51 protein-coding genes (2 of these 51 only partly in view) are annotated in these 57,671 nt (G+C 52.7%); 37 read left to right on the top strand and 14 right to left on the bottom strand.

The genetic code is table 11. The annotated features are described in order from the left end of the window. From ABYA77_RS02590 to ABYA77_RS02555, 8 genes are all read left to right on the top strand, one after another. Nucleotides 1-357: the 3' portion of a TetR/AcrR family transcriptional regulator gene (locus ABYA77_RS02590; RefSeq protein WP_372964376.1), read on the top strand. It extends 279 nt beyond the left edge of the window; only the last 357 of its 636 coding nucleotides appear in the window; its start codon lies beyond the left edge, outside the window; it ends in the stop codon at nt 355-357. Between the two features lie 455 nt (nt 358-812). Next, nucleotides 813-1,703: a hypothetical protein gene (locus ABYA77_RS02585; protein WP_372964375.1), complete on the top strand. Its 891-nt coding sequence runs from the start codon at nt 813-815 to the stop codon at nt 1,701-1,703. A 61-nt stretch (nt 1,704-1,764) separates the two neighbouring features. Further along, nucleotides 1,765-2,775 (top strand): putative solute-binding protein, encoded by a 1,011-nt coding sequence (locus tag ABYA77_RS02580; protein WP_372964374.1) that lies wholly within the window; start codon nt 1,765-1,767, stop codon nt 2,773-2,775. A 15-nt stretch (nt 2,776-2,790) separates the two neighbouring features. Next, complete coding sequence (locus tag ABYA77_RS02575) at nt 2,791-4,842, top strand: TRAP transporter large permease subunit (protein WP_372964373.1); 2,052 nt, start codon at nt 2,791-2,793, stop codon at nt 4,840-4,842. Between the two features lie 186 nt (nt 4,843-5,028). After that, nucleotides 5,029-7,572 carry a S8 family serine peptidase gene (locus ABYA77_RS02570; protein ID WP_372964372.1) on the top strand — a complete coding sequence of 848 codons (2,544 nt, stop codon included), beginning with the start codon at nt 5,029-5,031 and terminating at the stop codon, nt 7,570-7,572. Continuing rightward, nucleotides 7,569-8,066 (top strand): protease complex subunit PrcB family protein, encoded by a 498-nt coding sequence (locus ABYA77_RS02565; RefSeq protein ID WP_372964371.1) that lies wholly within the window; start codon nt 7,569-7,571, stop codon nt 8,064-8,066. Before ABYA77_RS02570 ends, ABYA77_RS02565 begins: the two co-directional genes overlap by 4 nt. Before the next feature lie 94 nt (nt 8,067-8,160). Then, entirely contained in the window at nt 8,161-10,056 is a 1,896-nt protein-coding gene (gene parE / locus ABYA77_RS02560) for a DNA topoisomerase IV subunit B (protein WP_372964370.1), read from the top strand. Nucleotides 10,057-10,152: 96 nt separating this feature from the next. After that, entirely contained in the window at nt 10,153-11,919 is a 1,767-nt protein-coding gene (locus ABYA77_RS02555) for an SLC13 family permease (RefSeq protein WP_372964369.1), read from the top strand. On the opposite strand, the gene ABYA77_RS02550 is transcribed toward ABYA77_RS02555, so the two are convergent. Beyond that, nucleotides 11,907-13,190, bottom strand: a complete 1,284-nt coding sequence (locus tag ABYA77_RS02550) for an EAL domain-containing protein (protein ID WP_372964368.1) — start codon at nt 13,188-13,190, stop codon at nt 11,907-11,909. The genes ABYA77_RS02555 and ABYA77_RS02550 overlap by 13 nt on opposite strands. Before the next feature lie 566 nt (nt 13,191-13,756). Between ABYA77_RS02550 and ABYA77_RS02545 the strand changes: the two genes are divergently transcribed. Then, nucleotides 13,757-14,305, top strand: coding sequence for a cytochrome b (locus ABYA77_RS02545; RefSeq protein ID WP_372964367.1), 549 nt, complete (start codon nt 13,757-13,759; stop codon nt 14,303-14,305). A 52-nt stretch (nt 14,306-14,357) separates the two neighbouring features. Then, nucleotides 14,358-14,939, top strand: a complete 582-nt coding sequence (locus tag ABYA77_RS02540) for a YceI family protein (RefSeq protein ID WP_372964366.1) — start codon at nt 14,358-14,360, stop codon at nt 14,937-14,939. Nucleotides 14,940-15,059: 120 nt separating this feature from the next. Here the strand turns inward: ABYA77_RS02540 and ABYA77_RS02535 are convergent, their stop codons facing one another. Then, complete coding sequence (locus ABYA77_RS02535; RefSeq protein WP_372964365.1) at nt 15,060-15,287, bottom strand: hypothetical protein; 228 nt, start codon at nt 15,285-15,287, stop codon at nt 15,060-15,062. Between the two features lie 208 nt (nt 15,288-15,495). Here ABYA77_RS02535 and parC point away from each other — a divergent pair, with 208 nt between their 5' ends. Together parC and serB are read left to right on the top strand one after the other, a co-directional pair. Further along, a complete protein-coding gene (gene parC, locus ABYA77_RS02530; RefSeq protein ID WP_372964364.1) occupies nt 15,496-17,790 on the top strand; it encodes a DNA topoisomerase IV subunit A in 2,295 nt (764 codons plus the stop codon). Next, on the top strand, nt 17,783-19,015 hold the full coding sequence (gene serB / locus ABYA77_RS02525; RefSeq protein ID WP_372964363.1) for a phosphoserine phosphatase SerB: 1,233 nt from the start codon (nt 17,783-17,785) through the stop codon (nt 19,013-19,015). The genes parC and serB overlap by 8 nt, the downstream gene beginning before the upstream one ends. Before the next feature lie 57 nt (nt 19,016-19,072). Here the strand turns inward: serB and ABYA77_RS02520 are convergent, their stop codons facing one another. The 3 genes from ABYA77_RS02520 to epmB form a co-directional block, all read right to left on the bottom strand. Next, a complete protein-coding gene (locus ABYA77_RS02520) occupies nt 19,073-21,160 on the bottom strand; it encodes an EAL domain-containing protein (RefSeq protein ID WP_372964362.1) in 2,088 nt (695 codons plus the stop codon). A 174-nt stretch (nt 21,161-21,334) separates the two neighbouring features. Then, the gene (locus tag ABYA77_RS02515) at nt 21,335-23,146 is read right to left on the bottom strand and encodes a GTPase (protein WP_372964361.1); all 1,812 of its coding nucleotides are present in this window, start codon (nt 23,144-23,146) and stop codon (nt 21,335-21,337) included. Between the two features lie 180 nt (nt 23,147-23,326). Then, nucleotides 23,327-24,391 (bottom strand): EF-P beta-lysylation protein EpmB, encoded by a 1,065-nt coding sequence (gene epmB / locus ABYA77_RS02510; RefSeq protein ID WP_372964360.1) that lies wholly within the window; start codon nt 24,389-24,391, stop codon nt 23,327-23,329. Between the two features lie 45 nt (nt 24,392-24,436). Between epmB and efp the strand changes: the two genes are divergently transcribed. Next, nucleotides 24,437-25,012 carry an elongation factor P gene (gene efp, locus ABYA77_RS02505; RefSeq protein WP_372964359.1) on the top strand — a complete coding sequence of 192 codons (576 nt, stop codon included), beginning with the start codon at nt 24,437-24,439 and terminating at the stop codon, nt 25,010-25,012. A 6-nt stretch (nt 25,013-25,018) separates the two neighbouring features. After that, nucleotides 25,019-25,987 (top strand): EF-P lysine aminoacylase EpmA, encoded by a 969-nt coding sequence (gene epmA, locus ABYA77_RS02500; protein ID WP_372964358.1) that lies wholly within the window; start codon nt 25,019-25,021, stop codon nt 25,985-25,987. 6 nt (nt 25,988-25,993) lie between these two features. Here the strand turns inward: epmA and asd are convergent, their stop codons facing one another. After that, the gene (asd, locus tag ABYA77_RS02495) at nt 25,994-26,863 is read right to left on the bottom strand and encodes an archaetidylserine decarboxylase (protein ID WP_372964357.1); all 870 of its coding nucleotides are present in this window, start codon (nt 26,861-26,863) and stop codon (nt 25,994-25,996) included. Between the two features lie 187 nt (nt 26,864-27,050). On the opposite strand from asd, the gene motA reads away from it, so the two are divergent. Both motA and motB read left to right on the top strand, forming a co-directional pair. Next, on the top strand, nt 27,051-27,902 hold the full coding sequence (gene motA / locus ABYA77_RS02490; RefSeq protein ID WP_372964356.1) for a flagellar motor stator protein MotA: 852 nt from the start codon (nt 27,051-27,053) through the stop codon (nt 27,900-27,902). A gap of 28 nt (nt 27,903-27,930) precedes the next feature. Continuing rightward, a complete protein-coding gene (motB, locus tag ABYA77_RS02485) occupies nt 27,931-28,890 on the top strand; it encodes a flagellar motor protein MotB (protein WP_372964355.1) in 960 nt (319 codons plus the stop codon). A 28-nt stretch (nt 28,891-28,918) separates the two neighbouring features. Here motB and rsgA read toward each other — a convergent pair whose 3' ends face one another. Then, complete coding sequence (gene rsgA, locus ABYA77_RS02480) at nt 28,919-29,974, bottom strand: small ribosomal subunit biogenesis GTPase RsgA (protein ID WP_372964354.1); 1,056 nt, start codon at nt 29,972-29,974, stop codon at nt 28,919-28,921. A gap of 130 nt (nt 29,975-30,104) precedes the next feature. On the opposite strand from rsgA, the gene orn reads away from it, so the two are divergent. Then, nucleotides 30,105-30,647, top strand: coding sequence for an oligoribonuclease (orn, locus tag ABYA77_RS02475; RefSeq protein ID WP_372964353.1), 543 nt, complete (start codon nt 30,105-30,107; stop codon nt 30,645-30,647). On the opposite strand, the gene queG is transcribed toward orn, so the two are convergent. Further along, entirely contained in the window at nt 30,642-31,721 is a 1,080-nt protein-coding gene (gene queG / locus ABYA77_RS02470; RefSeq protein WP_372964352.1) for a tRNA epoxyqueuosine(34) reductase QueG, read from the bottom strand. The genes orn and queG overlap by 6 nt on opposite strands. Before the next feature lie 131 nt (nt 31,722-31,852). On the opposite strand from queG, the gene ABYA77_RS02465 reads away from it, so the two are divergent. The 11 genes from ABYA77_RS02465 (at nt 31,853) to ABYA77_RS02415 (ending at nt 44,758) form a co-directional block, all read left to right on the top strand. Next, complete coding sequence (locus ABYA77_RS02465; RefSeq protein ID WP_372964351.1) at nt 31,853-33,409, top strand: NAD(P)H-hydrate dehydratase; 1,557 nt, start codon at nt 31,853-31,855, stop codon at nt 33,407-33,409. Next, the gene (gene tsaE / locus ABYA77_RS02460; RefSeq protein ID WP_372964350.1) at nt 33,406-33,903 is read left to right on the top strand and encodes a tRNA (adenosine(37)-N6)-threonylcarbamoyltransferase complex ATPase subunit type 1 TsaE; all 498 of its coding nucleotides are present in this window, start codon (nt 33,406-33,408) and stop codon (nt 33,901-33,903) included. Before ABYA77_RS02465 ends, tsaE begins: the two co-directional genes overlap by 4 nt. Then, nucleotides 33,900-35,231 carry an N-acetylmuramoyl-L-alanine amidase gene (locus ABYA77_RS02455; RefSeq protein WP_372964349.1) on the top strand — a complete coding sequence of 444 codons (1,332 nt, stop codon included), beginning with the start codon at nt 33,900-33,902 and terminating at the stop codon, nt 35,229-35,231. Before tsaE ends, ABYA77_RS02455 begins: the two co-directional genes overlap by 4 nt. Before the next feature lie 20 nt (nt 35,232-35,251). Next, nucleotides 35,252-37,141, top strand: coding sequence for a DNA mismatch repair endonuclease MutL (mutL, locus tag ABYA77_RS02450; RefSeq protein WP_372964348.1), 1,890 nt, complete (start codon nt 35,252-35,254; stop codon nt 37,139-37,141). A gap of 20 nt (nt 37,142-37,161) precedes the next feature. Next, nucleotides 37,162-38,184, top strand: coding sequence for a tRNA (adenosine(37)-N6)-dimethylallyltransferase MiaA (gene miaA, locus ABYA77_RS02445; protein WP_372964405.1), 1,023 nt, complete (start codon nt 37,162-37,164; stop codon nt 38,182-38,184). 40 nt (nt 38,185-38,224) lie between these two features. Then, a complete protein-coding gene (gene hfq / locus ABYA77_RS02440) occupies nt 38,225-38,476 on the top strand; it encodes an RNA chaperone Hfq (RefSeq protein WP_372964347.1) in 252 nt (83 codons plus the stop codon). Between the two features lie 92 nt (nt 38,477-38,568). Next, on the top strand, nt 38,569-39,870 hold the full coding sequence (gene hflX, locus ABYA77_RS02435; RefSeq protein ID WP_372964404.1) for a ribosome rescue GTPase HflX: 1,302 nt from the start codon (nt 38,569-38,571) through the stop codon (nt 39,868-39,870). 78 nt (nt 39,871-39,948) lie between these two features. Then, nucleotides 39,949-41,136: an FtsH protease activity modulator HflK gene (hflK, locus tag ABYA77_RS02430; RefSeq protein ID WP_372964346.1), complete on the top strand. Its 1,188-nt coding sequence runs from the start codon at nt 39,949-39,951 to the stop codon at nt 41,134-41,136. Nucleotides 41,137-41,139: 3 nt separating this feature from the next. Next, nucleotides 41,140-42,015, top strand: a complete 876-nt coding sequence (hflC, locus tag ABYA77_RS02425) for a protease modulator HflC (RefSeq protein WP_372964345.1) — start codon at nt 41,140-41,142, stop codon at nt 42,013-42,015. 176 nt (nt 42,016-42,191) lie between these two features. Continuing rightward, nucleotides 42,192-43,373: an ATP phosphoribosyltransferase regulatory subunit gene (locus ABYA77_RS02420; RefSeq protein ID WP_372964344.1), complete on the top strand. Its 1,182-nt coding sequence runs from the start codon at nt 42,192-42,194 to the stop codon at nt 43,371-43,373. Nucleotides 43,374-43,462: 89 nt separating this feature from the next. Next, a complete protein-coding gene (locus ABYA77_RS02415) occupies nt 43,463-44,758 on the top strand; it encodes an adenylosuccinate synthase (RefSeq protein ID WP_372964343.1) in 1,296 nt (431 codons plus the stop codon). A gap of 69 nt (nt 44,759-44,827) precedes the next feature. Here ABYA77_RS02415 and cmoB read toward each other — a convergent pair whose 3' ends face one another. From cmoB to ABYA77_RS02390, 5 genes are read right to left on the bottom strand one after another with little or no spacing between them, the layout of a single operon-like run. Then, nucleotides 44,828-45,820, bottom strand: a complete 993-nt coding sequence (gene cmoB, locus ABYA77_RS02410) for a tRNA 5-methoxyuridine(34)/uridine 5-oxyacetic acid(34) synthase CmoB (protein ID WP_372964342.1) — start codon at nt 45,818-45,820, stop codon at nt 44,828-44,830. 21 nt (nt 45,821-45,841) lie between these two features. Next, nucleotides 45,842-46,600, bottom strand: a complete 759-nt coding sequence (cmoA, locus tag ABYA77_RS02405; RefSeq protein ID WP_372964341.1) for a carboxy-S-adenosyl-L-methionine synthase CmoA — start codon at nt 46,598-46,600, stop codon at nt 45,842-45,844. Beyond that, the gene (locus ABYA77_RS02400; protein WP_372964340.1) at nt 46,590-46,961 is read right to left on the bottom strand and encodes a kinase; all 372 of its coding nucleotides are present in this window, start codon (nt 46,959-46,961) and stop codon (nt 46,590-46,592) included. Before ABYA77_RS02400 ends, cmoA begins: the two co-directional genes overlap by 11 nt. A 19-nt stretch (nt 46,962-46,980) precedes the next feature. Continuing rightward, nucleotides 46,981-48,000, bottom strand: a complete 1,020-nt coding sequence (locus ABYA77_RS02395) for a serine/threonine protein kinase (RefSeq protein WP_372964339.1) — start codon at nt 47,998-48,000, stop codon at nt 46,981-46,983. 5 nt (nt 48,001-48,005) lie between these two features. After that, nucleotides 48,006-48,428: a hypothetical protein gene (locus ABYA77_RS02390; protein ID WP_372964338.1), complete on the bottom strand. Its 423-nt coding sequence runs from the start codon at nt 48,426-48,428 to the stop codon at nt 48,006-48,008. 121 nt (nt 48,429-48,549) lie between these two features. Here ABYA77_RS02390 and ABYA77_RS02385 point away from each other — a divergent pair, with 121 nt between their 5' ends. Continuing rightward, nucleotides 48,550-49,665, top strand: coding sequence for an NAD(P)/FAD-dependent oxidoreductase (locus ABYA77_RS02385; RefSeq protein WP_372964337.1), 1,116 nt, complete (start codon nt 48,550-48,552; stop codon nt 49,663-49,665). Here the strand turns inward: ABYA77_RS02385 and ABYA77_RS02380 are convergent. Further along, nucleotides 49,662-50,390 carry a ComF family protein gene (locus tag ABYA77_RS02380; protein WP_372964336.1) on the bottom strand — a complete coding sequence of 243 codons (729 nt, stop codon included), beginning with the start codon at nt 50,388-50,390 and terminating at the stop codon, nt 49,662-49,664. The two genes, ABYA77_RS02385 and ABYA77_RS02380, sit on opposite strands and share 4 nt — an antisense overlap. 51 nt (nt 50,391-50,441) lie before the next feature. Between ABYA77_RS02380 and bioB the strand changes: the two genes are divergently transcribed. From bioB to ABYA77_RS02340, 8 genes are all read left to right on the top strand, one after another. After that, nucleotides 50,442-51,500: a biotin synthase BioB gene (bioB, locus tag ABYA77_RS02375; RefSeq protein WP_372964335.1), complete on the top strand. Its 1,059-nt coding sequence runs from the start codon at nt 50,442-50,444 to the stop codon at nt 51,498-51,500. Between the two features lie 104 nt (nt 51,501-51,604). Next, the gene (bioF, locus tag ABYA77_RS02370; RefSeq protein WP_372964334.1) at nt 51,605-52,792 is read left to right on the top strand and encodes an 8-amino-7-oxononanoate synthase; all 1,188 of its coding nucleotides are present in this window, start codon (nt 51,605-51,607) and stop codon (nt 52,790-52,792) included. Continuing rightward, the gene (gene bioC / locus ABYA77_RS02365) at nt 52,789-53,622 is read left to right on the top strand and encodes a malonyl-ACP O-methyltransferase BioC (protein WP_372964333.1); all 834 of its coding nucleotides are present in this window, start codon (nt 52,789-52,791) and stop codon (nt 53,620-53,622) included. The genes bioF and bioC overlap by 4 nt, the downstream gene beginning before the upstream one ends. Before the next feature lie 5 nt (nt 53,623-53,627). Further along, entirely contained in the window at nt 53,628-54,329 is a 702-nt protein-coding gene (bioD, locus tag ABYA77_RS02360) for a dethiobiotin synthase (protein ID WP_372964332.1), read from the top strand. 51 nt (nt 54,330-54,380) lie between these two features. Beyond that, on the top strand, nt 54,381-54,626 hold the full coding sequence (locus ABYA77_RS02355; protein WP_372964331.1) for a flagellar basal body rod C-terminal domain-containing protein: 246 nt from the start codon (nt 54,381-54,383) through the stop codon (nt 54,624-54,626). A 17-nt stretch (nt 54,627-54,643) separates the two neighbouring features. After that, nucleotides 54,644-55,360: a putative metalloprotease CJM1_0395 family protein gene (locus ABYA77_RS02350; protein ID WP_372964330.1), complete on the top strand. Its 717-nt coding sequence runs from the start codon at nt 54,644-54,646 to the stop codon at nt 55,358-55,360. Nucleotides 55,361-55,605: 245 nt separating this feature from the next. Next, nucleotides 55,606-57,405 carry an acyl-CoA dehydrogenase C-terminal domain-containing protein gene (locus ABYA77_RS02345; protein ID WP_372964329.1) on the top strand — a complete coding sequence of 600 codons (1,800 nt, stop codon included), beginning with the start codon at nt 55,606-55,608 and terminating at the stop codon, nt 57,403-57,405. A gap of 228 nt (nt 57,406-57,633) precedes the next feature. Beyond that, nucleotides 57,634-57,671: the start of an acyl-CoA dehydrogenase C-terminal domain-containing protein gene (locus ABYA77_RS02340; RefSeq protein WP_372964328.1), read on the top strand. The gene runs 1,753 nt beyond the window's last position; 38 of the gene's 1,791 nt are visible here — the first part of the coding sequence; it begins with the start codon at nt 57,634-57,636; its stop codon lies off the right edge, out of view.

The following is a 57,671-nucleotide window of genomic DNA, read 5'->3' as shown; positions in this document are numbered from 1 at the left end:
CTTCAGGATAAGTTGCGAGCGTTAATTCGCGCTGAGCTGGAATCGATTAATGGCCGAACGGGCGAAGCTATGGCCGTGCTGGTTTATGAATGGCGAAGTTTGTCGGAAAGCTCGCAAGCTGAAGTGCTGGCGTTAAGGGAAGTGTATGAAAACTTGTGGCTATCGGTTTTAAAAGAGCTGAGAGAAGCGGGTGATCTGAAAGCCGATGTTTTTATTGTGCGTCGGATGTTGACCGGAGCCTTGAGCTGGACCGTTACCTGGTATCGCCCGGAACGTGGAGGCTTGACTCTGGACGGCCTGACGGAACAAGTGATGGCGATGCTGGGTTTTTCGAATGGTAATGATTCTTTGCAATAAAGTTGCTCATCTGTTCAGCCTTAACCGCATATAGAACACCTTGTTTTATATCAATAATTTCAGGTTTTCAGTTTCTGGCCCGAGGTAATTGGCCTGATGGGCCGACTGGTTTCGGCAAACAAGCCATTTCTGTCTGCCGCTATTCCCCGCATTCTTGATTCTGCCGGATATGGTCTCCCTTACTGTTGGGGGGATCTGATTCACGGATTGGCGAGCTCTTTTCATGATAAAAACATCTCGCAATCCCTTACACACAAAAATAAATAAAGACAGGCTTCAATATGACCTTCTCAGGACCCTCACCGGCGAACCGTTCGTCGGGTCGTCTTTGTGTAATCTTTGCTGCCAGTTTGGTGTTTCTTTTGACCGGTTGTTCGGTGAATCCGATTTATCAGACCACCGGTATCGTACTTTCAAATTACTCAGAATCTGAGGCCACTCCCTACGTGTTACAGATGTCTGATCCTCAGATGGCCTGCGCACTGGGTGAAGGTGTTGACCCACTTTTATATTCGTTTTCGAGAGTGGTGGATGCACCTGATAGCAGTGGTTCATTGCTGATGCTTTTGGCGGGCAACTGCATGGAGTACCGGGCCTGGAATGCTGAGTTGGATTACCTGCGCGCTGAATACAACGGTAATGTTCCGGCAGCCAAGGATGCTCGTGAAGTTTCGAAAAGACTTCATGCCAGAACTGCCGAACGACGTTATGAGGCATACCAGCGCGCCATGGCCGCTTATGACTTTGATCCCGCTGCCGAACCCATGGAGTGTCCGGGCTTTTTTACCGATCAGGATGAACTGACCTTCCTCCTCGGGTTGCTTACCGGTATGCAAGCTATCGTGAACGATGCCAACTCCGGTGCTCAGGCGGGCGTGCCTCGTAATATTGCCGCCCGTGCCGAACGCGCAGTTCATTGTGTGGACAATGAAAAGTGGGGAGGTTTGCCTAACGCTATCCGGGCCTTGGTTTGGCTTCTGATACCGGATACCCGCCCGGAATTGTCGCAGGATCCCTGGGGGGTGCTTGAGGATAGTGCCGAGCTGGGCTTGAAGTCTGGCTTCAGGGCCTCTCACGCCGTTCAGGTGGTTGCGGCAGAAACTTTTGGTCGCCCGGATGTGTTGGCTAGTACTGTTGCCAGCTTTGCTGAAGCAGACGAGCAGATTGAGGTGCGGGATGATTATCGTCTGGTTGATCAGGTCGCCCGGAATGTTGTCACTTTTTCATCCGATAAGCATTGGACTGCACATTATGGCCATCGGACGCCTTCAGGCTTTTTCGGGAAGATGAGTGCCGAGCGTGATACCAGTAATGTTGAAACTATGAGCCTGGATGGTCTGCTCTGACCGCATCATAAGGACGAGTTTTGTCTAACCCTATAAACACAATAAAGAATCGGAGTTCGCTATGATCCGAAAATCCCTTGCAGTCTTGTCTCTAGCCGTAGTCGCGCCACTGGCCTCTGCGCAATCGGTTTCCATGTGTGTATTCGATGTCATCGGTGCCAATGGTGATGTCTATAACCTGGTGAAAGATTACGCCCTCGAAATGAAAGCCCATGGTGTGGATTTTGAATTGAAGCCTTATACAGATGAAGGCGTAGCGGTAGGCGATTTTAATGCCGGCCAGTGTGATGCTGTTGCGGCTACAGATATCCGGATTCGCCCGTTCAACCGTTTTACGGGAAGTATCAGTGCAGTAGGTGCTCTGCCGACGTATGACGATCTTCAAACGCTGTTGGCTACTCTGGCCCAACCCAAGGCAGCGTCGCTGATGAAAGAGAATGGTTATGAGGTGCTGGGTATTGTGCCGGCTGGAGCCGGCTACCTCTTTGTTAACGACCGGACCATTGATACTGCCGGAGAGTTGGCGGGTAAACGTGTGGCGACTTTGGACTATCAGAAAGATGCCATTCACATGGTGAATTATGTGAAAGCAACAGTGGTGCCTTCGGATATCACGAACTTTGCGGGCAAGTTCAATAACGGTTCTGTCGATACCGCCTATTCACCGGCTTTTGCCTATGAGGCGCTGGAACTCTACAAAGGCATAGGCGACAAGGGAGGGATTGTTGATTACCCGTTGGCCCAGCTGACTGTTCAGATCGTGGCCCGAGATGAAGTGCTTGAGGATGAGTTGGCTCAGAAATCCCGGGAAGTTGCCTGGGGGTTTTACCCACAGGCAATGAGACTGATTGCTTCTCAGGAAAAGGCTATTCCAGATGCCCAGTGGATCCGTATCCCTGATAAAGACATTATCGGCTATCAGGAAATGTTCCGTGAAAATCGCCTGGAAATGCGTGACGGCCTGAATGGTGCTCCCGATGTATACAGCCCCAAAATGTTGAACTTGTTGAGCAAAATTCGTTGTGCCAGTAATCCGGGTGCATCTGAGTGCACCGCCGATAATCGGGAATAACCGGAGACGCTGATCATGAACTGGCGTGCAATGACTGCGACGGGTGTAAGGACCCTGTACCCCGTGCATAGGTTGCACGGGGTTATCCTCCTGCTGTTACTGCTGACAACTCTGGCGCTCGGGATGGGTAATTCGCTTCACTCCCGGCTGCTCTGGGTCGGAGAACAGGTATGGCCGAATTACTATCTGCTTAACCCGGATGCGGTTGAGCCCAGCTGTAATCTGACTCTGGATGTGGGTAAAGAAGTGGAGCGCCGGGTGCAGTCCTATAAACCTGACCCGGATGATCTGTTCAGTTCCCCTCCGAACCCAGAGGCTATCCGGCGTTCTCTGGAAAGCAATCTTGCGCTGTGCGAACAGCGACACCGGCAGTTTGCGGAAAATCAGAAGCATGCAACCTGGGGGCTTGGTGTTTTCAAAAACATTGAGCAAGGGCTTGCCAACTTCCTGCTGGGCAATATCGATCTCACCAAGTTCCTGTTTATTGGAATGTTCGCTATGGCTGCGGCTATTTCGGCTCTGGATTCAGATCATATTGCCTTGAAGTTGCCCCGTAACCGGGCTGAGTGGCGATTGAGCCAGGGGGCGCAGTTTGTTGTTAACGGGCTAATGCTGCTTTCCCTGAATGCGTATCTGGGTAATCTGGAGAAAACACCGGGATCTGGTGGCGCGATGTCCCTGCAATATGCATGGGGGTTTGTTTTCGGATTGTTCATGGTCATCAACGCGGTTCGCTTTATTGCGATTCCTGAACGAATGAAATCGGGACGTCTGGAACTTGTTTCCGGGCTGGTGGTGCCTCTGTATTGCACCATGGGCCTGATTGCTATGAGCTATTTCTTCTTTGTGGATGGCTACGCTTCAGGCTTGGCGATCTACTTCGGCATGATGTCCAATCTGTCATCGATGTTTATCAACATCGGCTTGTATGTGTTGGTCGGGATGATGCTGAAACAGACCCGCGTGCCTGAGCTGTTGCTGGGGTTGATCAAGCCTTATAACCTGCCAGCTCCGCTGTTAGCCTCTGTAATCATTTTTGCGACAGCATTCCCTACGGCTTTTACTGGCGCTTCGGGTATTTTCATTCTTGCCGTTGGCGGGGTGGTTTATGACGAATTGCGCAGGGCTGGGGCCGGTCGACAATTATCTCTGGCCACAACGGCTATGTCGGGTAGCCTCGGTGTTGTTCTGAACCCGTGTTTGCTGATTGTGGTTGTTGCTGCACTGAACAAAGAAGTGACCACCTCTGAACTGTATGAGTGGGGCTTCTGGGTATTCGTCATGTCGGCCAGCCTGTTTTCCTTCATCGTTTGCAAAACGGAAGGCAACTGGAAGCCACGACCGGCCCCGGGCGCATTTCTGAAGTCTTTGCGGGCATCCAGGCTGTTGCTGCCCCATGTGGTTGTTGGTGCCGCGGTTATTCTGGCGATCTGGGGGGTCCTGGGGCTCAGGTTCAACGAATACAGTGCGCCTCTGATTCTGCCGCTGGTGATGCTGGCTTTAGTTATGCTGGATGCCGGAAAGGACAGGGAGAATTTGCAGGAAACCCGATTTCAGGTGTTTTTTGACCGGAGCAGTACAGCCGCCAGTGACTCTGCTGTCCATATTGGGGCGCTGCTTGCTCTGATCGGCTTCTCCATCTGCCTGGGGGGAATTCTTGAACGCTCAGATATCGTGCACATGCTGTTTCCTGAAAGCTTAACCAGTCCTTGGGCGGCGATGTTGGTTATTGTCGTTATGCTGACATTTATCGGCATGGTGATGGATCCATTTGGCGCTGTAATTCTGGTGTCTGCCACTATTGCTCAGCCTGCTATTCAGATCGGGATTGACCCGCTTCATTTCTGGATTGTGTGCCTGGTTGCCTTTGAACTTGGCTATTTGAGCCCCCCAGTGGCGCTTAACCATTTATTGACCCGGCAGGTGGTTGGGGAGTCAGAAGTGTTGGCTGCAGAGCGCACAGGTTCGTTCTGGCACCGGTATAAGCGGTTGTTGTTGCCGCTTGCGGTCATGGCTCCTACGCTTTTGTTGGTGGCTTTTTTGCCTATGTTATTTTACGCCCTGTAACAGAACTGAATAAAAACCCGCGAGCGTTATGCCCGCGGGTTTTTTTATGATATGCCAGTGGAAATGCATCAGATTACGTCTGATTATGGAAGTTAGATCGTATACTCTGAATAATGCTCCATAAACTCCTGATAAAAAGAGTGGCCAGTGAGAGTTTTAATACCGTTTTGTTTCTTGATCCCATGGATGGTGATGCTTGTCGGTTGTGGTGGTTCTGGCCACTCGGATGCTGTGGAGCCCATTCTTCCTTCGAGTCCCCTTTCAGGGGTGATTGCCATTGAAGCCAATAGCCGGATTGATCAGGACACAATGGATCAGCTGGCGCTTGATGGTGCCTCTCCGTCTGCAGCTGCTCAGAAGCTGCCTGCGAGCTTTGTTCTGGCGGGTTACGTCAGCCGGGAGAGTGGGGTTTACCCTGGCAATTCAAATGCCTGCCAGTCGCTGAGCTACCAGGCGGACCCTGAAGACCGTTTTCTGATACCTATGGCAGTCGATGAAACGATTGTGCTGCAAAGTTTTGGAACCTGCGCTGCCGATGCGGTTCTTGAGCTCCAAGTTGAAGGGTATGACTCAGAGAGAGTGTCTGATGACACTGGGTCTGTTCGGTTTACTTTAGGCGCCTCAGGCTATGAGGGCGATTATCTGGTTACTGTACGAAATGTCGGGCCGGTTCCGGCTCGCTACGTGCTCCTGAAAACCGCTGGAATAACGCAACAATCGTCTGCGTTTAAGTGGCCCGACCATCGTTTTGTCCAGGGTGAAGCAATTGTCACCCTGACTGAAAATGATCCCGGGCAGGTGTCCCGGATGACGTCGCGCACTGAGGTGATGGGGCGAAAACTTGGCGAGAGAACCTGGCTGGCATCGATGGCCGGAGCCTCCAGAACCATGAGTTCCGGGCAGAATTCTGAAAACACACTGGCCTGGATTCAATCGTTACGGCGCATGCCTGAGGTAGAGTCCGCTACCCCCAACTATCAAATGGTGAGCCATTCACCGGTGGGTGAGCCTCTGTATGGCAAGCAATGGCATTATGGAATGATCAACGGTCCCATCGCGTGGCAGCTTGCGCCAACGGGAGGTGCCGGGGTTAACGTGGCGGTATTGGATTCTGGCCTGTTCAAGGATGCAGAGGGTGGCTGGCATCCGGACCTCAGGGCGAATGTTTCTGATGGGCGCGATTATATTGATGGTGATTTTGACCCACAAGACCCGGGTAGCAGCATTGGGGGCAATGTTTTTCATGGTACTCACGTTGCGGGCACCATCGCGGCTGTCATAAACAATAACGAGGGCATTGGGGGTGTGGCGTTCGGCTCAAGTCTTGTTCCGGTCCGTGTTCTCGGTGAAGGTGGTACGGGCTCTTCAGCAGACCTGATAGACGCCATCTCATGGCTGGTCAATGGGGCAGCTGACACAGAGCCAAGAGCGCAGGTTGTCAATATGAGTTTGGGTGGGTTGCCGGAAATTCCTCAGCTGGAATCGGCGATTGCCGCGGGCGTAAAGAAAGGTATGATCTTCGTCGCAGCGGCCGGTAATTCGGCAACATCGGAAAAATCCTACCCGGCAGCATCAGAAAATGTGCTGGCTGTGAGCGCAGTAGATGGTGCGGGGAACCTGGCCTCTTATTCAAACTTCGGTAGTTGGATTGATCTTGCTGCACCCGGAGGTGATGCCGGTCGTGATGCAAACAGTGACGGTGAGGCCGATCTGGTGTGGAGTAGCAGTGCGACTCTGAAGTCTGGTCGTTACGAATCGGATTACCGAGGGCTTCAGGGAACCTCCATGGCTGCGCCTCATGTGGCCGGCGTCCTGGCGCTGATGAAGTCGCAGAATCCTGAGCTGGATCAGGGTGAGGTTCGTGCACGGCTTGCCAGTGGTGAAATGACAGATTTTTCGGGCCGCCGATCCTACCAGCTGGGGTATGGTGTCCTTGATGCTGCTAAGGCGGTGTCTGCCGCTAATGGGTTCACCGGTGTTGTTCTATCGGCGTCGCCTTCAGTGTTGTCCCTGAGTAATGAAGGAGCAGAAACGCAGACAGTTGAGCTCAATGCCTATGGTACGGACGAAGTTGAAAATCTATCTCTGGAATCATTCCCAGGGTGGTTGAGTGTGACCCCTGATTTTTCGCAGTTGCCATACACTCTTGAGGTTACACTTGACCGTGACAAACTTGAGTCAGATGTGGCTGCCCGTGGCGATATCGTTGTGATTTACAATGCTGTAAAAGAACTTCGTATCCCTGTTATTGGCCAACTTATAACGGATGAGCAGGCGCGCAACGCAGGGGCTCACTTTGTGTTGCTGGTTAGCACCGAGCCAAATGCCGAGGGTTTTTATCTGGCTGAAGCACAGGTGATGTCCACTGTTGAGAACGGCCAATATTCATTCCGCTTTGAAGAAGATGATGGCGAGGAACCTCGTAAGCTCAATGAGGTTGTGCCGGGCGATTACTATCTGGTTGCGGGTACCGATATCGACGGTGACGGGTTTATCTGTCAGCCTGGTGAATCCTGTGCGGAATACCCTGTGTCTGGTTTGCGAGAAGTGATTACTTTAAAAGAGGGGCAGGAGATTTCCGATATTCGGATGACGACCGGGTTTACTCGCCCGACGGTTTCGCTGGCCACACCTGATATCCTGCCAAGGCCGGATTTCATGGGATACCGGCTGAAGAGTGAAGATAACCGGTCGGAATCTGAGCGATCAGGAATAAAGGGGGTACAATGAAGCACTATCACAACAGGCTTTTGCTGATTCCGTGGTTTCTGATGGCTTTAACAAGTTGTGCTTCAACCGATAGTGCAAAATCCGAACCCGCGCCTCAGGTTCGACAGATTACTCAGTCTGCACATTGTGGGTTGACTGGTCCGGGAGTGGCATATATCCGTTCGCCAGAGACCCTGGAAAGTCTGCTGGGTGTGGTCGGCCAGAATATGGCGACAGGTGTCATCCGTGAGGTAGACCTGGCCCGCGAACAGCTCATTATTGTGACTCTTGGTCAAAAACCTACAGCAGGATACAGTCTGGGCCTTGATAGCGTGAGTCGCGAAAACTCCACGCTGAAGCTGGATGTGCAGCTAACCCGGCCAGCGCCGGGAACGATGGTTGCGCAGGTTATTACCTCTCCGTGTGTGGTTCTCGCTGTAGCTGGCGGCGACTGGCGGCGCATAGAAGTTGCAGGAGTGACCGAAAGGCCCATTGTGAAACTGACGGGCCAATGAGTCTGTTTATCCCAGCTAAAAATCAACCGTTGATCTTTCAGCGCGAATCCATAAGCTATGGCGCAATCATCATTTTCGGAGTTCTGCCCTTTTTATGAGCCAGCAACAATACAACGCCGATGCTATTGAAGTACTTAGCGGTCTTGATCCGGTGCGTAAGCGCCCGGGTATGTATACGGATACATCAAGGCCCAACCATCTGGCGCAAGAGGTTATCGACAACAGTGTTGATGAAGCTCTGGCTGGCCACGCCCGAAAAATAGATGTCATTCTGCACACTGATAATTCCTTGAGTGTTGAGGATGATGGTCGCGGTATGCCGGTGGATATCCACAAAGAGGAAGGCGTTCCCGGAGTTGAGCTCATCCTCTCTCGCCTGCATGCGGGTGGTAAGTTTTCTGAGGGTAATTACAACTTCTCGGGGGGCTTGCACGGTGTTGGTGTGTCGGTAGTTAACGCCTTGTCGACGCGGCTGGAAGTTACCATCCGGCGTGGTGGTCAAGTCCATCAGATGACGTTTGAGAATGGGGACAAAGCCTCTGAGCTTGAGGTCATCGACACCGTTGGCAAGCGCAACACGGGGACTCGCTTGCGGTTTTCGCCTGACCCGAAATATTTCGATAGCCCGAACTTTTCTGTTAGCCGTTTACGTCACAATTTGCGAGCCAAGGCGGTTCTTTGCCCGGGCCTGTCTGTCACATTCCTACAGGAAAAAACCGGTGAAAAAGACGAATGGTTTTATGAAGACGGCCTGAGGGATTATCTGCGTACGGCGCTGGCTGATATCGAGGCCGTGCCGCTGGAACCCTTCATTGGCAGCTTCTCGGGTAATGCCGAAGCCGTAGACTGGGCTGTTCAGTGGTTGCCTGAGGGTGGTGATGCGGTACTGGAAAGCTATGTAAACCTGATTCCAACAGCTCAGGGTGGTACCCATGTAAACGGTCTTCGCACCGGCCTGCTGGAAGCCATGAGAGAGTTCTGTGAGTTCCGCAGTCTTCTGCCGCGAGGAGTAAAGCTTTCTCCTGAAGATGTCTGGGAGCGGGTGGCTTATGTGCTTTCATTCAAGATGCAGGAGCCGCAGTTTTCAGGTCAGACCAAAGAGCGCCTGTCATCCCGTCAGGCAGCCGCCTTTGTATCCGGGGTTGTAAAGGATGCGTTTAGTCTTTGGCTTAATCAGCATACCGATATAGCTGAGGCTTTAGCTGAGTTGTTTATCAGCAATGCTCAGCGTCGTTTGCGGGCCAGCAAAAAAGTAGCGCGTAAGAAGGTAACTTCTGGCCCCGCTCTTCCGGGTAAGTTGGCGGATTGTTCGGGCTCAGATACCAATCGTTCAGAATTGTTTCTGGTGGAGGGGGATTCGGCAGGAGGCTCCGCCAAGCAAGCCCGTGACCGCGAATTTCAGGCAGTGATGCCTCTGCGCGGTAAAATTCTGAACACTTGGGAAGTGGATTCCGGTGAAATCCTGGCCTCTCAGGAGGTTCATGATATCGCGGTGGCGATAGGGGTAGATCCGGGCTCTGATGATCTGACCGGGCTGCGCTATAACAAAGTTTGCATTCTTGCGGATGCGGATTCTGATGGGCTGCACATTGCTACCCTGTTATGTGCTTTGTTTGTTAAGCACTTCCGGCCGCTGGTGAGCGCTGGCCACGTATTTGTGGCCATGCCTCCTCTGTACCGGGTCGACTTGGGTAAAGAGACGTTCTATGCCCTGGATGAGGAGGAAAAGCAGGGCATTGTAGACCGGTTGACGGCTGAAAACCGTAAAGGAAAACTTCAGGTCACACGATTCAAGGGGCTGGGTGAAATGAACCCGCTGCAGCTTCGTGAAACTACGATGGCTCCGGATACTCGTCGGTTGGTGATGCTTACCCTGGAAGAGGGTGATGATACTGATGAGTGTATGGATATGTTGCTTGGCAAAAAGCGGGCTTCAGACCGAAAAGCCTGGCTTGAGGCCTACGGAAATATGGCGGATGTTGCGGGTTAGTATTCGATTTAGTGCTATAAAAATTGTTTCTTATTCTTTCTAAGTTTTTGACTGATTCGTTATTCTGTCCGCTCTTTCGTTGGAACGGACCGGATTATGGACTGGGAAGGGTGGTTTTCTCTCGGCTTGGCGGGCGCCGCCCTGGCTCTGATGGTGTCGGGGCGCTTTGCTCCCTATCTGGTTATGTTGGCAGTGCTGGTTCTGCTAAGTGCCACGGGCGTTCTCAGCCATGAAGAGGCTCTGATAGGGTTCAGTAATCCTGGGTTAATCACGGTTGTTGCTTTATTTGTTGTTGCGTCCGGTGTGCACCATTCTGGAGGTGTAGACCTCCTCGTCCGCTATGTTCTTGGAAGCCCTGACACCGTCCGAGGCGCTCAGGCCCGTATTGCTTTACCCGTTACCTTGCTCAGTGGCTTTTTGAACAATACTCCTGTTGTAGCCACCATGATCCCGGCTGTTAACGCCTGGTCGAGAAAAATTGGTGTATCCCCGTCCAAGCTCATGATTCCTCTCAGTTATTCGGCTATTTTTGGCGGCACTCTTACCATGATTGGTACTAGCACAAACCTTGTCATAAATGGTCAGTACCAGCAGTTGACCGGCAGTGATGGTTTTTCCATTTTTGCCATCACACAGGTGGGATTGCCGGTGGCGGTTATTGGCGTATTGGCGATGTTGTTGTTTCTTCCCAGGTTTCTGCCCGATAAAAAAGATCGGCAAAAGTTTGGTTCAGTAAAGGAATTTACTCTTGAAGTGGCCGTAGCCTCGGGCGGCCCTTTGGTGGGGAAAACCGTTGGTGAAGCCGGGTTGCGGGAATTGGAGCGGCTTTATTTGGTGGAAATCGAGCGGGACGGCAGTGTGGTAACCGCAGTGCCATCTGAAGAGCAGCTTCGGGATGGCGACAGGTTGGTGTTTGCCGGTGATACCCAGGCGATTTCAGACCTGCTGAGAATTAACGGCATTGTCCCTTCAGTGCACGATGATGAGCCCGCATTGAGTAAAGACCGGGCAGAAAGGCGGCTGGTGGAGGCTGTTCTTTCACCTCAGTGTGATGTGCTTGGACAGACTATTCGTGATGCCCGGTTCCGTGATCGTTATGGTGCTGTTGTTCTGGCTGTTGCCCGTGGTGGTGAGCGGGTACCCGGTAATCTGGGGAATATTCGCCTGAAGCCGGGAGATGTGTTGTTGCTCGAGGCTCGCCCGGCCTTTGTCAGTCGTCAGCGTTATAACAAGGACTTTTTACTGATTAATGATCTGGAAACCGAAGCGCCTCGCCATGATAAGGCTTGGTTGTCTTGGGCGATTTTAGTGGTGCTGGTGGGCTTGGCCGCCTGCGGTGTCATGACCATGCTGAATGCGGCTTTGGTCGGTGCGTTTTTGATGATTCTCACCGGATGCTGTTCTGTTGGGCAGGCTCAGAAATCTGTCGATGTGCCAGTGGTTCTGACCATTGCGGCTTCTTTTGCTCTTGGTGGCGCACTGGAACAGACCGGTGCCGCTGGCTACATGGCGGATGCCGTGTTCAGCCTGAGTAATGGTAATGCGTTGCTGGCATTGATTTTGGTGTATCTGGTGGTGTCGGTGCTCACAGAGGTAATCACCAACAATGCTGCAGCTGTGTTGATTTTGCCGGTGGTGTTGTCGCTTACGCAGGCAATGGGGCTGGCTGATGAACCTTTTATCATTGCTGTAATGATGGCCGCGTCAGCGAGCTTTGCAACGCCGTTGGGGTACCAGACAAACATGATGGTGTTTGGCCCGGGAGGCTATCGCTTTATTGATTTTCTGCGAGTGGGTTTGCCTATGAATATATTTGTAGGTGGGGTTACAGTGGCGGTAATTGCACTTGTTTACGGTGTTTGAGTAGCGTTGGCCAAAACGTCGCAGCAGAGCACTTGCAGGCTTCCCTGATACATGTAGGCGAGCGATAGGGTTACGCACATATAGGCACCGGTAACGCACAGGTAAGGGGCTGTTACATGTAGCTCTCCGGGCTGCTCCAGGGCGCGGCGCAGATACTGTTGTCGGCACCAGTCGGCGCTGGCGGTACGCTCAAGAGGTTTGAATCGGGGGTCCTGGTTACGGATGGTAAGCTCCGAGACCAGAGTTTCTGCAATCTGAACGCCTTTGTCATCCACCTGGTAGCAACGGGATACCGCCGGGTGCCCGAGTAATTCCGTGCAAGCGTGTTCCATCGGGACTCCTTGTTGGAGGAGCTCGGTAACCTGCTTGAAGGGTGTGGTAAAAAAGCTGACCAATTGACGGGCGGGATCTTGGGTAATCTGCTTTCTCTTTTTGTATTCAGCCAGAAGGTCTTCGAGATCTGCTGGCCTGTGCGGTAAACCTTCCAGATCGGTGCTTGGCTCTTGGAAGTAGAAACCCTGTACGAAGTCTACGCCTGCGTCGATAGCAATCATAACCTGGTCCCGGGTCTCGACACCTTCCAGTAAAACCAGACAACCGGACTGACGTAGCAGGGATACGATGCCGTTCAGGATCTGGCGGGCCCGCTGGTCTTCAGCTGCGCGGGTCAGCAGTGATCGATCCAGCTTTACAATGTCCGGTGAAAGGTTCCATATCCGTTCAAAATTAGAATGACCAGCCCCAAAATCATCGATGGCTGTCAGGCAGCCAAGCTCCCGATAATAGGCCACGGTTTCTCTAAGTGTTTCCGCATCGTCAGTTGGCTGCTCGACAATTTCTAACACAACGCGGTGAGGGGGTAGCCCTGTTTTCTTTAGCAATTGGCCAAAAAAAGAATCTGAGCTCTTGCCGCCGGTAACCACTCGCGGTGATACGTTCAGAAACAGCCAGTTCACCTGATCTTTGATGCTGCTGTAATTGCGGACGTGAAGATACCGGCAAAGACGGTCGAGGAGCAGATTTTCAGCGTCGGTTGCCGGCAGGTCAAACAAGTGGGATGGCAATACGGCTGAGTTGTCGTTGTCAAAAGCACGAATCAACGCTTCGTAGCCTACGGTGCGTTTGTGAGCAATGCTGTAGATCGGCTGGAGAGCCGTACGAAGAGTGAGGCCTCTGAAACTGGCCGACCACATCGCCTCTTCTTGATTAAGCATAGGCGATAACAGGTCAACTTCTGGTGCCGGTAGGATGTCTGTAAGGCTGTAGGACATAGATTGGTCTGGACCATTAAGCAACATTAGCAGCTATTTACTTAAGTTGAGTCTGATAGCTGAACTATTAGCCAAGGTGCCCATATCCTTGGCACAGTTACCTGTATTTCAAGGTGTTATATGTCGGAACAGGTTGCCAAAAAAAAGGAGTGATTACCACTGTTTAATGTTTAAAACGGGAAACAGTTTGTATCTGTGCCTGGGGGGCGGGATGAAGAGAGGGTGAACCCGGCGAAGCCGGGTTTCATAGGACTTAATTATTGCTGGGGATTACTACGGATTCGTCGAATTCGAGTTCCATGTCGTTTCTCGCTGTCACAGAGGCCCTGAAACAGGGCGGTTGATAAGTTAAGTAGAAGTCTATCTCAGCTATGAAGTTGCACAATCCGTAGAACCCCTATACGACAAAATCGCTATATCAGCTATGTGGTGGATGATCTCATTTCTCTGTCAGAAAATTTGATGCAAGGGTGCAAATTATTTTGATTTGATTGCCATCGTTGAGCTTCTACACTCAAAGGGTATCTAACTCGAGGAGTTGCAAGCCCTTACGGAGGCGAATTTACATGGCAATGCGTAATACTGATGATGGCTATGGCTGGGCTGCAGTGCTGATGCACTGGCTGGTTGCTGTCATCGTCATGGGTTTGTTCGGTCTGGGGTTCTGGATGGTTGACCTGTCTTATTACGATGAGTGGTATCGAAAAGGACCGGATATCCATCGAGCGGTGGGTATCCTGCTGTTTTTCCTGATGTTAGTGAGGGTTAGCTGGCGCTTCACCAATATCAGGCCGAAAGCTCTGCCGGGGCATAAGCCGTGGGAAGTTGTTTCGGCTCATATCGCTCATGTTTTGCTGTACATATTGTTGTTTTCCGCCATGGTCAGTGGGTATTTGATATCCACTGCAGATGGCTCGTCAATTAGCGTGTTCGGGGTTTTTGAGGTGCCGTCAATCACCGGGCGGATTAAAGGTATGGAAGATACGGCTGGTGTTGTGCATTACTGGAGCACTTGGGCGCTGATCGTCTTGGCCGGCATTCATGCCCTTGGTGCACTCAAACACCACTTCATCGATAAAGATTCGACCTTGCGCCGGATGCTAGGCTCATCCTGAATCGTCGAACGCGCATCAGATTTTCATACCAGAATTTATTAAGGAGTGGATTATGAAAAAGCTCATACTTGCTACAGCTGTTTCCCTGGCGGTTGCAACGTCAGTTCAGGCTGACGAACACGATGGCACCTATGCCTTTGATACCGAGGGCGCTCATCAGTTTATTACCTTCAGGATCTCCCATCTTGGTTATAGCTGGGTTTATGGCCGCTTCAATAATTTTGATGGTCAGTTTGTCTACGATGCTGAACACCCTGAAAACAGTTCAGTGTCTGTGACTATCGATACAGCGAGCCTGGACACAAATCATGCCGAACGGGACAAGCACTTGCGCAGTGAGGACTTTCTTGATGTGAGTGAATTTGGTGAAGCGACGTTCACGAGTAAGCGGGTAGTACCCGATGGTGAGGGCGAAGCTGACATTATTGGTGATCTGACCCTGCGAGGGGTGACTCGCGAGATCACCCTGGATGCTGAAATGATTGGGTATGGATCAGACCCCTGGGGCGGATACCGCATGGGGTTCGAGGCGGAAACCGTGCTTAAGTTAAAGGATTTTGGTATCCCGACGAATCTAGGGAAGGCTTCAGAAACTGTTGAAATTGAGATTTCTGTAGAAGGTATTCGTCAGTAAATTATGCTTGTCTCCAAGAATCGGCTCCGGGTATGCCCGGAACCGATTCTGTCTGTTTTTTACTTTATCGGGTCAGAGCCCGGCTATTCTCTCCCGCTACTGGCAGTGCATAACAAGCCGTTAGATGTTGTCTGGCTGGTTGCCGGCTTTACATAGGTGGCGCTGGCGAAGGAACTGGCCAACAAAGACAACAACCCAGATCAGAAGTCCAGCCCAGAGATAGGCTGCGGGAATCTGAAAAGTGCCACTGATAGCAAATTCCACCATCAGCATCAGAATGACCGCCAAGGTGGCATTGATCAGAGCCGTTATCATGGCGTGCCCGCAGGCTTTAAGATTTGGAATCATAGGTTTCTGCTTGCTCAAAGATAAAACGGCGTTCTAATTACCACTCCGAGAATACGGGGCAGCTTACAGAGTCTCCATTCGGGAATTCCGCTATTGGAAATTGGTGTATCGTAGCTGGCGTCCATATAATGTTGGCCACATTGCCCGGTGTCTCTTTCGGGTGACGAATCGATATTTCAACACAGGCAGTTAAGGCAAAGGGGCATCCATGCCAGAGTTTCAGACGACGGATGAAGGTTTCGAGCGGGTAGCATTACGAGATTATACTGAGAAGGCCTATCTCGATTACTCCATGTACGTAATCCTGGACCGGGCGTTACCCAATGTGGGTGACGGTCTTAAACCGGTGCAGCGGCGGATTGTTTACGCCATGTCGGAGTTGGGGCTGAAGTCCACCGCCAAATACAAAAAGTCGGCTCGAACGGTGGGTGATGTTCTGGGTAAGTTTCATCCCCATGGTGACAGTGCTTGTTATGAAGCCATGGTGCTGATGGCCCAGCCATTTTCTTATCGATATCCATTGGTCGATGGCCAGGGTAACTGGGGTTCCCCCGATGATCCGAAATCCTTTGCTGCCATGCGTTACACCGAGTCCCGGCTGGCACGTTTTGCCGATGTGCTACTGAGTGAGCTGGGGCAGGGCACAGTAGACTGGACCCCGAACTTTGACGGCACCATGGATGAACCGTCTGTGTTGCCCGCTCGTCTGCCTCACGTGTTGCTCAATGGTACTACAGGTATTGCGGTGGGGATGGCGACAGATATTCCGCCCCACAACGTACGGGAGGTTACAGCGGCCTGTATTCATTTGCTCGATGAACCAGACGCTACAGTTGACCAACTGTGTGAGCATGTAAAAGGGCCTGATTTTCCGACTCGTGCCGAGATCATCACGCCGCGCAAAGATCTGCTGCAGATGTATCGTACTGGCCGGGGCTCTCTGCGCATGAGGGCGCGTTGGCTTAAGGAAAATGCTGAGATTGTGATCACTGACTTGCCGCATCAGGTGTCAGGAAACCGTGTTCTTGAGCAGATTGCAGCCCAGATGCAGGCCAAGAAGCTGCCAATGGTGGCAGATTTGCGAGATGAGTCTGACCACGAAAACCCGACACGCCTGGTGGTTGTGCCTCGCTCTAATCGTGTGGATCTGGATGCCCTGATGGCGCATTTGTTTGCCAGTACCGACCTTGAGAAAACGTACCGGGTAAATATCAACGTCATTGGCAACGATGGCCGCCCCGGCGTTAAAGGCCTGCATCAGATGCTGACTGAGTGGCTGGCATTCAGGAAAACTACCGTTACCCGACGTTTGCAGCATCGCCTTGATAAGGTTCTGGCGCGCTTACATCTGTTGGAAGGCTTGTTGATTGCCTACCTCAACATTGATGAAGTGATCGAGATTATTCGTACTGAAGACAAACCCAAAGTAGAGCTAATGGCTCGTTTTGGGCTGTCGCCTGATCAGGCAGAAGCGATTCTTGAACTCAAGTTACGTCACCTGGCCAAACTGGAAGAAATGAAAATTCGTGGCGAGCAGGACGAACTTGCCTTGGAGCGCGATGAACTCCAGTCGATTCTGGGCTCTGAAGAACGCCTGCGCGAGCTGATCAAGACCGAGCTTCAGCAGGATGCTGAAACATACGGCGATGATCGTTGGTCTCCGATTGTGGAGCGTGGAGAAGCCAAAGCCTTCAGCGAAGTTGACCTTGTCACCAATGACCCGGTTACCGTGGTACTTTCCGATAAAGGCTGGGTTCGGGCGGCTAAGGGGCATGATATTGATCCCGTTGGCCTGAGTTATAAGTCAGGTGACCGGTTTGCGCTTGCGGCAAAGGGGCGCAATAACCAGCAGGCGATATTCCTGGATTCAACAGGCAGAGCCTATGCGCTGATGGCTCACACTTTGCCTTCTGCCCGAGGGCAGGGTGATCCGTTAACTGGCCGGATTAACCCTCCGCCTGGCGCCACCTTCGCTGGCCTGTTAATGGGTAAGCCAGAGCGCAAAACTCTGCTGGTAACCGATGCCGGGTATGGCTTTGTCACATCATTGAGCGACATGATCAGTAAAAACAGGGCGGGCAAGGCAGTGGTGTCTGTGCCCAAGGGCGCCCGGATCATGGCTCCCGTGATGGTGCCGGAAACCGCCTCAACTTTATATCTGGCTGCAATTTCTAATGAGGGTCGGATGTTGGTATTCCCGCTCAGTGAGTTGCCAGAGCTGGCTAAAGGCAAGGGTAATAAAATTATCAGTATTCCTTCTGCCCGGGTTCAGAATCGCGAAGAGTATGTGGTTGCTGTGGCTGTGTTTGGTGAAGAGGATCAACTGGAAATTCAAGCCGGCAAGCGCAAGCTGGGACTGAAATTCGGTGATCTTGAACACTATCTTGGAGAGCGTGGCCGCCGAGGCCATAAACTACCCCGCGGACTGCAGCGAGTGGATGGGATTGAGGTTATTCCTTCGGCCGCCAGAGCTGAGGAAGAGGAGAAAGTAGACAGTGAGTGAGCTGGTACTGGTGAATGTGTCCGGGCGTGACAAACCCGGACTGACCTCGGAGATAACCGGGATTATGGGGCGGTACGATGTTCGTATTCTGGATATCGGCCAGGCGGTGATCCACGACTATCTGACGTGGGGTATTTTGATTGAAATTCCGGATGAGTCGGAATCTTCTCCGGTTATTCGCGATATTTTATTTCGTCTGCACTCACTGGATCTCCAGGTGCGCTTTGCGCCCATTACAGTGGAGGAATATCAAAGCTGGGCCGAAGGCCGAAATCGCGCCTGCTATATCGTTACGCTGCTGTCCAGAGACATTAAGGCCGAGCAAATTGCCAAGGTTTCGGCAATCACCGCACGTCACGGCTTAAATATCGATAATATCACCCGGTTATCGGCCAGGCCCTCTCTGAATCCCGGCGAGAATCGAATCGCCTGTGTGGAGTTTTCGGTACGCGGTACGCCTTCGGACCTTGAACAGCTGCGCGCGGATTTCTTGCACATTGCTGGTGAAATGAATGTGGATATCGCTTTCCAGGAAGATTCTATTTTCCGTCGTAATCGTCGGTTGGTTGTGTTCGATATGGATTCAACATTGATCGAAGCGGAAGTGATTGACGAGTTAGCCCAGGAGGCTGGCGTTGGCGAGCGGGTTGCAGAAATTACTGAACGGGCCATGCAGGGAGAGCTGGATTTCAGTCAGAGCTTCGCGGAGCGCTTGTCTCTGCTCAAAGGTCTGGAGGAGTCGGTTCTTGAGGATATTGCTAATCGTCTTCGGATGACGGAAGGCGCAGAACATCTGATCAGGAGCTTGAAAGCTCTGGGCTATCGTACGGCGATTCTTTCTGGAGGCTTCACCTATTTTGCTCGTCATTTGCAGCAAAAGCTGGGCATTGACTATGTATACGCCAATGAGCTCGAAATCATTGATGGCAAAGTGACTGGGCAGGTGAAGGGGCAGATTGTCGATGGCAAGCGTAAGGCAGAGCTACTTTTGGAAATCGCTGAAAAAGAGCACATTTCCAGAGAGCAGGTTATTGCTGTGGGTGATGGCGCGAATGATTTGCCGATGCTGAGTCAGGCTGGCTTAGGTGTTGCGTTCCGGGCTAAGCCCCTGGTGAAAGAGTCTGCCAGGCATTCAATCTCGACCTTGGGGTTGGATGCAATTCTGTATCTGATTGGTTTCCGGGAGAGTGAAACCAATCAGACTCTGCAAGATACCCAGCTGTAATACAAAAAAGGGGCGGAGTGTTATCTCCGCCCCTGGATTTTGGATAGGCTTCTTCCGTTACTGCTCACCGAAATCGTAATTCATCTCAGGCACCGGTGCCTGCAAATAGTAACCCTGAATGTAGTTCACACCAGCCTGCCAGAGCGTAGCCAGCACACTGGCGTTTTCTACCAGTGGGACAATAGACAGCTTGCCTGCATTTTGAAGGGTCTTCACGACTTCATTCAACTGTTCCCTGACCTTTTCGTTTTTCTGAATCTCTTCGGTGAACGAGCCGTCAATCTTCACATAATCGGTATTGATGTGTTTCAGAATGTTGAACGGGTTAATGGCGCAACCGAATTGACTGATGGAAACCTTGCAGTGCAGTTCATGGGCCGCCTTGGTGAAATCCTTCGCCTGCTTCATGAAGCTGTTAGCGTCACTTTCGCGAATCTGGAATACCAGAGCGTCACCGGGAAGTCGGGCAGCTTTGAGAGCAACGCTCAGCCAGGGGGTGAACGTTTTGTCTTGTAATGTTTCGGCGGTGATATTGATAAACATGCGCGTGTCGTGGCCTTTGGAGCGGTGACTGGCAAGTTGTTTGATCGTTTGCAGGATGACCCAGCGGTCAATCTTAATAGCGGTGTCGTGCGGCCCTATAGGCGGCAGGAAGTCGTAGGGGGACACTTCCTCATTGTCTTTATTGAGCATGCGGACAAAGGTTTCGTAGTGCTCCTCGCCTTCACCTCTCAGATTAATGATTGGTTGGAACAGCAGCCGGAAACGGTTTTCATCCAAGGCGGTCAGAATTGCTTCGACCGTGTTGGACTCGTCCGGGCCATCCAGAGTGGAGGGGTTATATACTACGATGCCGTTGCCAGCTTCGTTGCCAGCTTGTTTTCTCACATCGGCTGAAGCCGAATGTGCCCGACCAAGCAGCTCTTCAGCTTTTGGAGAGTTTTCGGTAATCGCTGCAATGCCAATAGAGACGGTCAGTGGGACTGTCCGGCCATTGATGTCGAAGAGGTGATCATCCACGGCTTTGCGAATCTGCTCACAGAGCTGTTCCATGGCCTTGTCGTCACAGGGAAGACTCATCAGGCAGAAGGCGTCATCGCTCAGCCGGGCCAGGGTCATGTCTTCCGGTGTGATTTCTTTCAGGAGTGTCGCGATATCACCAAGCAGCAAGTCTGTCCCGGAGATGCCGACTTCACCTTTAATGCCCAGGAAATTATCGAGTGCAATGTAGGCGAGAGCTCCCGACTCGTTGTTCTTGGCCGCAGAGATTAGTGTCTGTGTCAGCTCGTTCATCAGGTACTGACGGTTGAAAAGACCAGTGAGGAGGTCCTGGCTGCTGATTTGTTTGAGTTTTTCCTCGAGTTCTGCGTCGTTGTGCTCAGGTTGAAGCACTATCTGAGTACATGCTTCACTATCGTAGGTGGCGGCGGAGACTGACATAGTGACGCTGAGTTCGTGGTCGTCACTGCGCCGTGCGGTGCAGTTAAGTGTCATTCCGTCTTTGCCTTCTTCAGCGAAGGCTTTCATGAATTCTTTGTACTTTTCCTGGCTTTCCGGAGTCAGCGTATCGAGTACCGGTATGCAGATCAGATCGTCAATATCCTCGTAGCCCAGGAACTCCATGTACGACTGATTGGCATAGATGTGCATGCCGTCGTTAATATAGGCGATGGCGTCTTTAGAACTTTCCAGAAGTAACTGGCAACGCTGCTCTGCTTCCCGGAGGTAGGATTCTAAAACCCGTCGCTTGCGGCGTTCATACAATGCTGCCAGTTCCCTTTTTACGGTTAAAACCAGAAGGTCTGTATATTCAAACGGTACGGAATCCTGAGCGCCCAGCCGCATAATGGCAACGTCACGCTCCCGGTTGGGCTCTTGGGTTAAAAGGATGAACGGTATGTCTTTGTCCAGCCGTTTTACCATAGCCAGCGCGTCGTCAGGCCCGAACTCCAGTTCCTCCAGGTCCCTGGCGAGTAACAAATCCCAGTGGGAGGACTTCAGTGCTTCTTCGAGGTCTTCTGCCGAAGTGATACGGTGTGCTCTGGTGGCCTTACCGGAGTTGCGGAGCAGGCTGACCATCGCTTCTGCGTCGTTCTGGGATGGATCAAGAATCAGCAATTGTACGGTGGAGTTAGTTTTCTGCATTCGTAGGGCGTCTCATGGTGCCGTTGATGGTGCTGGCTCATCTTTGTTCTGTAGCAGAACGATGGATGCTGTGTTTCCTGTTAAAGGCAGCCTGTCAGCTTATCACTCTGGCTGAATGATGCAGGGGTTGGCAATTAATAACAACCCTGCCAACCCCTGCGCGCATGGTCTGGTTTATAGTGAAGGCCACAATGAATCAAATTCATCTTCTGTCGTACCAGAGCCTGAAGATTCAGGCCCTTTCGGCTTACTGGGAGCCGCATGGGAGTGCAGCTTGAGCTCGAACTGGCTGATGCTTCCGGTTGCGGAAACTTTCTTCAACAGTTGGCCCTGGTCTTCGTGGCCGTCATGGAGCAGGGATATGCGGCTTCCGCTCTGAAAGGGCATGCGCGGTGTGATCAATGTTGCTGCCTGGTTGACCACGCTGATTTCTGGTAATAGCAGCCCCCTCAGGTATTCGCTGTTATTGCCCACCTTCTGGATTAATCTTACTCCGCAGGGCGAAGCGCTGGGGGCGAGCAATTCTATGCCAATCTGAGTGCCTTGATTTTTGATCTGCCTTAACCATCTGACAACTGCCAGGCTCCATGGGTGTGAACTGTGCTCGCGAACCCCCAGGATTTCACCGGCCTGAAGCGATGTTGGAACGTTAGTTTCCCACGCTACGCAGTATCCGCCTGGGCTGGTGTTTATCAATAAAGCGTGGTGGGATTTTGGCTTGCGCTTGTCATGCTCCGGAGAAACTGTAGCGCCTGAGGCATTACGAAAATTGATGGGCGCATCTGACGATAAGAGGTTGCTTTCCTGTGGGCCTGCATCGTGAGCTTTAGACCATGCGTCTGTTTTCTGGTTTGCTTTGCGTATAAACAGGTTTTCTTCTTCAATGTGTTCGCCTTCGTTGCCTTCAAGGAATTCCGGAAAGGTTTTCTGTCCGGCAACAAAGTAGTGAGCTGCGGTTAATCCAACGCACACCTCCAAGGTTCCCTGGCTGGCAATTCTGTTGAAATTTCTCGTTGCCAGAATCCCCAGAGCCTGGCTCAGGTGTGTTAACAAGGTGTCGCTGATTGTCGGCGGAATATCCAGCGGTGAGGTTGTCTGAGTGTTGTTGCGACGCGCTTGCAGGGCATCGCTCAGGTAGGCCGAAAGCTCTCGGGTATCGAAGCCCATGCTTTCGTCGCCGGGTTTGCTATCAAGCAGGCTGCGGTAGACTGGTGAAGAGTCTTTCTCCAGGTTGACGACAAACAGGCTGTCGGTGCCTAATTCCGGGCCGCATTTACAATAACTGGCCCAGGTCTCAAACATTTCGTAGATAAGAATGAGCTCAGCTTGTCGTAGCTGATTCGGGCGAGAGCAGCCCAGAAGTAAGACGCGCTTGTAGCTGTCGCTCACGGTACTGGATCGCCGGTGCTTTAACAGCAGGTCTTCGACATCATACTCTCCGAGTTTGTGGCGGTTGGCGAACCGGAATAGGCGGTGACACTCCAGCCAGCTTTGCGCCGGGCTGGGGCAGTAAAGTTGATGCGACCGAAGAATCGTTGAACCCAGTTCAGAGATTGCCCTGTGGATGGCTGTGGCAATCTGGCGCTTATTCTTGTCCATTCCGCCGTTATCGATGAATTCCAGAACGCACAGCTTGTATCCGCTGGCCAGGTGAAGCTGAAGAGCTTGGGTCAGGTTCGCAATTTTGCGTTGTTTTTCAGGCAGAGCAACAGCTAATCCAAGAAAGTGCCGGGACAGTTCGTTACACACAAAGTGGATTTTTTCCCGGGCAAGCTCAAGAAACTGCATTCGTTGTTGCGGAGGCAGAAACAAATGGTTCAGTTCTATGATTGCGTGGTAAAGCTGTCGTGAGGTTTCTCCGACATTGGCCATGGGCAATTGTTGAGTCCATGCACGGAATGCCTTGGGCGAAGTGTCACAAAAAGACAGGCTTGCGGTCTTTTGCTCAGGGACCTTGAGTTCGGGTTTCAGGATCATGCCTTCCATGTTCTTACGCCAATGTCTGGATTGCGTTAAGTGTTTTTCAGCGAAAACGCCGAAAATACAGTTCGTTATTGTTTCTTGATCTTAAACTGTAAAATAGCAAAGCGGAGACAAAAAGCGAGAAAATCACGAGTTGACAATCTTTAACAAGTTAACAACAGCCCGATTTCGCGACACATCTCACTAAATTACAGGTATTGGGGTTTTGCTGGGCTGCCCGGGAACCTCTCTAACCAGCTTGGGTACCAGGAATCCCGGCAGGTATTCTAGCATTTCCCTCACTATTTCTGCGGCTTTCGCGTCGCTCACATTAAAATGGTGAGCTCCGGCAACAGGGTCGAAAGCGTGGAGATAATAGGGCAGCACGCCGGCATCGAACAAAACCTCGCTTAATTCCGATAGCGTTACGCTGCTATCGTTAACCCCTTTGAGAATAACGCTTTGATTCAACAATGTGACTCCGGCGTCTTTGAGCTTTTTAAAGGCCAGTCGCGTGGCTTGGTCAATTTCCGCTGGATGGTTGACATGAACCACGATGACTTTCTGGAGCCTGCTTCGGTTGAGCCAGGAAAGCATTTCGTCACAGACCCGTTGGGGAATTACAACTGGCAGTCGGGAATGAATGCGGAGTCTGCGCAGGTGTGGTACAGATTCGAGCATGTTTGCCCATTGCGCCAGTAACCGATCGTTGACGGCCAGTGGGTCGCCGCCCGACAAAATGACTTCGTTGATTTCCGGACTGGCGGTGAGAGACGTAATAATCTGACTCCGGTCTTCAGGGCTTAATTTATGATCGTTGTATGGAAAGTGCCGGCGAAAGCAGTAACGGCAGTTAATGGCACACTGCCCGGTAACCATCAATAGTGCGCGGGTCTGATATTTTCTGATCAGTCCGGGAATCTGGGAGGCCGTCTTTTCTTCCAGCGGGTCTTTGATGAAGCCGGGCTGATCAATGGATTCATCTGCCAGCGGCAAAACCTGGCGCAATAAAGGGTCGTCAGGGTTGCCAGGTTCCATACGTTGAATAAAGGGTTCCGGTACCCGTATAGGGAAGTGTTCATGGCCGCTTTTAGCGCCTTTGAGCCACTGTTGGGCCGGTAATCCCATACGCGCCAGTAAGTGTTCAGGCTGACAGACAGAATGACTGAGAATCTGCTGCCAATTCTGATTTTCAGTTGTTGCGCTGATGTTGCTGGGTGAATGGCCAACATTGCGGGCTTCTATACGGACAGGAGTTCGCTGTATCATAGCGACCTTTGAAATTTTAACGACAGTATGTCAGGTGGACATTTCATGGCTTCATATTCTACCAACGAATTCCGCAGCGGTCTCAAGGTTTTGCTGGATGGTGATCCTTGTATCATCCTTGAGAACGAGTTCGTTAAGCCCGGCAAGGGGCAGGCGTTCAACCGCGTTAAGCTTCGTAACCTTATGAGCAACCGGGTATGGGAGCGCACTTTTAAGTCCGGCGAAACTCTTGAGGCGGCAGATGTTCTGGATCAGGACATGGAATACCTGTACACCGATGGTGAGTTCTGGCACTTCATGCTGACCGATGGTTCCTTTGAGCAGTATGCAGCTGATGCCAAGGCTGTCGGTGATGCTGTGAAGTGGCTGAAAGAACAGGACGTTTATACCGTTACTCTGTATAACGGTGCGCCGCTGTCCGTGACGCCGCCAAACTTTGTCGAGCTTGAAGTCGTTGATACTGATCCGGGCATGAAGGGCGACACTGCTCAAGGTGGCTCCAAGCCGGCAACGCTATCTACTGGTGCCGTAGTCAGTGTTCCTTTATTTATCGTCATCGGTGAAGTGCTGAAAGTGGATACCCGCACCGGTGAGTATGTGAACCGTGTGAAAAGCAGCTGATTACTGATGGCTGATACTCCGGTATGGCGGCCTGCCGCCTCACGGGAGGTTCTCAAAAGCCGTGCACGGCAGCTGGCCTATGTGCGCGGCTTTTTTCGTGAACGGGAAGTGCTGGAAGTGGAAACCCCGGTGCTTGGCCGCCACGGCGTCACCGATGTGAATCTTGACGGCATCCCTGTCGAAGTGATGGCCGGGGGCGTTACGGGTGGGTGGCTGCAGACCTCTCCCGAATATCATATGAAGCGTCTCCTGGCTGCTGGCTCTGGTTCTATTTATCAGGTTGCCCGGGTGTTCCGTAACGGCGAGCGGGGCCGCCGCCATAATCCTGAATTTTCGATGCTTGAGTGGTATCGCCTGGGGCTGGATGATCAGGCGTTGATGGCGGAAGTGTCAGACCTGGTGTGTGGATGGCTGGATTGTGAGCAGCCAGAACAAGTGACATACCGTCAAGCGGTTATGGCCAATGCGGGCTTTGACCCCATGGAAATCTCTGACGACGCCCTGCAGCAGTACTGCTCACAATGGCTGGAACCTGATCAGCTTGCAGGGTTAGGCCGTGATGGTTGCCTGGATCTGGTGATGAGTTTCGTTGTTGAACCCGCTTTGGGTAACGATCGGCCGGTTTTTTTAACTCGGTATCCGGCCTCTCAGGCAGCCCTGGCCAGGGTTTCTATAGACAATGGGCATGCCATTGCGCATCGTTTTGAGTTGTATATTAATGGTCTTGAACTTTGCAATGGTTATTGGGAATTGACGGATCCTGCTGAGCAGCGACGCCGCTTCGAGGCGGATAACCTGCAGCGCAAAGCGTTCGATAAGCCGGGAATGGCGGTGGATGAATCGTTTGTCAGTGCGCTTGAGGCTGGCCTGCCCGATTGCTCGGGCGTAGCGTTGGGGCTTGACCGGCTCCTGATGCTTAAGGTCGGAGCAAAGGTGATTGACGAGGTTCTGGCCTTTCCGATAGAAAGGGCCTGAACCTGATCAGGTGTTGGGTTGATTCAGTTCGCCGAAAGCTTCACCCATCCGGACTGTTTTGCCTGCTATCTGGTCAGCCTTCCAGGCTACGACGCCTTTGGGCATAACGAGGACCACGGTAGAACCGAGTCGGAAGCGCCCCATTTCGTCGCCTTTCTCGAAGCGGACGGCATCCTCTCCTGAATATTGCCATTGAGTGACCTCGCTCGGCTTTGGTGCAACCACGCCAGCCCATGTGGTCTCCACGCTGCCAACGATCATCGCACCGACTAAAACCAAAGCCATAGGGCCGGCTTCTGTATCAAAAATGCAGGCAACTCGTTCGTTGCGTGCGAAAAGGTTGGGCACACTCTCTACCGTTACGGGGTTTACAGAAAAAAGGTTTCCAGGCACATAAACCATTTCCCTCAGTGTGCCTGCCATAGGCATATGAATACGGTGGTAGTCTTTCGGGGACAGGTAGATGGTTGCGAATTCACCTTCATGGAAAGCTTCTGCTCGTTGTTTGTCGCCGCCCAGTAATTCGACCAGGCTGAATGACTGGCCTTTTGCCTGAAAAACCCGGTCGTCAGCGTTCACTTGTCCGATCTGGCTGATAGCTCCATCTACCGGACTAACGAAGATATCTGGTCTTTGATCAACGGTACGAACTCCCGGCTTGAGAGCTCGGGTAAAAAATGCGTTGAAGCTGTCATAAGCGGTGGGGTCCGGCTCGGCTGCTTCACTCATGTTTACGCCGTAACGGCCGATAAACCAATTGATCACTCGGTTTTTCAGGGCTGGTGTCCTGTTGCTGTCGGCAAGGCGCCCTGCCAGGCGGGACAGGGCCAATTGCGGTGTAACGTATTGGCTCAGGACAAACAGTTTATCAAGCATTTAAAAGGTCTCTGGATTCTAAAGCCGTGCAGTTTAACAAACTGCGTGTAGTGTATAGAAATTGTTTCTCAGCTTCGCTGTCTGGGCAGAGGCTTGCTATGATCAGAGCGCACCTTATTATCATGAGGGGTGAAAATGTGACTGGTAAAAGTTATCAAACAGAAGATAAACAGGTGAACTTTTTTCTATGCTGCTGATTATTGGTGCGGTAGTTGTCATTGCGAGTGTGCTTGGTGGTTATATGCTGCACGGCGGAAACCTGGCCGTGCTCTGGCAACCTACGGAAATTATGATCATCGGCGGTGCGGCCGTGGGTTCTTTCGTAATTGCAAACCCTTTACACACGGTTAAACAGGTATTCAGTGGCGTGTTGCGGTTGCTGACCGGTTCGCCATTCAATAAATCTTACTATATGGATTTACTGAGTCTGCTGTATGAGGTTTTCGATAAATCCCGGAAGCAGGGTGTGATGGCCATTGAGGAAGACATTGACAATCCGGAGAACAGTCAGATCTTTACTCGCTATCCCGCCATCATGAAATCTGGTCACCTGCTCGACTTTATTACTGATTATTTGCGGATAATCAGCTCCGGCAACATGGCTCCTTATGAGCTTGAAGGAATGATGGAGAATGAAATTGATAGTCGCCAGCAGGAACTGGAAGAACCGGCCCACGCAGTTAACAAGATTGCAGATGCCCTTCCGGGGTTAGGTATTGTTGCTGCGGTTCTGGGGATTGTTATCACCATGAACTTCCTGTCGGAAGGGCCGGAAAGAATTGGCTTGAGTGTAGCCGCTGCGCTTGTAGGTACCTTCATGGGGATCTGGATGGGGTACGGGTTTGTTGGGCCAACGGCTATTGCCCTTGAGCACTCTGCGAAATATGAGTTAAAGGCGTATGAATGCGTGAAATCAGCCATTGTTGCTACAGTATCCGGGCAGGCGCCGCAGATGGCCATAGAATTTGGACGCAAAGCTTTGCCTACCGATAAACGGCCGGGATTCCAGGAATTAAATGATCACGTTCGCTCTAAGTGATTTTACTTGCCAGTAGCTGGAGTTAAGCGTGGAACAGCAGCCGATTATCATCAAGCGCAAAAAGAAAATCGTTGGAGGCCACCACGGCGGCTCGTGGAAAGTTGCGTTTGCAGACTTCGCCACGGCCATGATGGCTTTCTTTCTAGTGCTTTGGCTGACAGCGACAGCCTCTCCGGAGCAAATCCAGGCTGTAGAGGGCTATTTCAAAGACCCGATTGGTTTTACGGAGGGCGGTTCTGCGAATCCGGTCGATCTCGGGGGAAGCGCGTCGGTAATCAATGAAGCGACTCAGGATGTTGAGTCCAGCACGATTCAGATTGAAGATCAGGTGGTTGACGAACTGGCAGATACGCTTGAGGAGCGGCGCATGGAAGAGTTGTTCCAAGAGCTGAAAGAGCGTATTGAACAGAATGAGACGCTGAAAGAATTCAAAGACCAGCTGCTGATAGACATAACGGATGAAGGTTTGCGTATCCAGATTGTGGATCGGTCAGGTCGTCCAATGTTTGATAGTGGTCGGGCAGAGCTGAAATACTACTCTCAGGACATCCTTTTTGAGCTTGCCAAAACTCTGGGTTCGGTTAACAACAAATTGAGCCTTACCGGTCATACTGATGCGACTCCATTTAGTGGTCGGCCGGGCTATACGAACTGGGAACTGTCGGCTGATCGGGCAAACACTGCTCGCCGTGCGCTGGTAGCTGGTGGTGTAAGGCTTGAACAGATCGCGCGGGTTGTGGGTCTGAGTGATTCGGTGCTGTTTGACAAAGACAACCCGACAGCACCCGTTAATCGCCGTATTTCTATTATTGTTCTCAACAAGAAAACCGTTGAAGGTATTGAGAGTGGAGAACGTCGGCCAAGCCAGCCCCTAATCGACTTAACCCGCCCATCAGAGGAACAAGAGCAAAAGGCATTCAAGAACCTGGAAGATGGAAGCTGGTTCGAGGAGCGTCCGGAGCCAGCGCCAGGTGAGTTGAACTGGTAACTTTTCCGGACAATTGGTTCAGCTTAAGTCAGGTAAGTTTAAGTCCTCGTGCTTGTTGTTCCGCCATATCTTGAAGAATCCGATGGAAGCTTTTAAGGCGTTCCCGTGAAATAGTTCCGTTTTCTGCTGCCGCATCCAGTGCGCATCCGGGGTCACCCATGTGACGGCAGTTCCGGAACTTGCACATGCCCATCAAAGGACGGATTTCCCGGAATCCATACTCTACTTCTTGAGGTGTCATATGCCACAAACCAAACTCCCGGATCCCTGGTGAATCAATCAGGTCGCCTCCACTCGGAAGATGGAAAAGCTTGGCGGTGGTAGTTGTGTGCACGCCTTTGCCCGTGCTCGCAGATACTGCGCCAACCCGAAGCAGTTCATCCGGGAGTAAGGTCTGAATAATCGATGACTTTCCAACTCCGGACTGTCCGACAAACACGCTGGTCTTGTTGCGTACCAGTGCCTCGACTTCGGGCGCTGGCTCTCCCTTGCAGGCTGCGGCAGATGTCCGTTCTACCTGATAGCCTAAGGCTTCATAGCGGGCGAGAAGAGCTTCAATGTGAGGACGGTTCTGATCGTTAATCAGATCGGTTTTGTTGAGAAGAATGACGGCGGGGATATCTGAGCTTTCGGAAGCCACGAGATAACGGTCAATCAGGCTGTCATGGGGCTCCGGCTCTGGTGCAATCACCAGAATAATATGATCAATATTTGCCGCTACAGGCTTTAGTGCTCCAAAGTTATCCGGCCGCTGGAGCAGGTTTTCTCGTTCACATCGGGCCACAATGACGCCGGTTTCACTTTTCCCGGGCCGCCAGACCACTTTATCCCCGGTTACCAGGCTGCTGATGTTGGCCCGGACAAAACAGCGGAATACCTGCCCGGCGTTATCACCTTGCAGGGCTTCAACGTCCAGTTGTTGTCCGTAATGAGCAATAATCAGGCCTTCTTGTTCTGGCCCCAGCTCACCGGCTTCTGCTTGCGCTTCTACGGCCTTTTCCTTTCGAGCCATTCGGGTAGTGCGCTCTTTCTGAATCTTCTCAATCCGCCACTGCTGGCGTTTGTTCAATTTGCGTTTTGCCATTGGCTTTCTAGTGTTCCGGGAAAGTGATGTACCACATGATACGTGAATCATGGACAATAGGCAGAGTTTCTCATGTGTGCCACACACACGCCCCCTCCGAAAAAATTTAACGGCATAGGTGTAGATGAAAATGAGCAGCGGAAACCACTTGGTCTGGATAGACCTTGAAATGACTGGTCTGGATCCTGAGCAAGAGCGGATTATTGAAATGGCCACGATTATTACCGATTCGGAACTGAATCTGGTCGCTGAAGGCCCCGTGATTGCCATTAAACAGCCTGACAGCCTGTTGGACTCCATGGATGAATGGTGCACCCGGACTCACGGAGCCAGTGGTCTGACCCAGCGAGTTAAAGACAGCAAAATCTCCGAGGCAGAGGCCGAGCAGGAAACACTGGCATTCCTGAAACAGTACATGTCTGCGGGTGAGTCGCCATTGTGCGGCAACAGCATTGGTCAGGACCGGCGTTTTCTCGTTAAATACATGCCTGAACTTGAGGCATTCTTCCATTACCGCAATCTGGATGTTTCAACGGTCAAAGAGCTTGCCCGTCGCTGGCGCCCGGATGTCCTGGATGGCGTGAAAAAGAAAGGTAGCCACTTGGCGCTGGACGATATTCGCGACTCCATCGAGGAGCTGCGCCATTACCGTGAGCATTTCTTCAAGCTATAAGCCGTGTTGGCGAAGTGCCCAGGCTACGTGCTCACGCACCACCTCTGATGGATGCTCCGCCCGCTGCTTCAGCGCCTCGATGACGGGAATGGTCGACGGGGCGTTGCCCAGTCCCACTGCGATATTACGCAGCCAGTTTTCATAGCCGGTGCGGCGAATAGCCGAGCCTTCTGTGCGTTTCAGAAACTCCTGCTCAGTCCACAGGAATAACTCTGCAAGGTCGGTGTTATCCAGGCCGTGCCGGGGTTGAAAATCATTTTCTTTAGTGGGCTTATTGAACTTGTTCCACGGGCACGCCAGCTGGCAGTCATCGCAGCCAAACACCCGGTTGCCCATTTTCGGACGTAGTTCCTCTGGAATGGCCCCTTTCAGTTCGATCGTCAGATAGCTGATGCACCGCCGGGCGTCCAGTAAGTGAGCGCCAACAAAAGCATCCGTTGGGCAGATTTTCAGGCACGCAGAGCAGGAGCCGCAATGTTGCTTGTCAAACGGTTCGTCTACGGGCAATGGGGCACTGGTAAAAATTTCACCCAGGAAAAAGAAAGAACCCGCCTTGGGGTGTATCACCATGTTGTTCTTGCCGATCCAGCCAAGCCCGGCACGCTGGGCTAAGCCTCGCTCAAGCACGGGGGCGCTGTCGACAAAGGCGCGATAGTCGTAACCGGTGATTGCTTCGTCAATCTGTCTGGCCAGAGTTGCTAGCCGTTTGCGCATCAGCTTGTGGTAGTCCCGTCCAAGGGCATAGCGCGTTATGTAGGCAGTTTCCCGGTTTGTCAGCGCTTGTTTCGGGTTGTCCGGTGAGGGGAGGTAGTCCATGCGAACGGAAATGACTCGTTGTGTCTCCGGGACGAGAGAGTCGGGCGTATAGCGTTTGTCGCCATGGTCGGCCATGTAAGTCATATCACCATGGTAGCCGGCTGCAAGCCATTGCTTCAGGCGTTCAGCATGGGGGCCGGTATTGGCATAGGTGATGCCGGTATCAGCAAAGCCCAGTTGTTTCGCCCATTGGCGAATTTTGGCTGGCAGGGCTTCCAGAGAGGGGGTTGAGGCTGTGATATTTGTATTGTTGGGCATGATGGAGCCTTCGGCGGCGAAAGCCTGCGGAGATTTAATTTGATTAAGTTATGACCTTTTTTTCTATTTTGCTATGCTTTACAGATATCTGGCCAATTTTCTTAAACCGGTTTCTTTAGCGGGATGCTCCTATGCACTACGCGGACAGTCTATCAGAAGCCTTGTATTCCGCCGACTCAGTACGAGCGATGGACCGGTATCTTATTGATCAGCAGGGCATAGATGGTTTTGAGCTGATGCAGGCAGCGGCCAGAGCTGCGTTTCGGCAGTTACGGAAACATTGGCCCGCGCCTGGCCCAATGTTGGTTTTGTGCGGTGCGGGTAATAACGGTGGCGATGGTTATTTGATTGCAGCGAATGCTCACCGCTTGGCCATTCCCGTTGAGTGTGTTGCTGTTTCTCCGAGTGAAAAACTGACGGGAGATGCCTTGAAAGCCTTCAGGGTTGCCCGGGCTGAAGGAGTGCCGGTTAAGGAATTTGCTGATTTGTCTGAGGGTGAGCTGGCAGCGAATCTCATTAAAGCCGGGATTGTCGTTGATGCGTTATTGGGTACCGGGGTTTCGGGGGCGCCGAGAGAGCCGTTTGCCAGTGTTATCCGTGCCGTAAATGACGCAGGAGTTCCTGTGCTGGCGGTTGACTTGCCTTCCGGTCTTGATGCGTCCACCGGGGCGGCAGCAGGTGAAGTGGTTCGTGCAGCGTTGACGGTCACCTTTATTGGCGCCAAGGTGGGGCTCTACACTGGAGCAGGGCCTGCCGTTTGTGGCCGGGTGGTGTTTGAGCCCTTGGTGACTGAACAGCAATTTCATGGCTGTCCCGGGCAGCCGGTAGCCCGGCTCAAAGTCTGGGCTGAGTGTAGGGACTGGTTTCCCGAGCGCCCTTTGAACGCTCATAAAGGCCGTTTTGGTCATGTTTTGGTGGTTGCCGGTGATCGCGGTTTCGGCGGCGCCGGAATCATGGCGGCTGAAGCTGCATCCCGTGCGGGAGCAGGCCTTATATCGCTTGCTACGCGGCCAGAGCATGTGAGCGCAGCTTTGGTTCGGTGCCCGAACGTGATGACCCACGGGTTGATTCATGGCTCAGAGTTGGTGCCATTGCTTCAACGGGCTGATGTGGTTGTCTGTGGCCCTGGTATTGGTAAGTCGGCCTGGGGGCAACAGATGTTGCAGCAGGTGGTTGAGAGTGGCAAGCCCCGGGTCCTGGATGCCGATGCACTTAACTTGATGGCTACCCGGGCTGCGATCCCGATGAGTAAGCACGTGCTTACTCCACACCCTGGTGAGGCCGCACGCCTGCTCGGGCTTACTGTGGCTGAGATTGAGGCAGATCGGCTGGTTGCTGCGAGAGAGATTCAGCGTATATGGGGTGGCGTTGTCTTGCTCAAAGGTGCGGGAACAGTCATTGCCACAGGCTCCGGTGAGCCCTTTATCATTGCCGGCGGAAACCCTGGCATGGCTACCGGTGGGATGGGTGATGTGTTGTCGGGCATCATCGGTGCATTTATGGGGCAGCTACCCGAGGCGAGCCTGGCTACGGTCGCCGCCGCTGCAGCTCACCTGGCCGCCGCTGACAAAGCAGTTGAAGAGCTGGGCTATATGGGGCTATTGCCGACCGATGTGATTGCCGGTTTACCCCAGGTGTTGAAAAAAACTGGCGTCAAAAGCCTGTGGAACGACCGGCAGGAGCGATGAGTATGGTTGGTAACGAGTGCCGGTTGTTTCTGGAAACCGAGGCTGGAACAGAGTGCCTGGGCGGTGAATTGGCGCGGCTGGCAAAACTGTCTGATCAAAGCCTGACGGTGTTCCTGGAAGGGGATCTGGGCATGGGTAAAACCACGCTCAGTCGAGGAGTTATGCGTGGGTTGGGGCACAAAGGTGCGGTTAAAAGTCCGACATATACGCTGGTGGAGCCATATGAAGATCTGGTGCCGCCGGTATACCATTTCGACTTATACCGGCTGGGTGATCCGGAAGAACTTGAATACATGGGGATTCGTGACTATTTCTCGGGCACGAATTTTTGTTTGATTGAGTGGCCGGAGCGCGGCCAGGGTGTGCTGCCAGAACCGGATATCGAGATCTGTCTGGAGCGAAAGGGTAAAGGTCGCGCGGTTATTTTAAAGGCACGTTCGGAGTTTGGTGCCACGTTGTTAAGTCAAATTGAGTTGATGGGGCCGGATTCATGAAAATCGCATTGTTTCTGTTGTTGGCGCTTGCGGCAAGCGCCGTTAATGCCGCCACCAAGATTGAGGGCTTGCGCATCTGGCCCGCGCCGGACCATACGCGTTTGGTGCTGGATACAGAAGGAGCGGTAGATCACAACGTTTTCTCGTTGTCCGGTCCGTCACGACTGGTGATTGACTTGAAAAATGCTTCCATGACAACGGACTTCAGTAAGGTCGACCTGTCCGGGAGCCCTATTCAGCGTATTCGGAGTGCGCCTCGGAATGGAACAGACTTACGAGTCGTGCTTGACTTGAAAACCGACATAAAACCCCGCAGCTTTGTGCTGGAACCCAACCAGCAGTATGGCCACCGGTTGGTGGTCGATCTGATTGATGAAGCGGGTAGTCGGTCGGAGAAAGAAGCAAGTCCAACCGTTACACAGAATTCGGCGGGTAAGCGGGATATTGTCATTGTGGTGGACGCTGGCCATGGCGGAGAAGACCCGGGAGCTATCGGTCCTCGGGGTACCCGTGAAAAAGATGTCGTGCTGAAAATGGCTAAAACGCTGGCTGAGCTGATCAACAAGCAGCCTGGCTATACCGCCAAGCTTACCCGTACAGGCGATTATTACATCGGCCTGAGAAACCGGACGATTCTGGCGCGTAAACATAATGCGGATCTTTTTGTTTCTGTGCATGCGGATGCCTTCCGGACCCCTCAGCCCAGTGGTGCCTCTGTATTTGCACTGTCCCAGAGGGGCGCGACCAGTGAAACCGCTCGCTGGCTGGCACAAAGTGAAAACCGTTCAGACCTGATTGGCGGAGCTGGTGGCCTGTCTCTGGAGGGGCGAGATGAAATGCTGGCGGGCGTATTACTCGATTTGTCGATGACGGCGAGCATCAACGCGAGCCTGGGTGTCGGCAGCTCGGTGTTGGGCAAACTGGGCGGTGTGGCAAAGTTGCATAAGCCAGGTGTAGAGCAGGCCGCGTTTGCTGTGCTTAAGTCGCCAGATATTCCATCCATTTTGGTGGAAGCCGGATTTATTTCGAATCCCAAGGAAGAAAAGAATCTCGCTTCTGAGTGGTATCGGGAAAAATTAGCCAGAGCCATGATGGGGGGGATAAGTGATTACTTCAGGCGCAGTCCTCCTCCCGGAACTTTGCTTGCCTGGCAAAAAGAGAACGGTCGGGATGGAGGCCGGGTTAGTCATTATCGGATTCAGAGTGGCGACACTTTGTCCGGAGTTGCACGTGAAAACCAGACGACCGTCAGTGAGCTGATGCGGTTTAACGAGATGAACGACGATCGTGTTATGGTAGGGCAAACCATTCGTATTCCCTCATCCTGATCAAGAGGTAGTTCCCGGCTATGCCCCACATTCAATTGCTCTCGCCCCGGCTTGCCAACCAGATAGCCGCTGGCGAGGTGGTGGAGCGTCCCGCGTCCGTTGTTAAAGAACTGGTGGAAAATGCTCTGGATGCCGGTGCCAGCCGGGTTGATATAGAACTGGAACAAGGTGGCGTTAAGCTGATCCGGGTGCGGGATGATGGCTCGGGTATTGCTGAGGCTGATTTACCTTTAGCACTAAGCCGGCATGCGACCAGCAAGATCTTGACCCTTGATGACCTTGAAGCCGTAGGTACTCTGGGTTTTCGTGGCGAAGCCCTTGCCAGTATCAGCTCTGTCTCCCGCCTCTCACTGACTTCTCGTACGGTAGAGCAAGAAGCCGCTGCCCGGGTGGAAGTCGAAGGGCGTGACATGGATTCCAAAATCTCACCGGCTGCACACCCTGTTGGTACCACCGTTGAGGTCCGGGATCTGTTTTTTAACACACCCGCCCGCCGCAAATTCCTGCGCACAGAAAAAACAGAGTTTAATCACGTCGATGAAACTATTCGCCGACAAGCGCTTAGCCGTTTCGATACCGGATTTACCCTGCGCCACAACCAGCGGGTGATTCAAAGCCTGCGGCCGGCCGAGTCGGAGATCGACAAGCAACGTCGAATCAGTTCCCTGTGTGGGCAGCAATTTATCGACAATGCGGTAGTGATCGAGGCCGAAGCCAGTGGGCTGCGTCTTTGGGGTTGGGTAGCCTTGCCCACATTTTCCCGTAGCCAGGCAGATCTTCAGTATTTCTTTGTTAACGGGCGGGTAATTCGCGACAAGTTGGTGGCCCATGCGGTTCGCCAGGCATATCGGGATGTGCTTTATAATAATCGCCATCCGGCGTTTGTGTTGTATCTGGAAGTGGACCCCGCCACAGTGGATGTTAACGTGCACCCCACCAAGCACGAAGTGCGCTTCCGGGATGGTCGCTTGGTGCATGATTTTATTTTCCGCACTCTCCACAAAGCTTTAGCAGATGTTCGTCCTGCGGATCATTTCCGGGGGGCTGAAGCACAGTCTTTTGGGCGCGAACCTGAAGTGCCGCCTATGGTGGGTGAATCTGCGGTTTTTCAGCCTCAGCAGGGCCATGGAGCCGCTCAGTCACAATCTTTTAATACTGGATTTGGTCATTCGGCACCGGTGCAGCCGCAGCAGGACTGGAAGGCCAGTGACCAGATGGGGTTCTATAATTCGCTTAATGGTGGCGGTGGCGTTACTGGTGAGTCTCGGCCAGCGGGGTCCGGTACCCAGCCTGTTCTAACCACGCCGCCGCGGGATGGTGAAGAAGAGCCTCCGCTCGGTTATGCGATTGCTCAGCTGCACGGCATCTACATTCTTGCCCAAAGCCGTGCTGGTATGATTGTTGTGGACATGCACGCGGCTCATGAGCGGATCACCTACGAGCGCATGAAACAGGCTTTGGTCGAGCAAGATTTGAAAAGCCAGCCCCTTTTGGTCCCGGTTTCGCTTACGGTTAGTCAGAAAGAGGCCAGGCTGGCAGAAACTCACGGTGATGAATTGCAGAAGCTGGGTTTGCAGATTGAACGCATTGGCCCGGAAACATTAGCTGTACGTCAGATCCCCGCATTGTTGCGGGGTGCAAATACTGAACAGCTGGTGCGTGATGTTTTGGCTGACCTGATTGAAAACGGTCAAAGTGATCGGGTTGAGGCTGTGACTCATGAGCTGCTGGGAACCATGGCGTGTCACGGATCAGTGCGAGCCAACCGGCAATTAACCATTCCTGAAATGAATTCACTGTTGAGAGACATGGAGGCGACTGAGCGTAGTGGCCAGTGTAATCACGGCCGTCCTACATGGACGCTGGTTACCCTGTCTGAACTGGACAAACTGTTCCTGAGAGGGCGATAAGGGCTATGTCAGACCCGCGGCTGCAAAGCCTTCCTCCGGCTATTTTTTTGATGGGGCCGACCGCCTCCGGCAAAACCGACCTTGCTATGGCTCTTTGTGAACAGCTGCCCTGCGATATCATCAGCGTGGATTCCGCCATGATCTACCGTGGCATGGATATCGGAACGGCGAAACCGACAGCCGGAGAGTTGGCGAAAGCTCCGCATCGTTTGATCGATATTTGTGATCCCGCAGAAACCTATTCAGCTGCTGATTTTGTGCGGGACGCGCTGGCTGAAATGGCTGAAATTTCCGGGCGTGGCCGAATCCCGCTGCTAGTAGGCGGAACCATGATGTATTTCAAGGCGTTACTGAACGGTATGTCGAACCTGCCGTCAGCCAATCCGGAGCTCAGGGAACAGATTGAGCAGGAGGCCCTGTCCCACGGTTGGGAATGCTTGTATGAGGAGCTGGTGGCCAAAGACCCGGTTGCAGCGACGCTTATTCATCCCAACAATCGACAGCGATTGATGCGTGCTATTGAGGTTATTCGGCTTACTGGTCAACCAATTTCATCATTTTGGCAGGCGAGCCCCGGAACTTCTTCGGTGCAAAGTGGGGCTGACGTTAAGGATTACACCTATTTCACCCGGTGGCAGGCAGACGAAAGTGTTGGTCTACCGTATACTGTTTTCCAGTATGCTATTGCACCGGTTGAGCGCAAAGTCCTCCATGAGAGGATCGGCGCACGCTTTTTGGCTATGCAAGAAGCTGGGTTTTTGGATGAAGTCCGGCGTCTGATGAATCGAGGTGACCTGAATCCTGATATGCCATCCATGCGTTGTGTGGGCTATCGGCAGGCTTGGGATTATCTGTCGGGCGCTTGTGATTATGAAACGTACGTAAACAAAGGGATGGCGGCTACCCGTCAACTGGCAAAACGCCAGCTTACCTGGTTACGGAAATGGCCAGAAGTTCACCGGCTGGACAGCAATAATTTACACGTGATGTTGGAAGCCTTGAAAAAATCGGGGCTAGACACCACATTAAACTCTGAAATATGACGATCTGCACCTACCTCTACCTCTAAACAGGAGAATACACATGTCAAAAGGGCATTCATTACAAGACCCTTACCTCAATGCCTTGCGCAAGGAACGCATTCCGGTTTCTATCTTTTTGGTTAATGGCATCAAATTGCAGGGCCAGATCGAATCGTTCGATCAGTTCGTGATCCTGTTAAAGAACACGGTAAGCCAGATGGTCTATAAACATGCTATCTCCACCGTCGTGCCTGCCCGTAATGTGCGTTTGCCACAGGCGAACCCGGCAGGAGAGGATGAAGCTGAAGATTAATACCTCCGGATTTTCCGGTTTTGGCACCCGCGGTACAGGACAGACTTTGAGCTGAACTGGCCGCGGGTGTTTGTTTTTATGGAGTTGAAAATATCTTGTTTGAACGTCCTGACGTTGGAGAACGGGCGGTTCTCGTACACATTGAATTTACCGCCCATGATGGCTCTGAAGACCCGGGCGAGTTTCGGGAGCTTGTGACGTCTGCGGGTGTAGAACCTGTTGCTATGGTGACAGGTACTCGTAAACAGCCCAGTCCTCGCTTGTTTGTTGGTGAAGGCAAGCTGGAAGAAATCCGGGATGCGGTGGCTGCCAGCGAAGCTGATGTTGTGCTGTTTAACCATGCATTAAGTCCTAGCCAGGAGCGGAACATTGAGCGCGAACTCCAGTGCCGAGTGCTGGACCGCACAGGCGTCATCCTGGACATTTTTGCACAGCGGGCCCGTACTCATGAAGGCAAGCTTCAGGTGGAACTGGCTCAGCTTGAGCATATGTCAACCCGGCTTGTTCGGGGTTGGACGCACCTTGAACGCCAGAAAGGTGGTATTGGCCTCAGGGGACCGGGTGAAACCCAGCTTGAAACAGACCGCAGGTTACTGCGGGAACGTATCAAATCCATTCATAAGCGTCTGGAAAAGGTGCGTAAGCAGCGGGATCAGGGGCGACGGGCTCGTCAGCGTGCAGATATTTCTACACTGTCTTTGGTGGGTTACACCAACGCAGGTAAGTCTACGTTGTTCAATCGTGTGACAACCGCAAGCGTGTATGCCGCCGATCAGTTGTTCGCAACCCTGGACCCAACACTGCGTAAGTTGGAACTTCCCGACATCGGGTCGGTCGTAGTGGCTGACACGGTTGGCTTCATTCGTCATTTGCCTCACAAGCTGGTTGAAGCTTTTCGGGCGACTCTGGAGGAAACCCGGCAGGCTACACTGTTGCTGCATGTGATTGACTGCCATGATGCCAGGCGGGATGAAAACATCGAGCAGGTGGAGAACGTGCTGCTTGAGATTGGCGCAGATGAAGTGCCTCAGTTGCAGGTCTTCAACAAGATTGATCTGCTGGATGATTTTGAGGCCAGAGTTGATCGTAATGAAGAAGGTATTCCGGTCAGAGTCTGGGTGTCGGCTGTGACCGGTGCAGGGATGGACTTGCTGTTTGATGCTATTGTCGAGCGTCTTGCGGAAGATGTGGTTCACCACTTTGTTCTGCTGGGGCCTGCTGATGGTAAGCTACGGGCATCTCTGCATGAAGCGGGCTCGGTACTCAGTGAAGAATATCGGGAAACCGGTGATACCGTAGTAGAAATTCGGTTACAGAACCGGGATTGGCAGCAGCTGCTTAGCCGGGCTGGTGTTAGCCAGAATGAAGTTCGGCTGGAAGACAGAACATTCTGACATGGCTCGCCTATTGCCGGGGGGCTGATAAATCCCTAGTATTTGCAGCCATTCGACTTAACACGAACGGAGAGAATTATGGCCTGGAATGAACCGGGTGGTAACCGTAACGACAATGATCCCTGGGGAACCGGTGGCGGTCGTCGCGGCAATGATCAGGGGCCACCAGACCTGGACGAAGCGCTGAAAAAGGGCCTTGACAAGCTTAATCGTATGCTTGGTGGTAAAGGTGGCTCAGGCAACAAGGGCACCTCGGGCTCGGGTAACAACAAGGGCGGTTTTGGTGCCATTATTGCCCTTGCTGCAATTCTGGTTGCAGGTTATGTCGTTTTTCAGTCGTTCTACACCGTAGACGAGCAGGAGCGGGCCGTTGTGCTGCGCTTCGGGGAATATAACCGTACTGAAAATCCGGGCTTGCGCTTCAAAGTTCCTTTGATCGATTCCGTGACCAAGGTTCTTGTCACTAACGTACGAACCGCCCGTTCATCTGGTCAGATGCTGACTCAAGATGAAAACCTGGTGACTGTTGATCTGCAGGTTCAGTACCGGGTTGGAGACGCCAAGGCATACGTGCTTAACGTCAGGGACTCCAATCAGGCGCTCGCCTTTGCCACCGACAGTGCGCTTCGTCACGAGGTGGGCAGTTCCTCTCTGGATGATGTATTGACCGAAGGTCGTGCAGAACTGGCAGTCAGGGTTGAGCAGCGGTTGCAGAGTTTTCTTAAAGAATACGGAACCGGTCTGGAAATTGTGCGGGTCAACGTAGAGAGTACCCAGCCTCCCGCCGCTGTTCAGGATGCTTTCCGTGAAGTTCAGCGTGCCCGTGAAGACGAGCAGCGTTTGAAAGAAGAAGCGGAAACCTATCGAAACAAGATCGTGCCGGAAGCCCGGGGGCAGGCCCAGCGTCTGATCGAAGAAGCCAACGCCTATAAAGCTGAAGTGATCGAGCGTGCCCGTGGTGAAACGGCTCGTTTTAATCAGTTGCTTTCGGTGTATGAAAAATCACCAGTGGTGACTCGTGAGCGGATGTACATTCAGGCCCTTGAACAGGTTCTGAGTAACAGTAGCAAGATTTTCGTTGATACCGAGAGTAGTGGCAACATGATGTATCTGCCTTTGGACAGGTTGATGCAAGGTCGTTTGCCGGCTGCCAGCTCTGGCTCATCCGGCTCGGGCAGCCAGCAGATCGATGTTCAAACGCTGACCGACCAGGTTTTGCAAGAGTTGCGCGCCCGGCAGGACGTAAACACCCGGAGGAGTAGATAAATTATGGGACCTAAAGGTGTATTGGGCCTTGCAGGCGCCCTGATCGTCGTCCTGCTTGTATTGTCTAGCGTATTCATCATTCCTGAGACGCATCGTGGTGTGAAGTTACGCTTTGGTGAGTTGGTTGAGACGAATATTCAGGCAGGTATCCATTTCAAAGTTCCTGTCATTGATCAGATTCGACAGTTTGATATCCGGGTGCTGACGCTGGATTTGCCCTCACGACAATACCTCACCATCGAGAAGAAGCCGCTGGACGTAGATTCCTATGTGGCCTGGAAAATCCGGGATGTTGATCAGTTCTACCGTGCTACCGGTGGTGATGAGCTGCGTGCTGGAACGCTGATTCTGTCCCGTGTGGACAATGGCCTGCGTGACGAGTTTGGTGTTCGAACCATGCACGAAGTGGTTTCGGGGCAACGGGATGAGCTGATGCACTCTCTGAGAGACCGCGCTAATGAGACAGCAATTAAAGAGTTTGGTATCGAAATCCTCGATATTCGGCTCAAGGCCATTGAGTTTCCGGGGTCTGTCAGTGAAAACGTTTATCGCCGGATGGCGACAGAACGTCAGAAACTGGCTCAGGAGTTCCGTTCTCGTGGCCTGGAGTTGGCTGAAGGCATTCGGGCCGACGCTGATCGTCAGCAAACAGTAACTCTGGCTAACGCTTTTGCCGAGGCTGAGACCACACGTGGTGAAGGTGACGGTGAAGCAGCTCAGATATACGCTGATGCCTATGGCAGTAACGAAGAATTTTACAGTTTTTACCGGAGCTTGCAGGCTTACCAGAAAACGTTTTCTGGCAAAGATGACATCATGGTCATCGACTCCAACAGTGACTTTATGAAATTCCTGAAGGACCCTGCTGGCACCAACTAATTTCGTTGGTTAAGGCGGAAAACCGGAATACCTTGGTATTCCGGTTTTTTTGTGTCTGCCAAGGGTGTAGAATCTTTGCGGTTTTGTTTAGGCATTTCTACGCCTGACCACCCTGAACCCTGAGTCATTCCCACCGCTACCTTTGTCGGTGACGGAAAAACGGACAACACAATCTCATGACAGTATCTGATCGCTGGTTACTGCCAGACGGAGTAGAAGACATTCTGCCCCCGCTGGCCGGACGGATCGAGTCCCTGCGCCGGGATGTAATGGACACCTGCCAACGCTGGGGTTACCAATTGGTGATCCCGCCCCTGATTGAGTATCTTGAGTCCCTGTTTACAGGCACCGGACATGATCTGGAGTTGCAGACTTTCAAACTGACGGACCAGCTTACAGGCAGGATGATGGGCGTGCGCGCGGATATGACGCCGCAGGCAGCCCGTATCGATGCCCATACATTAGGGCAGGAAGGTATTACCCGCCTTTGCTACGCAGGCCATGTGTTGCATACCCGCCCACGACACATGCTGACTGGCCGTACGCCGATCCAGGCAGGTTGTGAGCTGTTTGGCAGCACATCTGAAGCGGCTGACCTGGAGGTGATCAGTCTGATGCTGGAAGCACTTCGGGTTGCCGGCCTGCCTCATGTGCACCTGGATCTTGCCCACGTTTCCATTTATGAAAGTCTCATTGCGGGCTCTGGATTCGATAAAGCCACCGAAGCGGCTGTATTCGATGCGATGGCCCGTAAGTCTGTGCCGGAACTGGACAGCTTGCTGGGTGACTGTGCTCCGGGTTCTTCTGGCGCCCTGCTTCGGGAGCTGGCTCGCGTCAGTGGTGGTGTCGAAGCTCTGGATGTCGCCCGAACGATTCTTGGGGGAGCATCTGATGCTCTGGACGCTGCGCTGGATCAGCTTACCCGGGTGGCCGATATGCTTGGTCGTGATTTTCCTGAAGTAAGCGTCGGTTTCGATTTCTGTGAGTTGCGTGGATACAACTACCATACAGGGTTGGTGTTTGCCGCCTACGTGCCCGGTCATGGCGACTCGGTTGCCAAGGGGGGGCGTTATGATGCCATTGGCAGCGATTTTGGCCGCGCCCGGCCAGCGACTGGCTTCAGTATAGATATTCGTGCTCTGGTGGCCCTGGGGGAACGCCCCTACAAGCGTACTGGTGCCATTTGGGCGCCAGCCATAGAAGATTCCGCGCTGGAAGGCGTTATTTCCGGCCTGAGGATGACTGAGACTGTGATAAGGGGGTTGCCAGATGATTCATCTGCAGATCCTTTGGCACAGGGCTGCGATCGTCAGCTGATTAAGAAAGATGGGCAATGGGTTGTGGAGATGCTGGGCTGACGCGTGCGTTTGGTTTCGGTTTTTTGCGAGTTTTTCTGAATAAATGTGCAAGGCGCTAGCCATAGGGCCGCCTGATGTGAGAGAGAATCATGGGTAAAAATGTTGTTGTGCTGGGTACCCAGTGGGGTGATGAAGGCAAGGGTAAGATCGTTGACCTTCTGACAGAAAAAGTGGCAGCAGTGGTGCGCTTTCAGGGTGGTCACAACGCTGGCCATACACTGGTCATCGAGGGTAAAAAGACGGCCTTGCACCTGATCCCGTCTGGCATTCTTCGGAAGAATGTCCTCTGCCTGATTGGTAACGGCGTAGTACTGTCGCCGGAAGCGCTTCTTAAGGAAGTTCGTGAGCTGGAAGCTAACGGTGTTGAGGTGCGGGATCGTCTCAAAATCAGTCTGGCATGCCCGGTTATTCTGCGTACCCACGTTCGTATCGATCAGGCTCGTGAGCGTGCCAAGGGTATTGATAAGATCGGTACGACTGGCCGTGGTATTGGGCCAGCCTACGAAGATAAAGTGTCTCGTCGTGGTATTCGCGTAAGCGACCTGTCTAATATGGCAGAGTTTGAAGTGAAGTTGCGTGAGATTATGTCTTACCACAACTTCGTGCTGACCGAGTACTTCAAAGAAGAAGCTGAAGATATCGACGCAGCTCTGGCAGAACTGAAGCAGATGGCTGAAGAAATTCTGCCGATGGCCACTGATGTGACTGACATCCTGCATGACCATCGCAAGCGTGGTGAGCATATTCTGTTTGAAGGCGCTCAGGGTTCTCTGCTGGATATCGACCTGGGAACCTACCCATTTGTAACCTCTTCCAACACCACTGCTGGTGGTACCGCGACCGGTTCTGGCTTCGGTCCGCTATACCTGGATTACGTACTGGGTATTACCAAGGCGTACACCACTCGCGTTGGTTCCGGCCCGTTCCCGACAGAGCTGTTTGACGATGTGGGTGAGCGTCTGGCGGTGAAAGGCAATGAAGTGGGCACCACGACTGGCCGCTCGCGTCGTTGTGGATGGTTCGATGCTGTAGCTCTGCGCCATGCTATCCAGATTAACAGTGTGTCTGGTATTTGCCTGACTAAATTGGACGTACTGGATGGCCTGGAAACCGTTAAGGTCTGCGTAGGTTATAAAACGCCGAATGGCGAAATCACCCGGCCGCCGATTGGTTGCGAAAGCTACAAGGATATCGAACCGATCTATGAAGAGTTGCCTGGCTGGAGTGAAAGCACCTTTGGTTTGACTGCACTGGATCAGCTTCCGGAGAATGCGAAAGCGTATATTCGTTTCCTGGAAGAACAGATCGAAGCGCCGATCGATATTATCTCGACCGGGCCAGACCGTGTAGAGACGATCACTCTGAGACACCCTTTCGGGGAGTAAGTTTCTGAGACAAAAAAACCGCCTTTAGCAAATGCTTCAGGCGGTTTTTTTATATCTGCTGATGGTCTTTCAGGGTTTCTCTGCAATGATCGTGGCACGTTTGGGGCCCGGATAGCCTTCGATAGTTTTGGACGGGTTTTCGGGATCAAGAAAATCTGCCAGAGAGTTGTATCTCATCCAGTCGGTACGGCGCTGTTCATCGGTGGTGGTGTTACTGATATCCACGACTCGTGGCTGTTTGAAACCAGCGCGGTCCAGCCATCGGAGCAAGGTTGGACAGCTGGGCAAGAACCAGACGTTTCGCATCTGACCATAGCGGTCTTCTGGTACCAAACTGTAACCTTCCGGGCCCTCAACGACTAATGTTTCCAGTACCAGCTCTCCACCGCTGCGGAGAGTGCCTTTTAGGTCCAGCAGGTGGTCAATTGGCGATCGGCGGTGGTACAGCACGCCCATGGAGAAGGTCGTATCGAACAACTCAAGGTTATCCGGCAGGTCTTCCATGCGGATTGGTATCAGGTCGACAGGCACATCACCTAGGTAGCCTTTGACCGCCAGAAACTGGAACATGAACAGTAACCCGGGGTCGATACCAAGTACCCGTTTTGCACCGGCACCAGCCATGCGCCAGCAGTGATAGCCTGAGCCACAGCCGACATCCAGAATGGTGCGGCCATTCAGATCGGCCAGGTGAGGTGCAACACGATCCCACTTCCAGTCAGAGCGCCATTCGGTATCAATGTATGTGCCGAAAAAATCGAAGGGGCCTTTACGCCAGGGCATCAACCCCCTTAGCCCCAGTTCCAGCTTTTCAGCCTCAGGCTCACTCAAAGGGGCTGCAGAGGCAATAGTCACTGCAGAGTGAGTAAGATCGACGCTTGTGCCCGAAGCCGCTGGCAGAGCTTCCAGGGCTGTCTGCCAGCGGTCCATATCACCATGAGGATTTATCTCAAAGCGATGGATCAACTGCTCAGTGAGCACGTTGGCCCAGGCTTCCTGGTTATTGTTGTACAGGAAGTTGAGAAAAGGGGTGAAACGTTTGCGCCAGTCAAAAGCAGCCATAAGTCTTGGTCTGTCCTGGAGTTAGTGGCTCTTGATGGCCAGGATGGAAACAAAATTGAAGCATTGGTACCACACCAGTACCTGGTTGAATCCCGCGCAGGTAAGCCGTTCCTGATGTGCGGCCAGGGTTTCCGGGATGAGTACTTTTTCAATGGCGGCGCGCTTCTGGCTGATTTCCAGGTCGGAATAGCCGTTTGCTCGTTTGAATTCGTGGTGTAGCCGGGTTTGCGTGTCTTGTTCCGAGTCTGAATCAAACCGGATTTTTTCGGACAGAATCAGCACGCCGCCAGGTAGCGTGGCATCAGCAATTCGTTTCAGTAAGTCTGACCGTTGTTCCGGTGGAACAAATTGCAGCGTGAAATTCAGGGTAGTTACCGAGGCTTGGCTCAGCTCAGTTGTTAGAAGGTCTTCGCAGCGCAAGGTAACCGGCAGCTCATGGTCATCCAGAGCGACATAGTGTTTACACCGCTCAATCATGGCGCTGGAGTTGTCTACGCCGACCAGAGTGCAATCCGGATAGGGAATGCCGTGCCGCATGGCCAGAGTGGATGCGCCAAGCGAACAGCCCAGGTCATAACAATGGGAACCGGGTTGAACATATTGCTCGGTAATTACCTCAATCATCGGAATGATGGTGGTATAACCTGGCACAGAACGCCGAATCATGTCCGGGAAAACTCGGGCGACCGAAGCGTCAAAACGGAAATCTTCGGGGTTGCGCTCGGTGGCGAAAAGACGGTCGGTCATCTGCTTAACCGGGGCGGTTTTTTTACTGCTCATTGTTGCCCTCAGCTGAAGGCTTGGTGGCCAGGTCCATCGCCGTAGGTGATGGGCGCGAACAACGAACACCCCGGTTTTTGTAATCTACCAGAATGCCTCGGAACGAGGGATCTACGTCTGCCGCGATCGCCAGGAAGCCATCTTCGCAGACCGCATGCAGTTCGGATGACTTCCGGGACATCCGGAATTCTTCCCCGGGCTTTAAATGAATGGCCTGAAAATCACCGACGGGAACATTGTCCTTGTTGTCGGAGTGATCGATGCGGCCGCTGGCCTCAAGAGCCAGCACAGTACCGATGATGCTGATAATCGCCGTCAGAATCAGGGCCCGGGCCGAGTAACGGTTTTCACTTTCGCTCATGTTTACCTCTTTTCTGTGTTCAGTATTGTCCTGGAAGCATGATGGCAGGCTCCTGCAGGGCGGAAAGTTGTTCTCGCAGTGACAGAATCTGGTCTGACCAGTAGCGGGATTGTGCAAACCAAGGGAAGAAGCGGGGGAATGCCGGATCTTCCCAGCGTTTTGCCAGCCAGGCGCAGTGTGCGATTTGACGATAGCAGCGCAGGGGTTCTATCAGGTGGCGTTCCCGGCGATTGAACTCCCGGAACATTTCGTAGCCTTCGAGTAATTCTCCTAACTGGCTGGCTTTTTCTGCGGTTTCTCCGTTCAACAGTAGCCACATGTCCTGGACTGCAGGGCCGGTACGGCAATCGTCCAGATCCACAAACAGCATAGTTTCGTCCCGGCACAGAATGTTGCCGGCATGGCAGTCTCCGTGAATTCTGAGCGTGTCTACATCACCAGCATCGTCCATTCTGCGCTTACACCCGGCAATCAGGTCTGGAATCAGGCTGTCCCAGGCGGGGCGAAGGTCGTCCGGTATCCAGCCGCCGTTGATCAGGAGTGCGTTGTGTTCTTCCAAACCACGAATCAGGTCAAATCCCGGCCGGTGTCTGAATGATTTGGTGGCACCCAGGTTGTGGATCTGACCGAGCCACTGGCCGAGCCGGTACAGAGTATCTGTCACACTGGTGTCTGGTGCCTGGCCACCCCGCTGAGGGAACACGGCAAACCGGAATTCGCCGTGGCGCCCCAGAGAATCACCACTGTCCATGAGCAGTGGTGCCACCACCGGAATATCTGAAGCCAGCAATTCCAGTGTAAATTCATGCTCTTCTCTGATGGCATCGTCGGACCAGCGGCCAGGACGATAAAACTTGGTAATTACTGGAGGGCCGTCTTCAAGCCCTATTTGATAAACACGGTTTTCATAACTGTTGAGGGCAAAGAGCCGCCCACTGACGTCAAAGCCTGCTTCCTCCATGGCGTCCAGAATGACTTCCGGCGTCAGGGTGTCGTACGGGTGGGCAGACGAGGTTATGTCAGAAGGCTCATGTTGCATAATGGTCAGAAGGCCGTATTTTTTTGGGATTTCATGGACTGTAGATGGTACCAGTTTTCGTCAAGTTCCCAGCGAACACGTTTGATTGCCGGTGCTGCAAGAACAATATCGCCGGCCTGAGCCTGTACTTGCGCCAACTCCCGCTCCGCTTTCTGCCAATCACGGTGTGTGTCGGCCAGGTGCTTCATGCCAGGAAAAACCGCCGACAAGGCTTGTTGTGTTGACACAGAATGGGACCGCAAAGAGCTGATAATTGCGGTATCACCCTCCACTCTGAGTACTCGGTGCTGATATGGGTAGCTGGAGACAACCTTATCCATTTTAAGCTGCTCATTCAGGCTGATGACTTCAAAGCCACGCCAACCAATCCAGCTCACAAAAAGAGCTGCAACGATCATCACCGTAAGAAACTGTTTCCTGTCTGACATACCCTATGCTCCATGCACCTGTTGCGCTTGGGGTAAAGTATAACGGTTCTGAATGCTCAGGTAATGTAACGCCACGCTATCTGGGTTAATTTTCCGGTTATTTACAGGAACGAGAGCAAGCATGGCGAACAATGAAAGTTACAGTGTGCAAACGGTGGTTATTGGTGCAGGCGTTATCGGCCTGGCGATTGCCCGTGAGCTGGCCCGGGCCGGCCGAGACGTATTGGTTCTTGAGGCTGGCCCCGGATTTGGGGAAGGTGTGTCATCCCGCAACAGCGAAGTAATCCATGCAGGTATCTATTATCCCGAGGGTTCCTTTAAAGCCAGCTTTTGTGTGCGTGGCCGTGAATTGCTCTACGAATATTGTGGCAGTCGGAAAGTGAACCATCGTAAATGTGGTAAGTGGATTGTCGCCACGGACGATCTACAGGTTTCCAGACTTGAAGCTATCCGTAACCAGGCTGAAGGCAATGGCGTCACCTTGCAGTTTGCTCAGGGGAACGCGGTAAAGAAGCAGTGCCCTGATGTGCGGGCCAGTGCCGGCTTATGGTCTCCTGATACCGGCATTATCGACAGTCATGGCTTGATGTTATCCCTGCTTGGAGAGCTGGAGGATGCCGGCGGCAGGTTGATTCTCGATAGTCCGGTATTGCAGGCTGAGTCTTTGAATGATGGGCACCACGTATTGACCATCGGCGGCGATGCTGGTGTTGTCCTTAATGCGAATGAAGTCATCAATGCCGCCGGATTAAACGCTCCAGACCTTGCCCGGCGCTGGCAGGGCCTGCCCGATAGCAGTAAGCCGGATCAATGGTTAGCCCGTGGTGTCTATTTCAGTTATAGCGGGAAGCACCCTTTCAATACCTTGATTTATCCGCTGCCGGAGCCGGGCGGACTGGGTGTACACCTGACACTGGATTTGGCCAGCCAGGCTCGATTTGGTCCTGATGTGGAGTGGGTAGACGCAGTGGATTATACGGTTAACCCAGACCGTTTGCAGGCCTTTGCCGACGGTATTCGTCAGTGGTGGCCCGGTCTTGATCCGGCCAGACTTCAACCGGCCTATGCGGGTATTCGACCAAAGCTGGTCGGGCCGTCCGGTGGTTTTGCCGATTTCCGGATTGATGGCCCGGATGAGCATGGAGTCGCGGGGCTGATAAACCTTTTCGGTATTGAGTCTCCGGGACTGACGTCTTGTCTCGCGATTGCTGCGTTTGTAAAACAAAGGCTGAGTTAACCGGGCGTTCTGGCCAGGGCCCATACCTGAATATCACAGGCCCCGGCGCCTCTCAGAGCGTGAGCGAGGGCGCGAACAGTGGCTCCCGTGGTCACTACGTCATCGACAATAGCTACTCTCTGCGGTAGCGGTGCGCATATCTCAAAAACACCATTCAGGTTAATCAGTCTACCGGCCCGGTTCAGGCCTCTTTGGGCGCTTACTTGCCGTGTACGCCGGGCGACTCTGGCGCCTACAGGAATCTCCAGACGAGCCCCAAGGTATTCTGCGATGTCCTGCGCTTGATTAAATCCACGCTGCCATCGGCGAAGCCAATGCATCGGGGCGGGGATCAACAGCTCTGGTTTTTCGGCAGGCTCCAGGCGGTCTTCGAGAAATTCAACAAAACCAGCCAGTAGTGGCCGCGCGAACTTTCTGTGCCCCTGATATTTGTAGCGTCCAATCATGCTATCGACCGGGAACTGATAGCGCCACGGAATCAGTGACCTGGAGTAAGGTGGGAGAGAGGTCTGGCACTCGCCGCAGCGCATGCCCGGGCTGGCAAATGCCAGTGGCAGGGCGCAGGTCTGGCAATGCCAATGATTTCGGGGTAGATCTGCCCGGCAATGGCTGCATAGGCCTAAGTGAGCGTCGGGGCTAAGGCAGGCTACACAGCGGCCTGCCTGGTCTTTCCTGTTAACCAATTCTTCAAACTTGGTTGACAGCGGTTTCAGTCTGTTTATCATCGTGGTTCATCCGTAAACCAAAAACCTATCGAAGGTTAACAGGACTTAAACATGACTGCTACTGCACTGCGCCACGACTGGAGCCTTCAGGAGGCTCGAGAGCTCTTTAGTCTTCCGTTTAACGATCTTTTATTTCGTGCTCAGTCGGTTCATCGGGAGTTTTTTGACCCCAATGAGGTGCAGGTCAGTACTCTGTTATCCATTAAAACCGGTGCTTGTCCGGAAGACTGCAAGTATTGCCCCCAGAGTGGTCATTACAACACGGGTCTCGAGAAAGAAAAGCTTCTGGAGATTGAAAAGGTGGTGGCAGAGGCTCGTGCAGCGAAGCTGAAGGGGGCGTCGCGGTTTTGTATGGGGGCGGCCTGGCGCAGTCCTTCAAAGAAAGATATGCCTTACGTTCTGGATATGGTGAAGCAGGTAAAGTCGCTGGGGATGGAAACCTGTATGACGCTGGGTATGCTGAAAGAAGAAGAAGCGCAAGAGTTAGCGGCTGCCGGCTTGGATTACTACAACCACAATCTGGATACCTCGGAGAAGTATTACAACCACATTATCACGACCCGTACCTATCAGGATCGCCTGGATACGTTGGATAACGTGCGTAAGGCTGGAATGAAAGTGTGTTGCGGCGGAATTCTGGGGATGGGTGAGGATGAGGATGATCGGGTGGGGTTACTGGTTCAGTTAGCGAATCTTCCACAGCATCCGGAGAGTGTGCCTGTGAATATGTTAGTAAAAGTGAAGGGGACGCCGCTGGAAAGTGTTGAGGATCTGGAACCATTTGACTTTATCCGGATGATTGCTGTGGCACGGATTATGATGCCGGCTTCTCATGTTCGGTTGTCAGCCGGACGTGAGCAGATGAATGAGCAGATGCAGTCGTTGTGTTTTCTGGCGGGTGCGAATTCTATTTTCTATGGTGAGAAGTTGCTGACAACCTCGAATCCGGAGGCAGATGCGGATATGCAGTTGTTCCGTAAGCTGGGGATCCGGCCTGAGCAGCGAGAGCAGTGCACTACCGAGGAACAGGAGGAAGAGGTGCTGGCGGAGGCTGTTGAGTACGAGGCAACCCGACATATGTTTTATGACGCTACCCGGGAGTCTGCCTGACGTTGTGATTTAGCGCCAGGTCTTCACTTCGGATTCGGTTATGCCCTTGCCTCCTTATGGAGATTCCCTCAAGGTTTTCCACTCTGACTGTTGGTGCTGTTCTTATGCGTGATTTTGCACTTGAGGTTGAACAACGGAAGCTGGCTGGACTTTACCGTACTCGGCGGCTGGTTTCTGGTCCGCAACAGCCGGAATTAACCGTCGATGGTCAACCGTTGTTGTCCTTTTGCAGCAACGATTACCTGGGTCTTGCCAATCACCGGAAAAACATAGACGCGTTGAAATGTGCTTTACCTGAAACTGGTTTGGGTGGGGCCGGGTCGCATTTGGTGTGTGGTCACCATGATGCTCATCATGCTCTGGAGCAGCGGCTTGCTACTTTTACTCAGCGTAGTGGTGCGTTGTTTTTTTCCACTGGATACATGGCGAATATGGGCGTGATTTCAGCGCTGGCGGGTCGTGGCGATACGATTTTTTCGGATCGGTTAAACCATGCGTCGATTGTTGATGGATGTATTCTCAGTCGAGCCAGAGTTCGGCGATATGCCCATGGCGACGTGGCTGCGCTGGAATCTATGTTGGCGGATACCCCCGGTCACAAGCTTGTGGTGACCGACGGGGTGTTTAGTATGGATGGGGATGTGGCACCCCTGTTGGAACTTGCCCGGGTGTGTAAGGCTCAGGATGCTTTGTTAGTGGTGGATGATGCCCATGGGATCGGGGTTCTTGGGCCGCAAGGGCGGGGGAGTGTGCTGGAGGCAGGGTTATCCGAGGAAGAGGTGCCGGTTTTGATTGGAACCTTGGGCAAGGCTGTGGGTACGAGTGGCGCGTTTGTCGCTGGGCCTGTGGTGTTGATGGATTATCTGGTGCAGAAGGCCCGTACTTATATATACACCACAGCTATGCCGCCGGCGCTGGCGGTAGCTACGTGTTCGAGCCTGGACCTGATCGAAACCGATGAGCCGCGCCGGGAGCATTTAACTCGGCTGATTGCGCGTTTCCGCAAGGGTGCGGAAGGTCTTGGTTATGAATTGATGCCTTCGCATACGCCCATTCAGCCCATCATTATTGGCGACAACTTAATGGCTTTGGCGCTGAGCCAGGCGTTGGAACGGCAAGGCGTTATGGTTACGGCTATCCGGCCGCCGACGGTACCGGAAGGCCAGGCGCGATTGAGGATCACTTTGAGTGCGGCTCATACCGACGACAATGTTGATAAATTGCTGAATGCTATGGCGTTGTGTCGAGAGTCGCTGGAAAACGGTTCATACGAGCGGGTGGCGGCGGTATGAGTGCGGTCAACGGTTATTCCGCAGCCATCTGTGCTGAGGGCGGTACGGGCACCAAGGTGTCTATCGCCCGAGGTTTTGGGGCCGCCTGCAAAACATACGATAGTGCTTCGCGTCTGCAGAAGATCATGGGCGATGTAATGCTGGCCGGAATTCCCTCAGGTTTATTTCCGCATTCCATTCTGGATCTTGGCTGTGGAACGGGTTGGTTTACAAGGAAGCTGACGGCAACCTATCCCGGTGCTGACATGATCGGTGCTGATTTATCTCCGGGTATGCTTGAGCAAGCGGAAAGTTTATTCGGCTCGGAAGCTGTCCATTGGCTCAATGCAGATGCGGAAAGTCTGCCCTTGGCTGACGAAAGTGTTGATCTGGTTTTTAGTAACCTGATGATTCAATGGAGTCGTTGCCCTGAAACGATTCTCAAAGAGTGTTGCAGGGTTTTGAAGCCGGGTGGGTTTCTAGTGCTTTCTACGCTGCTTGACGGTACATTGAGGGAACTTAAGCAGGCGTGGGCCAAGGCCGACCCTGGTCAGCCTCACGTGAATCGTTTTTTTTCTTCGGGCGAATGGCGGGATCTGACGTCGAGCGTATTTCCTGGCTCAGAACTGGATTTGGCCCCGATTGTTCTTCCCTATGATTCGCCCACGACTCTGAATAGGGAGCTTCAGCGTTTAGGCGCGGTTTTCAGGGGGGAGGAACGGCGTCAAACTGTAACCGCACCAGGGCGTTTCCGGGCAATGTGTCGTGCTTATCCGGGTTCTCAAAACGGTGGGGTACTGGCAACCTATGAGGCTGGCTGGTTACATTGGTGCAAGCCTCACGCAGGATAAAAATAATGGCAAAGAAAACGTATTTTGTAACCGGTACGGATACGGGGGTGGGTAAAACCATCGCGACCGCTGCGATACTTGAGGCAGCCAGGGCTCTTGGTAAACGCACTTTAGCCATGAAGCCTGTTGCCTCCGGGTGTGATCGGACTCGGGATGGGCTTAGGAATGAAGACGCATTGATACTTCAGGCCGCCACCACAGAAAACGTAGTTTATGACTCAATTAATCCTATCGCCCTAGAGCCAGCTATTGCCCCTCACGTGGCCGCTGTGCAAGCGGGCAAGCAGGTCACCGCTCAACGTTTGATTGGCTTTTGTCGTGGTCTTCAGATACGGCCTGCAGATCTTATGCTTATTGAGGGGGCTGGTGGCTGGCGGGTGCCGCTGAATGACCGAGAAACCTACGCCGCCGTTCCGCGGGAAATGGGCCTGGGAGTTGTCGTAGTGGTACCGCTGAAACTTGGCTGTATTAATCACGCCATGCTTACGGCTGAGGCTATTCGCTCTGATGGTTTAACCGTGGCCGGCTGGATAGCGAATCATCCTGAAAAGGAACCGATGAGCTGTGAGAAGGAAACCCTTAATTATCTGGTGACAAGCATGAGAGCGCCTTGTTTGGGGGTTTTGCCGTGGGTTGATGCTTCGGTCGTGCGCTTACCATCGATATTATCCCGTTATCTCAATATCTCACCATTGATTGAAAATTGACCATTTTTATGCGTTAATTAAGGCAATATACCGTCATTGGGAACCTTCGCCATGATTAACAACACTCTCGGTATCGGAATTCAAGGTATCCAGGATGGAATGGCCGGCATGGAAAACGCCGCCCGTAAGATCGCTCGTGGGGGTGCAGATGGCCCTCAGGGTACTGCTGAAGGTGTTGGAAATCTCGCTGAACCAATGATTGAGCTGAACCTTTACGAACGCAGTGTAGAGGCTTCTGCGCAAGTTGTGAAAACTGCAGATGAAACCTTGGGAACCTTGCTGGATATTAAAGTCTGAGCACTGGAGTTTTCTCTGTGAACGTTTTGTCCTCGATATCACCCGTCTACCCTTCCGTCACTGGGGCCGCTGCGCCCGGATCCGGTAGTACTGCGATCTATAACAACTCTTCTGTATCTGGCGAAAAACCGCTGGGTGGTGATGACCGCCTGGTGCGTAAAACTGAGCAGGTTTCCGAGGGTAAATCTTCGAATGTCTCCACAGGCAGAGAGTCTCATGGTGAGAGGGCGGGGGCTCAGGGGCTGACAGACGCAGAGCTTCAGCAACTTACCGAGCTTAAAGCCAGAGACCGTGAAGTTCGTGCTCATGAAGCGGCCCATCAGGCAGTGGGTGGGCAGCACGCTGGGGCCATGTCGTTTACCTACGAGCGGGGCCCCGATGGTGCGCAGTATGCTGTCGGAGGAGAGGTGTCTATTGATGTGTCTGTGGTGGCTGGAGACCCACAAGCCACCATCGAAAAAATGCGTGTCGTGCGTTCAGCTGCTATGGCGCCTGCTCAGCCGTCATCTCAGGATCGGGCTGTCGCTGCCCAGGCTATGCAAATCATGCTGCAGGCTCAGTCGGAACTGGCCACTAGTGAAAGCGAGAATGGCTCCGTTGCCTCAAGGGTTACTGAGCAGCATGAAGGCCCCGGGGAGCCCCGGTTACGCCAGGCCGCCGACACCTATCAGAGTATTTCCTCCATCCATGGTTATGGCACGAACTCCGACGCTGCCACTTCTGTTTTTGCTTGAATATAACCTCTCAGCTGTTTGATTGCCGCAGATTTATGGTGGTGATCCAGCCTCTTCCCGTTACTTTTTTGAACACAATACTCAACAAAATTGACGCAATTCTCTTGACAATTCTGCACCGCAAAACGTATGTTTCAAACAAGTGTTTAATTAAGGCTGTGGTGCGCACGCATCATGGTCTCTGAGCAAACCAAGGCCTAAGCTGCAACAGCATTCAGCTTCAACCGAAAATCGAGGTGGATTCCATGCCTGAGTACAAAGCGCCCCTGCGTGATATCAAATTTGTAATGAACGAGCTGCTCGACAGCGAGAACCACTACGCCAATTTGGAAGGCGCTGAAGATGCAACTCCAGATATGGTTGATGCCATCATCCAGGAAGGTGCAAAGTTTGCTGAGCAGGTGCTGTCTCCGCTGAACCCGGTAGGCGACAAAGAAGGCTGCACCTGGAGCGAAGACGGCGTTAAAACGCCAACAGGCTTCAAGGAAGCATACGACAAGTACGTTGAAGGTGGCTGGCCGTCACTGGCTGCTGATCCCAACTACGGTGGTCAGGGTCTTCCGGATTCCCTCGGCATCGTAATGAGCGAACTGAACGGCACGGCTAACTGGTCCTGGGGTATGTACCCTGGCCTGAGCCATGGCGCAATCAATACTCTGGAAGCGCATGGTACAGAGGAGCAGAAGCAGACCTACCTGACCAAAATGATCAGTGGTGAGTGGACCGGTACCATGTGCCTGACTGAAGCTCACTGTGGTTCTGACCTGGGCATCCTGCGTACCAGAGCGGAGCCTAACGCAGACGGTTCTTACAGCATCACCGGCACCAAGATCTTTATCTCTGCCGGTGAGCATGATATGACCGAAAACATCGTGCACATTGTTCTGGCTCGTCTGCCGGGTGCGCCGGAAGGTACCAAGGGGATTTCTCTGTTTATCGTACCTAAGTGTTTGCCAGCTGAAGACGGATCTGCCGGTGAGCGTAACGCCGTGTCTTGTGGCTCAATTGAGCACAAAATGGGTATTCACGGTAATGCTACTTGTGTAATGAATTTTGATGGAGCCAAAGGTTGGTTGATCGGGCCTGAAAACAAAGGTCTGAACTGCATGTTCACCTTTATGAATACCGCTCGTATCGGTACCGCCATTCAGGGTCTGGGTGCTGCAGAGATGGGCTTCCAGGGCTCCCTGGCGTACGCGAAAGACCGCCTGGCCATGCGTTCACTGAGTGGTGCCAAGAATCCCGAAGGTGCCGCTGACCCGATCATCGTTCACCCGGACGTGCGTCGCATGCTGCTGACCCAGAAAGCTGTGGCTGAAGGCGCTCGCGCCCTGATCTACCTGACCGCTCAGAAAGCGGACATTGTGGCTCGTGGAAGAACTGAAGAAGAGCGCAAAGAAGCAGACGAAGCACTGGGTTTCCTGACTCCAATTGCTAAAGCCTTCCTGACCGAAATCGGATACGAAGCTGCTAACCTGGGTATGCAGGTATTCGGTGGTCACGGTTTCATCTCCGAGTGGGGCATGGAACAAAACGTACGTGATGCCCGTATCGGTATGATCTATGAGGGTACCACTGGTATTCAGGCGCTTGATTTGTTGGGCCGTAAGGTTCTGATGACTCAAGGTGAATCCTTGAAGGGTTTCACTAAACAGGTGCACGTATTCTGTAAAGAGAATGCCGACAATGAGCAACTGAAACAGTTTATCGAGCCGTTGGCTGCGATTAACAAAGAGTGGGGCGACCTGACCATGAAAGTGGGTATGGCTGCTATGAAAAACCGTGAAGAAGTGGGTGCGGCGTCGGTTGACTACCTGATGTACTCCGGTTATGCCGTATTTGCATATCTGTGGGCGCAAATGGCGAAGATTGCTCAGGAGAAGCTTGACGCAGGTACTGGTGAAGAAGCCTTCTACAAGGCGAAACTGCAAACTGCACGTTTCTACTTCACCCGCATGTTGCCTCGTACCAAGACTCACGCAGTAACCATGCTGGCGGGTGCTGACACCCTGCTGGATATGCCGGAAGATGCGTTTGCATTCTAAGGCAGAGGTTGCTGTCTGACAGATAGTGCAAAAAAAAGCCCGTTCTCTGCAGAGAGACGGGCTTTTTTCATGAGTTCGTGGTGGGTAATAAGGTAGAATACCGGCCACAGAATAATAACCTTGTAGTGGACACATTGCCGAACGGGCGGACGTGCCTAAACCTTTTTATGAAGGTGTTTGTCGGGCATACCCCCGAAGAGACTGACTGAATTTTGTGGAGAGTTACACATGGCTGATTATCAAGCCCCCCTTCGTGACATGAGTTT

This window comes from Marinobacter sp. (genome assembly GCF_041595835.1).
In the GTDB taxonomy this organism is placed as follows: Bacteria; Pseudomonadota; Gammaproteobacteria; order Pseudomonadales; family Oleiphilaceae; genus Marinobacter.
The sequence above is the reverse complement of the archived record's forward strand: the minus strand, read 5'-3'. Positions and strand labels throughout refer to the sequence as shown.

Bases quoted from the DNA above. Each gene is read 5' to 3' on its own strand.
- ABYA77_RS02585 (WP_372964375.1), top strand. From the start codon at position 813: ATGTCTGATCCTCAGATGGCCTGCGCACTGGGTGAAGGTGTTGACCCA.
- ABYA77_RS02580 (WP_372964374.1), top strand. From the start codon at position 1,765: ATGATCCGAAAATCCCTTGCAGTCTTGTCTCTAGCCGTAGTCGCGCCA.
- ABYA77_RS02575 (WP_372964373.1), top strand. From the start codon at position 2,791: ATGAACTGGCGTGCAATGACTGCGACGGGTGTAAGGACCCTGTACCCC.
- ABYA77_RS02570 (WP_372964372.1), top strand. From the start codon at position 5,029: ATGGTGATGCTTGTCGGTTGTGGTGGTTCTGGCCACTCGGATGCTGTG.
- ABYA77_RS02565 (WP_372964371.1), top strand. From the start codon at position 7,569: ATGAAGCACTATCACAACAGGCTTTTGCTGATTCCGTGGTTTCTGATG.
- parE (WP_372964370.1), top strand. From the start codon at position 8,161: ATGAGCCAGCAACAATACAACGCCGATGCTATTGAAGTACTTAGCGGT.
- ABYA77_RS02555 (WP_372964369.1), top strand. From the start codon at position 10,153: ATGGACTGGGAAGGGTGGTTTTCTCTCGGCTTGGCGGGCGCCGCCCTG.
- ABYA77_RS02550 (WP_372964368.1), bottom strand. From the start codon at position 13,190: ATGTCCTACAGCCTTACAGACATCCTACCGGCACCAGAAGTTGACCTG.
- ABYA77_RS02545 (WP_372964367.1), top strand. From the start codon at position 13,757: ATGGCAATGCGTAATACTGATGATGGCTATGGCTGGGCTGCAGTGCTG.
- ABYA77_RS02540 (WP_372964366.1), top strand. From the start codon at position 14,358: ATGAAAAAGCTCATACTTGCTACAGCTGTTTCCCTGGCGGTTGCAACG.
- ABYA77_RS02535 (WP_372964365.1), bottom strand. From the start codon at position 15,287: ATGATTCCAAATCTTAAAGCCTGCGGGCACGCCATGATAACGGCTCTG.
- parC (WP_372964364.1), top strand. From the start codon at position 15,496: ATGCCAGAGTTTCAGACGACGGATGAAGGTTTCGAGCGGGTAGCATTA.
- ABYA77_RS02520 (WP_372964362.1), bottom strand. From the start codon at position 21,160: ATGCAGAAAACTAACTCCACCGTACAATTGCTGATTCTTGATCCATCC.
- ABYA77_RS02515 (WP_372964361.1), bottom strand. From the start codon at position 23,146: ATGGAAGGCATGATCCTGAAACCCGAACTCAAGGTCCCTGAGCAAAAG.
- epmB (WP_372964360.1), bottom strand. From the start codon at position 24,391: ATGATACAGCGAACTCCTGTCCGTATAGAAGCCCGCAATGTTGGCCAT.
- efp (WP_372964359.1), top strand. From the start codon at position 24,437: ATGGCTTCATATTCTACCAACGAATTCCGCAGCGGTCTCAAGGTTTTG.
- epmA (WP_372964358.1), top strand. From the start codon at position 25,019: ATGGCTGATACTCCGGTATGGCGGCCTGCCGCCTCACGGGAGGTTCTC.
- asd (WP_372964357.1), bottom strand. From the start codon at position 26,863: ATGCTTGATAAACTGTTTGTCCTGAGCCAATACGTTACACCGCAATTG.
- motA (WP_372964356.1), top strand. From the start codon at position 27,051: ATGCTGCTGATTATTGGTGCGGTAGTTGTCATTGCGAGTGTGCTTGGT.
- rsgA (WP_372964354.1), bottom strand. From the start codon at position 29,974: ATGGCAAAACGCAAATTGAACAAACGCCAGCAGTGGCGGATTGAGAAG.
- orn (WP_372964353.1), top strand. From the start codon at position 30,105: ATGAGCAGCGGAAACCACTTGGTCTGGATAGACCTTGAAATGACTGGT.
- queG (WP_372964352.1), bottom strand. From the start codon at position 31,721: ATGCCCAACAATACAAATATCACAGCCTCAACCCCCTCTCTGGAAGCC.
- ABYA77_RS02465 (WP_372964351.1), top strand. From the start codon at position 31,853: ATGCACTACGCGGACAGTCTATCAGAAGCCTTGTATTCCGCCGACTCA.
- tsaE (WP_372964350.1), top strand. From the start codon at position 33,406: ATGAGTATGGTTGGTAACGAGTGCCGGTTGTTTCTGGAAACCGAGGCT.
- ABYA77_RS02455 (WP_372964349.1), top strand. From the start codon at position 33,900: ATGAAAATCGCATTGTTTCTGTTGTTGGCGCTTGCGGCAAGCGCCGTT.
- mutL (WP_372964348.1), top strand. From the start codon at position 35,252: ATGCCCCACATTCAATTGCTCTCGCCCCGGCTTGCCAACCAGATAGCC.
- hfq (WP_372964347.1), top strand. From the start codon at position 38,225: ATGTCAAAAGGGCATTCATTACAAGACCCTTACCTCAATGCCTTGCGC.
- hflK (WP_372964346.1), top strand. From the start codon at position 39,949: ATGGCCTGGAATGAACCGGGTGGTAACCGTAACGACAATGATCCCTGG.
- hflC (WP_372964345.1), top strand. From the start codon at position 41,140: ATGGGACCTAAAGGTGTATTGGGCCTTGCAGGCGCCCTGATCGTCGTC.
- ABYA77_RS02420 (WP_372964344.1), top strand. From the start codon at position 42,192: ATGACAGTATCTGATCGCTGGTTACTGCCAGACGGAGTAGAAGACATT.
- ABYA77_RS02415 (WP_372964343.1), top strand. From the start codon at position 43,463: ATGGGTAAAAATGTTGTTGTGCTGGGTACCCAGTGGGGTGATGAAGGC.
- cmoB (WP_372964342.1), bottom strand. From the start codon at position 45,820: ATGGCTGCTTTTGACTGGCGCAAACGTTTCACCCCTTTTCTCAACTTC.
- cmoA (WP_372964341.1), bottom strand. From the start codon at position 46,600: ATGAGCAGTAAAAAAACCGCCCCGGTTAAGCAGATGACCGACCGTCTT.
- ABYA77_RS02400 (WP_372964340.1), bottom strand. From the start codon at position 46,961: ATGAGCGAAAGTGAAAACCGTTACTCGGCCCGGGCCCTGATTCTGACG.
- ABYA77_RS02395 (WP_372964339.1), bottom strand. From the start codon at position 48,000: ATGCAACATGAGCCTTCTGACATAACCTCGTCTGCCCACCCGTACGAC.
- ABYA77_RS02390 (WP_372964338.1), bottom strand. From the start codon at position 48,428: ATGTCAGACAGGAAACAGTTTCTTACGGTGATGATCGTTGCAGCTCTT.
- ABYA77_RS02385 (WP_372964337.1), top strand. From the start codon at position 48,550: ATGGCGAACAATGAAAGTTACAGTGTGCAAACGGTGGTTATTGGTGCA.
- ABYA77_RS02380 (WP_372964336.1), bottom strand. From the start codon at position 50,390: ATGATAAACAGACTGAAACCGCTGTCAACCAAGTTTGAAGAATTGGTT.
- bioB (WP_372964335.1), top strand. From the start codon at position 50,442: ATGACTGCTACTGCACTGCGCCACGACTGGAGCCTTCAGGAGGCTCGA.
- bioF (WP_372964334.1), top strand. From the start codon at position 51,605: ATGCGTGATTTTGCACTTGAGGTTGAACAACGGAAGCTGGCTGGACTT.
- bioC (WP_372964333.1), top strand. From the start codon at position 52,789: ATGAGTGCGGTCAACGGTTATTCCGCAGCCATCTGTGCTGAGGGCGGT.
- bioD (WP_372964332.1), top strand. From the start codon at position 53,628: ATGGCAAAGAAAACGTATTTTGTAACCGGTACGGATACGGGGGTGGGT.
- ABYA77_RS02355 (WP_372964331.1), top strand. From the start codon at position 54,381: ATGATTAACAACACTCTCGGTATCGGAATTCAAGGTATCCAGGATGGA.
- ABYA77_RS02345 (WP_372964329.1), top strand. From the start codon at position 55,606: ATGCCTGAGTACAAAGCGCCCCTGCGTGATATCAAATTTGTAATGAAC.